The following is a 55,763-nucleotide window of genomic DNA, read 5'->3' on the forward strand; positions in this document are numbered from 1 at the left end:
GTGCTGGTGGTGCTCGGGGTGCAGCTGTTCGCCGGCCCGATCACCCGGGTGCTGGCCGGCGGCGGCGAGGTGGCTGCCGAGGCCGAGCAGTGGCTGCGCATCGCCGTGCTCGGCGCCCCGCTCATCCTGGTGACGCTGGCGGGCAACGGCTGGATGCGGGGCGTTCAGGACACCGTGCGCCCGCTGCGCTACGTGGTGGTGGGCAACGCCGTCTCGGCGGTGCTCTGCCCGGTGCTGGTGCACCCGGTGGGGATGGGCCTGACCGGTTCCGCGGTGGCCAACGTGGTGGCGCAGGTGCTGGCCGCTGCGCTGTTCCTGCAGGCCCTGCGCCGGGAGGCGCACACGCAGCCGGGGGTGCGGCTGCGGCCCCAGCCGGCGCTGATGTGGGCGCAGCTCGTGCTGGGCCGCGACCTGCTGCTGCGCAGCCTCGGCTTCCAGCTCTGCTTCCTCTCCGCCGCCGCGGTGGCCGCCCGTTTCGGCGCGGCCAGCGTGGCCGCGCACCAGGTGGTGCTGCAGCTGTGGAACTTCGTGGCGCTGGTGCTGGACTCCCTCGCCATCGCCGCCCAGGCGCTGGTGGGCGCAGCGCTGGGTGCCTCGCGCACCGCCTCGGCGCGGGCGCTGGCCTGGCGGATCACCCGCTGGTCGGCGGTGCTGGGCGTCGGGCTGGCCCTGGCCTTCGCCGCCGCCAGCGGGCTGTTGCCGCGGGTGTTCACCGCCGACACAGCCGTGCTCGCCGAGATCCCCAAGGCGTGGTGGTTCCTGGTGGCGATGATGCCGGTGGCCGGGGTGGTCTTCGCCCTGGACGGCGTGCTGCTGGGTGCCGGGGACGCACGGTTCCTGCGCACCGCCACCCTGGGCTCGGCGGTGCTGGGCTTCCTGCCGCTGATCTGGCTCTCCCTGGCCCTGGACTGGGGCCTGGTCGGCATCTGGACCGGGCTCAGCGTCTTCATGCTGCTGCGCCTGGCCGCCGTGGTGGTGCGCACCCGGTCGGGGCGCTGGGCGGTGGCCGGCGCCACCCGGTCGTGACGGGGTCCACCCGGAAGTGACGGGGTCCACCCGGCGCCCAACGGGTGGTCCGGGCGCACCGGCGGCTCTGGCAGGATCGGTGCAGTGTCCCAGCTCCCTGACAACGACGGCCTGACCGGCGCCGGCCTGCTCGTGGTGGACAAGCCCGCGGGCCTGACCAGCCACGACGTGGTGGCCCGCTGCCGCAAGCTGCTCAACACCCGCAAGATCGGCCACGCCGGCACCCTCGACCCGATGGCCACCGGCGTGCTGGTGCTGGGGGTGGAGCGCGCCACCAAGATGCTCGGCCTGCTCAGCCTCACCACCAAGGCCTACACCGCCACCATCCGGCTCGGGCAGTCCAGCAGCACCGACGACGCCGAGGGCGAGGTGCAGACGGTCGGCGACCCCAGCGGGCTCAGCGACGACGCCGTCGACCAGGTGATCGCCGGGCTCACCGGTGCCATCGAGCAGGTGCCCGCCACCGTCAGCGCCATCAAGGTCGACGGCCAGCGCGCCCACGCCCGGGTGCGGGCGGGGGAGCAGGTCGACCTGGCCGCCCGCTCGGTCGTCGTGTCCCGGCTGCACGTCAACGCCCGACGCCGCACCACCACCGCCGAGGGCGACCCCGTGCTCGACCTGGACGTGGACGTGGAGTGCTCCTCGGGCACCTACGTGCGGGCGCTGGCCCGCGACCTCGGCGCCACCCTGGAGGTGGGCGGCCACCTCACCGCGCTGCGGCGCACCCGGGTGGGCTCGTTCACCCTGGAGCACGCCCGCACCCTGGAGGAGCTGGCCGAGGCGCCCCGGGTGAGCCTGGACGTGGACGAGGCGATCCGGGCGGCCTTCGGGTCGCGGGAGGTCACCGCCGAGCAGGCCGAGTCGGTCAGCCAGGGCCGCTGGCTGGAGCCGGTGGGGATCGAGGGGGTGCACGCCGCGGTCGGCCCGGACGGGCTGGCGGTGGCGCTGCTGGAGGAGACGGGCAACCGAGCCCGCACGGTGATGGTGGTGCGCCCGGCCACGCTGCGCGCCGAGCACCTCGCCCAGCACCGCTCCCAGCAGCAGGTTGGCACCAACTGATCCGGATCCAGGTCTGCCACTAGGGTGATGGTGTGCAGAGGTGGCGAGGACTTGACGGAGTACCGGCCGGGTGGGGGCGCTGCGTCGTCACCATCGGCGTCTTCGACGGGGTGCACCGCGGGCACGCCCAGCTGATCTCCACGGCGGTGCAGCACGCCCGCGCCCGCAACGTGCCGTGCGTGCTGCTCACCTTCGACCCGCACCCCGCCGAGGTGGTCCGTCCGGGCAGCCACCCCGCGCAGCTGAGCACCCTGGCCCGCCGGGCCGACCTGGCCGAGGAGCTGGGCGCGGACGTGTTCTGCGTGCTGCCCTTCACCGCCGAGCTGTCCCGGCTGTCCGCCGAGGGCTTCGTGCACGAGGTACTGGTGGAGCGCCTGCACGCCGCCGACGTGGTGGTGGGGCAGAACTTCACCTTCGGCCGCGGCGGCAAGGGCGACATCGAGACCCTGCACCGGCTGGGGCAGCGCTTCGGCTTCAGCACCGACGGCGTGGGCCTGCTGGTGGAGCACGACGTCACCTTCTCCTCCACCTACATCCGCTCCTGCGTGGACGCCGGCGACGTGCAGGCCGCGGCCGAGGCGCTGGGCCGTCCGCACCGGTTGGAGGGTGTGGTGGTGCGCGGTGACGGCCGGGGTCGCGACCTGGGCTACCCCACCGCCAACATCGCCCCGCCGATGCACTCCGCCATCCCTGCCGACGGGGTCTACGCCGCGTGGTTCACCCTGCTGGGCAAGGGGCCCACGGTGGGCAGCGTGACCCCCGGCGAGCGCTGTCCGGCCGCGGTCTCGGTGGGCACCAACCCCACCTTCTCCGGCCGCACCCGCACCGTGGAGGCCTTCGTGCTCGACACCACCGCCGATCTCTACGGCCAGTACGTGGCAGTGGACTTCGTGGCGCGGCTGCGCGGCATGGAGAAGTTCGACCAGGTCACCGACCTGACGGCCGCGATGGCCCACGACATCGAGCGCACCCGGGAGCTGCTGGGGGTTGCGCCGGAGGGCGACCGGGGGTGAGCACGGCCGAGACGGTCCGCCGGAACCTGGACAAGCAGCGGGAGTACTACGGCGAACCGTTCGGCGAGCGTGCCCGCCGCCTGGTGGTGGAGTTCGACATCTCCCAGGCTCAGCTGGCCGCCGTGCTCGGAGTCAGCGCACCCATGCTCAGCCAGGTGATGAGCGGGCGCCGGCAGAAGCTGGCCAACCCGGTGGCGCTGGCCCGCCTGGTGCTGCTGGAGCGGGCCGCGCTCACCATCGCCGGGCAGGCCCGGCGCCGGCAGGCCCTGCACGAGGTGGCCACCGCGGCGCCGGCAGTGGTGGTGGCCCAGGCGGCGGGGGAGCGCGGGCCGGTGCACGCCGCCGTCGCGGCGGGAACGCCGTCGCTGGTGCAGGCGTTGCGCGAGCTGTGCGGGTCCGACGAGCTCGCCCGGTGTGCCCACCTGGTCGCGGCGGAGTCTCCGGTGCTGGCCAGGCTGTTGTCGCAGGCTGCGGTATCTGCTCCCTGCTAGTGTGGGCAGAAGGTGTGGCTGCGGTCCGTGGCGGCGACACCCGGCCAGCACTGGTCACGGCGGTCACTCAGGACCGCCCCGGTCGCCTCCGGCAGCACCGCGCAGGGCTCTGCCCTGCCGGGTCCGCCCGGCGATCGTCCCGCACGGACGTCAGTGAACGAGGAGATCAGTACGTGGCGTTGAGCACCGAGGACAAGAAGGCCATTCTCAGCGAGTACGGCCTGCACGAGTCCGACACCGGGTCCCCCGAGGCCCAGGTCGCGCTGCTGACCAAGCGCATCCGCGACCTCACCGAGCACCTGAAGATGCACAAGCACGACCACCACTCCCGCCGCGGCCTGCTGCTGCTGGTCGGGCGTCGTCGTCGCCTGCTCAAGTACGTCGCCAAGGTCGACATCGAGCGCTACCGCTCGCTGATCGAGCGGCTCGGTCTGCGTCGCTGATGCAACCCGGTGGGGTCAGGCCTCGCGGCGTGACCCCACCGGACCGCACCACCTGCTCCACCAGAACCACCAGCTCCACCAGGGAACACTCCCACTCCGCCGCGCCGGAGCACGCGTGAGTCGGTCCTCGGTAGTGGCCCTCGGACGCCAGGCACACCTGGACGAGCCCGAGCGCTTCGATCGAAGGCCGCCGTCCCGCGACAGGTCCGCCCACGGACCGGGCGCGACGCGGAGGCAGACGAGGAAAAGACGAGAGGTAGCTACATGAGCGAGACCAACCAGAACGACCAGAGCTTCGAGGACGAGGGCGTGTACGAGGCCACCGCGGTCATCGACAACGGCACCTACGGCCAGCGCACCATCCGGTTCGAGACCGGCCACCTGGCCCAGCAGGCCAACGGCGCCGTGGTGGCGTACCTGGACGAGGAGACGATGCTGCTCTCCGCGACCAGCGCCTCCAAGCACCCCAAGGACCACCTGGACTTCTTCCCGCTGACCGTGGACGTGGAGGAGCGGATGTACGCCGCGGGCCGCATCCCCGGCTCCTTCTTCCGTCGCGAGGGCCGTCCCTCCACCGACGCCGTGCTCACCTGCCGGCTCATCGACCGGCCGCTGCGCCCCACCTTCAAGGCCGGGCTGCGCAACGAGATCCAGGTCGTCATCACCGTGATGAGCCTGAACCCCAACGACCTGTACGACGTGGTGGCCATCAACGCCGCGTCCGCGTCCACCCAGATCGCCGGGCTGCCCTTCTCCGGCCCTGTCGGTGGCGTGCGCGTCGCCATGGTCGACGGCCAGTGGATCGGCTTCCCGACCGTCGAGCAGCTCGAGCGCGCCACCTTCAACATGGTGGTCGCCGGCCGCATCGTGTCCGGCTCCGGCGCTGACGCCGACGTCGCCATCATGATGGTGGAGGCCGAGGCCACCGACACCGTGGTCGCCAAGATCGCGGACGGCGCGCAGGCGCCCACCGAGTCGATCGTGGCCGCCGGCCTCGAGGCGGCCAAGCCGTTCATCGCCGCGCTGTGCACCGCCCAGCAGGAGCTGGCCAGCAAGGCCGCCAAGCCCACTGGTGAGTTCCCGATCTTCCCGGCCTACGGCGACGACGTGTTCGCCGCGGTCGAGGGCTCGGCGTCGATCGACCTGGGCAAGGCCCTCACCATCGCCGGCAAGTCCGAGCGCGAGGACCGCCTGGACGAGGTCAAGGACCGCGTGCTCACCTCCATCGGCGACGAGTTCGCCGGTCGCGAGAAGGAGATCGGTGCGGCGTTCCGCGCGCTGACCAAGAAGCTGGTCCGCCAGCGGGTGCTGCGCGACAAGGTGCGCATCGACGGTCGCGGCCTCACCGACATCCGTTCCCTCTCGGCCGAGGTCGCGCTCATCCCGCGCGCCCACGGCTCGGCGCTGTTCGAGCGCGGCGAGACCCAGATCCTGGGTGTCACCACGCTGGACATGGTCAAGATGGCGCAGCAGATCGACTCGCTGGGCCCGGAGACCAAGAAGCGCTACATGCACCACTACAACTTCCCGCCGTACTCCACCGGTGAGACCGGTCGCGTGGGCTCGCCCAAGCGCCGCGAGATCGGCCACGGCGCGCTGGCGGAGCGGGCCCTGATGCCCGTGCTGCCCAGCCAGGAGGAGTTCCCCTACGCCATCCGGCAGGTCTCCGAGGCGCTGAGCTCCAACGGCTCCACCTCCATGGGCTCGGTGTGTGCCTCCACCATGTCGCTGCTCAACGCCGGTGTGCCGCTGAAGGCGCCCGTCGCCGGCATCGCCATGGGCCTGATCTCCGACCAGGTCGACGGCAAGACCGAGTACGTCGCCATCACCGACATCCTCGGTGCGGAGGACGCCTTCGGTGACATGGACTTCAAGGTCGCCGGCACCAAGGACTTCGTGACGGCGCTGCAGCTGGACACCAAGCTCGACGGCATCCCCTCGGAGGTGCTCGCCGCGGCCCTGACCCAGGCCCGCGACGCGCGCATCACCATCCTCGAGGTGATGGCCGAGGCCATCGACGAGCCCGACGAGATGAGCCCCTTCGCCCCGCGGGTCACCGCCATCAAGGTGCCCACGGACAAGATCGGCGAGGTCATCGGCCCCAAGGGCAAGATGATCAACTCCATCACGGAGCAGACCGGCGCCAACATCTCCATCGAGGATGACGGCACCGTGTACGTGGGGGCGGCCGACGGCCCGTCCGCGCAGGCAGCGATCGACATGATCAACGCCATCGCCAACCCCCAGCTGCCCAAGGTGGGCGAGCGGTTCCTGGGCACGGTCGTCAAGACCACCGCCTTCGGCGCCTTCGTCTCCCTGCTGCCCGGCCGTGACGGCCTGGTGCACATCTCCAAGCTGGGCAACGGCAAGCGCATCGACAAGGTCGAGGACGTCGTCAGCATCGGCAGCAAGCTCCGCGTGGAGATCGCCGACATCGACAACCGGGGCAAGATCAGCCTGGTTCCCGTCGAGGACGCAGCCGAGGCTCCGGCAGCCGAGGGCTCTGCGTCTCAGGGTTCTGCGTCCTGAGCGCAGCAGACCGAGCAACCACCGCGGCGGTCGCGGGTGCACCCAGCACCCGTGACCGCCGCGGCGGCGTGTCCGGGGTCAGCGCCAGCACCCACACCACCGAGCTGATCGGCGGCGCGCGGCGCAGCGTGCTGCCCAGCGGCCTGCGGGTGGTCACCGAGCACGTGCCCGGGGTGCACTCCGCCGCGGTCGGGCTGTGGGTGGCGGTGGGCTCGCGGGACGAGGACCCCAGCGTGGCCGGGGCGGCGCACTACCTGGAGCACCTGCTGTTCAAGGGGACCCCGAGCCGCTCCGCGCTGGACATCGCCCAGGCCATGGACGCCGTCGGTGGTGAGCTCAACGCCTTCACCGCCAAGGAGTACACCTGCTTCTATGCGCACGTCCTGGACGCCGACCTGCCGATGGCGATCGAGCTGGTCAGCGACGTGGTGCTGCGCGGGGTGTGCGCGGAGGCTGACGTGGAGACCGAGCGCAACGTGGTGCTCGAGGAGATCGCCATGCGCGACGACGACCCCGAGGACCTGGTGCACGAGGCGTTCGCCGAGGTGCTCTTCGGCGCGCACCCGCTCGGCCGGCCGATCATCGGCAGCGTGGAGTCGGTGGAGGCGATGACGCCGGAGCAGCTGCGCACCTTCCACACCCGCCGCTACACCCCGCCGCGGCTGGTGCTCGCCGCCGCAGGCAACGTGGACCACGACGCCGTGCTGGCGCAGGTCACCGCCACCCTCGGCAGCCACCCCGCGGCGGCCCCGGTCGCCGTCCGCGGCGGGATCGCCGAGCTGGCCGGCCGGCCCGGCACCAGCGTCACCGAGCGGGACAGCGAGCAGGCCCACGTGGTGCTGGGCAGCCGGGGGCTGGGCCGCCACGACGAGGCCCGCTGGGCGCTGTCGGTGCTCAGCGCCGCCGTGGGCGGCGGCATGAGCTCGCGGCTGTTCCAGCAGGTCCGCGAGCAGCGCGGCCTGGCGTACTCGATCTACTCCAGCGTGGACACCTACGCCGACACCGGGGCGTTCTCGGTGTACGCGGGCTGCCAGCCGGAGAACCTCGGCGAGGTGGTGGCCGTGATCGACGAGGTGCTGGCCACCGTCGCTGCCGACGGCATCACCGAGGCCGAGCTGGCCCGCGGCAAGGGGCAGCTGCGCGGTGCGCTGGTGCTCGGCCTGGAGGACACCCCGTCCCGGATGAGCCGGCTGGGCCGCAGCGAGGTCAACTACGCCGAGCACCTCGACGTCGAGGAGACCCTGGCCCGCATCGACGCAGTCACCTGCGCCGACGTCGCCGCCGTGGCGGCGGACGTGCTGCGGCGTCCTGTCGGGGTGGCTGTGGTCGGGCCGTACGCTCACGCTGACGAGCTTCCCCACCAGGTACGTGCCGCATGCCGATGAACGGAGCAGGACAGATGCAGGAACCCACTCGGGTCGGAGTGCTCGGCGCGCGGGGCCGCGTCGGCGAACAGGTCTGCAAGGCCGTGGACGCCGCGGAGGACCTCGACCTGGTCGCCGCGGTGGACGCCGGCGACTGGCTGTTCAACGTCTCCGATGCCGGGGCGCAGGTGGTGGTGGACTTCACCCACCCCGACGTGGTGATGGACAACATCCGCTTCTGCATCGACCAGGGCATCCACGCCGTGGTGGGCACCACCGGCTTTGACGCCGACAAGCTCGACCAGGTGCGCACCTGGCTGGAGCCCAAGCCCGAGCTGGGCGTGCTGGTGGCCCCCAACTTCGCCATCGGCGCGGTGCTGTCCATGCGCTTCGCCAGCATGGCCGCCCGGTTCTACGACTCCGTCGAGGTGGTGGAGCTGCACCACCCGAACAAGGCCGACGCGCCCTCGGGCACGGCCGCTCGCACCGCCGAGCTGGTCGCCGCGGCGCGGGCCGAGGCCGGCATGGCGCCCATGCCGGACGCCACCACCAGCGAGCTGGACGGGGCGCGGGGCGCCGACGTCGGGGGAGTGCGGGTGCACTCGGTGCGCCTGCGCGGGCTCATCGCCCACCAGGAGGTGCTGATGGGGACCGAGGGGGAGACCCTCACCATCCGGCACGACTCGCTGGACCGCAGCTCGTTCATGCCCGGCGTGCTGCTGGGCGTGCGTCAGATCAGCACCCACCCAGGCCTCACCGTGGGCCTGGAACACTTCCTCGACCTGTGACGGGGCAGCTGTGAAGGAGAAGCGCCTGGCGTGGCTGATCATCTTCGCCACGCTGTTCTACGTCGGCCTGGTGGGGTACTTCGGCATCCTGCTGGTGCTCGCCGGCGGCGTGGCCGCGGTGGCCATGGGCATCGCCGCACTGATCATGGTGCCGCTGGGGGTGTGGCTGGTGTGGGCGACGGTGCGCAACGGCATGCGCAACCAGGAGCTGGCCCGTCGGCTGCACGAGGAGGGCGGGCTGCCCGACACCTCCAGCATCCCGCGGCGCCCGTCCGGACGGTTCGAGCGCGATGCCGCCGACGCCTACTTCGCCGAGCGACGGACGGAGTACGAGGCCGACCCGGAGAACTGGCGCACCAGCTACCGGCTGGCGGTGGCCTACGACGCCGCCGGTGACCGTGGCCGTGCGCGCACCACCATGAAGCGGGCCCTGGAGCTGGCGGAGCAGGAGAAGCGCCAGGGCCAGCGGTGAGCACGCTGCTCGTGGTGCACCACACCCCGTCCCCGGGCATGCGCGAGCTGGTGGAGGCGGTGCTCGCGGGCACCCGCGACCCGGAGGTCACCGGGGTGCAGGTGCGCGAGGTCGCCGCCCTCGCCGCCACGGTGCCCGACGTGCTGGGCGCCGACGGGTACCTCTTCGGCACCCCGGCCAACTTCGGCTACATGTCCGGTGCGCTCAAGCACTTCTTCGACACCGTCTACTACCCGTGCCTGGGCACCGTCGCCGGCCGCCCGTTCGGGCTGTGGGTGCACGGCAGCGACGACACCGCCGGTGCGGTGCGCTCGGTGCTCAAGCTCACCGGTGGGATGGGGCTGGAGCAGGTGGCCGCACCGCTGGAGCTGTCCGGTGCGCCCGACGCCGCCGCCCGCGAGGCCGGCTACGAGCTGGGCGGGACGCTGGCCGCGTCGCTGATGGCCTGACTGTGGCGGAGGGAACAGCAGCGGCGGAACCGGGGTTCGACCCAGGGAAGGCCACACCCCCGAGCGAGTGGAGCACACGTGATTGACGACGCGACCAACAGCAGCCTCGGCCGGATCGGGGTGTGGCGCCCGGAGCGGCAGCTGACGCCGGAGCTGGCCGCAACCGTGGAGTCTCTGGGCTACGGCACCCTCTGGATCGGTGGCTCGCCGCCGGCGGAGCTGCAGGTGGCCGAGGACGTGCTCGACGCCACCACCACGATCACCGTGGCCACCGGGATCGTGAACATCTGGACCGACGGGGCGCAGGAGGTGGCGAAGTCCTACCACCGGCTGGAGGCCAAGCACCCCGACCGCTTCCTGCTCGGCATCGGCGTCGGCCACCCCGAGGCCATCGGCGACCGCTACGCCAAGCCCTACACCGCCTTGGTGGAGTACCTGGACGTCCTCGACGCCGAGGGCGTGCCCACCAACCGCCGGGTGCTGGCCGCGCTGGGCCCCAAGGTGCTGCGGCTGTCGGCCGCGCGCTCCCGTGGCGCGCACCCGTACCTGGTCACTCCCGAGCACACCCGCCGGGCCCGGGAGATCCTCGGCGAGGGCGTGCTGCTGGCTCCGGAGCAGAAGGTGGTGCTGGAGACCGACCCGGAGGCCGCCCGCGCCATCGGCCGTCCGCCGGTGGCCAACCCGTACCTGGGCCTGGTGAACTACACCAACAACCTGCGCACGCTCGGCTACACCGACGCCGACATCGCCGACGGCGGCAGCGACCGGCTGATCGACGCCCTGGCCATCCACGGCGACGCCGAGACCGTGGCCCGTGGACTCACCGCGCACCTGGACGCCGGGGCCGACCAGGCGGTGCTGCAGCTGCTCACCGCCGAGGGCCAGGACCCGGTGCCCGGCTACACCGCCCTCGCCGAGGCGCTGGGTCTCACCCGGGCCTGAGGGGCGGCGGGTCACTCCCAGCGGGCGGTGAGCGAGCCGACGTGGCGCAGCTCGCGGAGCGCGTGGGGGCCGTGCTGGGAGGTGCGCACGGTGCCGTCGGGCAACCAGCTGTGCCGCGGGTAGAACGCCCGGCCGGCGGTGTCGGCGTCCACCACCCACACCTGCCCCTGCAGCGCACCGGTGGTGCGCAGCCGGCCGGCCAGGCTGCCCAGCAGGCGACCCCCGTGCCCACGTCTGGTCCAGCGCGGCTCGACCAGCAGGGTGCTCACCTCGTCGCCGGCTCCGGCGGTGAACCCGACCACCTCCTCGCGCTCGGTGGCCACCAGCACCTGCGCGTCACCGCTGCCGGTGACGGCGCGGTGCCAGGCCAGCGCGGCGGTGTCCGGGTCCAGCTCGGCGATGACGGCCGGGGGCAGGAACGCCGCGTAGGGGCCACGCCACACGGCCAGCTGGACGGCCGCCATGGCGGCGCAGTCGGCGGGTTGGGCGGGGCGAACAGCGGCGAGGGCCATCTGGCCAGGGTAGGTCGTCGGTGCGGCGTGGCAGGGTGGTGCGCGTGCAGGAGATGACGGCCTCGGCGGCGCGGCGCACTGCGCTCGCCGCGCAGGGATTCACCGACCCGCTGCCCACCGGCGCGCCCACCCGTCGGCACCTGACCCGGGTGGTCGACCGGGTGCAGCTGCTGCAGCTGGACTCGGTGTCGGTGGCCGTGCGGGCGCACTACATGCCGATGTTCTCCCGGCTGGGCGCCTACGACCGGGGCCTGCTGGACACCGCGGCGTGGAGCGACACCCGGCGCAAGCCCCGCCTGCTCACCGAGTACTGGGCGCACGAGGCGGCGCTGCTGTCGGTGCAGGACTGGCCGCTGCTGCGCTGGCGGATGCGGGAGCGGGAGAAGGCCGGCTCACCACGGGTGGACCGGGTGCTGCAGCGCAGCCCGGCGCTGCCCGACCGGGTGCTCGCCGCGGTGGCCGAGCTGGGCGGGGCCACCGCCGGGCAGGTGGAGGCGCACCTGGACGTGGCGGTGGCCGGCGGGCGGGGGCCGTGGTGGGACCGCACCGACACCAAGATCATCTGCGAGTGGCTGTTCGCCATCGGCGAGCTGAGCACCACCACGCGGGTCGGCTTCCAGCGCCACTACGCGCTGACCCGGGACGTGCTGCCGCCGGAGCTGCTGGCCACCGAGATCGGCGAGCCCGACGCGGTGCGGGCGCTGGTGGAGCGCTCCGCGCGGGCGCTGGGCGTGGCCACCGAGCCTGACCTGCGCGACTACTTCCGGCTGAGCCCGCGCCAGTCGAGCACTGCGGTGGCCGAGCTGGTGGCCGACGGCGTGCTGGAACCGGTGGCGGTGCAGGGCTGGACGGCGCCGGCCTACCGCCACCGCGAGGCCCGCACCCCGCGGGCGGTGCAGCGGGCCACGCTGCTGAGCCCGTTCGACTCGCTGGTGTTCCACCGGCCGCGCACGGAGCGGCTGTTCGACTTCCGCTACCGCCTGGAGATCTACACCCCGGCGGCCAAGCGGGTGCACGGCTACTACGTGTACCCGTTCCTGCTGGGCGAGCACCTGGTCGCCCGGGTGGACCTCAAGGCCGAGCGCGACGCCGGCACGCTGCGGGTGCTGGGCGCGTTCGCCGAGCCCGGGCACCACACCGGCGAGGTGGCGGCCGCCCTGGCGGAGGCGCTGGCGGAGATGGCGGACTGGCTCGGGCTGCAGCGGGTGGCCGTGGAGCCGCGAGGCGATCTCTCCGCCGCTCTTGGGGCGTCTGCAAGTACCACCAAGCGCGCCCCGCGGCGTCTGTAACCGCTACCCAGCGGCGGGGGAGGGCGGTCAGCGCGCGGAGTGCACCAGCACGGTGCCCGACCCGCTGCGTGCCCGCAGGTGAGCCTGGGTCTCCGGTGGCTCCACCGCCAGCACCTCCAGGTCGCTGCGCACCGCGCCCGAGCCCGAGCTGAGGTCGACCTGGGCCGTGACGCCACTGGCGATGCCGATGCGGAGGTCACCCGTTCCGCTGATCACCTCCAGGTCGTCGGCGGTGCTGGCCACGGTGACGTCGCCGGAGCCGGTGCGCACCCGCCCACCGCGGGGCAGCACCGCCAGGCGCACCTGCCCGGAGCCGGTGCGCACGTCCGCGCCGTCGAGCACGTCCTGGACGTCCACCTCGCCCGAGCCGGTGCCGATGTCCATCCGCTGCGCCACCCCGGTGACGTCCACCCGGGCCGAGCTGGTGCGCACCAGCACCCGGGCCAGGCTGGGGGCGCGCACGTGCACGTCCAGCGCGACCGCACGCGTCCCGACCGTGCGTGGTGCCCGCACCGTCAGGCGGGAGCGCTGCGGGGAGAAGTCCACCTCGGTGCTGGCCAGCGCCTCGGCGTCGGCGGCACGGGGCTGGGGCTCGGGCCGGTCGGGACCGCCCGCGCCCAGCAGCGACAGCACGCCGCTGAGCCCCTGGTGCCACCACGCACCCTGGCCCACCGCCACGGAGACCTCGACCACGCCCAGCTCGCGGACCAGCTCGATGCGCACCGAGCCGGTGCCCACCTGCACGTCCAGCTCCACCGGGCCCTCGCCCGCCGGGAAGTGCTCGGTGCGGGCGACGGGCGCGGGCTCGCTCATCCGCGCACCCAGCCGCGCAGCGTCTGGCCGGAGTCGGACACCGCGGGCGGCACCCCGGGGTCGCACAGCGCCCCCTGCACGGCCTGCGACAGCCAGGTGTTCAGCGAGATGCCGTCCTTGCTGGCGGCCTGCTCGGCGCGGGCCTTGAGCTGCTCCACCAGCCGCAGCGTCACCCGGCTCACGTCGCCGCCCAGGTCCTCCCGGCCGAACGTGCGGGCGCCGGGTGTCGCCGCGCCGGTGGTCGGGCCGGACGGCGACGCGACGGGAGCGCTGCTGGTGACCACGCGGACGTCGCGCCCGTCCAGGCGCACCTCCACCACCCGGTCGCCGAGCGCCGCGGTCACCTCGGCGGCCAGCTCTGACAGGGCGGAGAGCAGCATGAGCCGGGCAGCCGGTTCCAGCGCGCTGGCCAGGGCGGCGGCGGTGCGCTGGGTCTGCTCGTCGCCGAGCGCGGCGGCGGCGGTCAGGTCGTCGGCCAGCGCGGCGGTGTGGTGGCTGAGGTCCATGACGCCATGGTGGCACCAGTCGGCGACGTCGGCCACGACCGACGGCTCAGGCCTGGGACTCCACCCGCTTCTTCAGCGACTTGGTGGCCGTCTCCAGGGCACCCTTCTTCGCCTTGTTCAGCAGGAAGCCGGGCACCTTGATCTTGATGTCCAGCGCCAGCTCGAAGGTGACGTGCGTGGTGCCGTCGCCGTTGTCGGTGAGGGTGTAGGTGCCCTCCTGCGACTTCTGCTGGCTGCTCTCCACCAGCGACCAGCTCATCTTCTCGTTGCCGTCGAAGCTGTAGTCCACGACCTGCTCGTCGGTGATGCCCACCATCTGCATGGTCATCCGCACGCGCTGGGGGCGTCCCGCGTCGTCGGTGGTCTCCACGCTGGCCTTCTTGTGCGCCGACGACCACTCGGGGTAGCTGGCGAAGTCCTCCAAGGTGGCCATCACCGCCGCCGGGGTCGCCTTGATGTCGATCTCGTCGCTACCGCTGATGGCCATGGACGGACTCCTTTGTCCTCGCTCGAGTGGGACGCGCTCCGGACCGCACCAGGGGAGATCCGGGTCACAGGTCGCAGAGCCTAACAACCAGGCACGATCCGTCCTTCGCCTTGGCCAGCCCCGTCTCCCAGCCACCGTCGCAGCCCGTCTCGGCGGTGCTAGCGTCCGAGCCCATGATCGTCACCCGCCGTCAGCTCGCCGACGGCCGCGAGATCATCTACTTCGACGACCCCGCCACTACCGGCAGCCGGGCGGCCCCCTTCACCCGTACCGCCACCGACCGCCGGGACCTGCCCGCGGTGGTCACCGACTCGCAGTGCCGGCGCGACCCGCTGACGGGGGAGTGGGTGGTGATTGCCGCGCACCGCCAGGACCGCACCTACCTGCCCGCGGCCGACCTCTGCCCGCTGTGTCCGTCCGCGCCCGGCCGCCCCACCGAGGTGCCCGAGCCCAGCTACCAGGTGGTGGCCCTGGAGAACCGCTTCGCCTCCCTGGGTACCTCGTCCGCCGTGCCTGCCCCGGACGCTGTGCCTGCCGCCGACCTGCGCCCGGGAGTCGGCCGCTGCGAGGTGGTCTGCTTCACCAGCGAGCACCGGCTCACCTTCGCCGAGCTGGACCCGCGGCGCGTCCGGCTGGTGGTGGACGCCTGGGCGCAGCGCACCGCCGAGCTCGGGGCCCGCGCGGACGTCGCCCAGGTGTTCTGCTTCGAGAACCACGGCGAGGAGATCGGAGTGACGCTGCACCACCCGCACGGGCAGGTCTACGCCTACCCGTTCGTGCCGCCGCGGGTGCGCACCGTGCTGGAGCAGGCCCGCCACCACGAGGAGTCCACCGGGCGCAACCTCTTCGCCGACGTCCTCGCCGCGGAGCGAGCGGGGCCGCGGGTGGTCGCGGCCAACGAGCACTGGACCGCGTTCGTGCCCGCCGCCTCCCGCTGGCCGCACGAGGTGCAGCTGTTCCCGCACCGCCAGGTGCCAGACCTGCCCGCGCTCACCGACGCCGAGCGCGACGCCCTGGTGCCGGTGTACCTGGACGTGCTGGGTCGGTTCGCGCACCGCTTCGACACGCCCATGCCCTACGTCGCGGCGTGGAACCAGGCGCCCACCGGCCGGTGTTGGGACGCCGCGGGACCAGGCCCAGGAGCAGGACCAGGCGCCGGGCGGCAGCGCTGGTGGCTGCACCTGCAGCTGTTCTCCTTCCGCCGCACGGCGGAGAAGCTGAAGTACCTGGCCGGCTCGGAGTCGGGCATGGGCGTGTTCGTCAGCGACACCAACCCGGAGACCGTGGCCGCGCAGCTGCGCGCGGTGGCGCTGCCGTGAGCGTGCCCGCTGGCGTGGACCCGGCGGCGGCGTTCGCCGCCCGGTTCGGCCGACCGCCGGAAGGGGTGTGGGCCGCGCCGGGACGGGTCAACCTCATCGGCGAGCACACTGACTACAACGACGGCTACGTCCTGCCCGTGGCCCTGCCGCACAGCACGGTCGCGGCGGTGGCCCGCACCGCCGAGCCGGAGCTGGTGCTGGCGTCGGTGCAATACCCGGACCAGCCGGTGCGGGTGGCGCTGGACGCGCTGGCGCCCGGCGCACCCGACGGCTGGGCGGCCTACCCGGCGGGGGTGGTGCACCAGCTGCGGCGTGAGGGCCATCGCCTCAGCGGGCTGCAGGTGCTGGTGGACGGGCAGGTGCCGGTAGGGGCGGGCCTGTCCTCGTCGGCGGCGCTGACCTGCTCGGTGGCGCTGGCCCTGCGGGACTTGTTCGCCCTGCCACTGCGCCGCGCGGAGCTGGTGGACGTGGCCCGGGCGGCGGAGAACGACTTCGCCGGCGCCCCCACCGGGGTGCTGGACCACTCGGCGTCACTGCTGTGCACCGTCGGGCACGCGCTGCTGCTGGACACCCGTGACCGCAGCACCACCCAGGTGCCGCTGGACCTCGCCGCCGCCGGGTTGGCGCTGCTGGTGCTGGACACCGGTGCGCCGCACCAGCTGGCCACCGGTGGGGGCCCCGACAGCTACGCGCGCCGCCGCCAGGAGTGCGGCGAGGCCGCCGCCGCGCTGGGCGTCCCCAGCCTGCGCGAGGTGAGCGACCCCGCTGCGGTGCAGGCCCTGCCCGAGCCGCTGCGCCGCCGGGCCCGGCACGTGGTCACCGAGAACGCCCGGGTGCTGGCGGTGCTGGAGGTGCTGCGCTCCGGCACCGACCCGCGGGCGGTGGGGCCGCTGCTCACCGCCGGACACCGCTCCCTGCGCGAGGACTTCGCGGTGTCCACCCCGGCGCTGGACGTCTGCGTGGACGCGGCGGTGCGGGCCGGGGCGCACGGGGCACGGATGGTGGGCGGTGGCTTCGGTGGCAGCGCGCTCGCGCTGGTGGACGACCGCCACGTGCCGGCCGTGCGGGCCGCGGTGGCCGAGGCCAGCCGGGCCGCCGGCCATCGCGCGCCCACCGCGTTCGTGGTGGTGCCCTCCGCCGGGGCCCGGCGCGTGGAGTAGCCCCGACTATCGTCTGTGCACGCGGCCGCCGGCGCCGTGCCCGTGATCGGAGGAGGAGCAGCTGTGCCCCGGATCGTGCCGCTGAAGGTGCAGCTGGTCGCCAGGACCGAGTTCCTCCCGCCCGCCGACGTCCCCTGGTCCACCGACGCCGACGGGGGTGCGGCGCTGGCGGAGTTCGCCGGCCGCGCCTGCTACGAGAGCTGGTCCAAGCCCAACCCGGCCACCGCCACCAACGCCGACTACCTGGCGCACATCCTGGAGGTGGGCCACCTCGCGGTGCTCGAGCACGGCACCGCCAGCTTCTACCTCACCGGGGTCTCGCGCTCCCTCACCCACGAGCTGGTGCGCCACCGGCACTTCTCCTTCTCCCAGCTGTCCCAGCGCTACGTCCCCGAGGACGACAACCGGGTGGTCGCGCCCCCGTCGGTGGCCGGTGACCCCGAGCTGGAGAAGCTGCTGCTGGACGCCGCCGAGCAGAGCCGCACGGCCTACGCCGACCTGCTCGCCGCGCTGGAGGAGAAGCTGGTGGACGTGCCCAGCGCCAGCCTGCGCCGCAAGCAGGCCCGCCAGGCCGCCCGCGCCGTGCTGCCCAGCGCCACCGAGACCCGCATGGTGGTCACCGGCAACTACCGCACCTGGCGGCACTTCATCGGCATGCGCGCCACCGAGCACGCCGACCTGGAGATGCGCCGGCTGGCCGTCGAGTGTCTTCGGCAGCTGCAGGGCGCAGCCGCTAGCGTGTTCCAGGACTTCCAGATTGCCACCATGAGCGACGGCAGCGAGATCGCCACCAGCCCTTTCGTCAACGAGGGCTGACGGCGCCGCGAACCGACGACCACCCACCCAGCGAAGGGCAGGCATGAGCACTGCACAGGACGAACGGGCCGCGCTGTCGGCGCTGCTGCTGGAGGTGGGCCCCGACGCCCCGACGCTGTGCGGGGGGTGGCGCACCCGCGACCTGGCCGCGCACCTGGTGCTGCGCGAGCGCCGCCCCGACGCCGCACCGGGCATCCTGGTGCCGCTGCTGGCCGGCTACACCGACCACGTGCAGGCCGGCATCGCCAACCGGCACTGGCCCACCCTGGTGGAGCAGGTGCGCACCGGTCCTCCGCTGCTGTCGCCGTACCGCCTGCTCGACGCCCAGGTCAACGGCCTGGAGTTCTTCGTCCACCACGAGGACGTCCGTCGGGCCGAGGGTGACTGGAAGCCGCGCCAGCTCGCGGCGGCCACCGAGGACGAGCTGTGGGGACGGCTCACGCTGGTCGGCCGGGTCGGCTACCGCAAGAGCCCGGTGGGAGTGGTGCTGCAGCGCCCGGGCGGTGCCACCATCACCGTCAAGGGCGGTCCGCGCACGGTCACCCTGTGCGGGGAGCCCAGCGAGCTGGTGCTGCACGCCTTCGGCCGGGACGCGGTGCAGCTGGAGACCACCGGGGCCGACGTCGACGTCCAGGCGGTGCTGGGACTGGACCGAGCCTTCTAGTCGGTCGCGCCCGCCGCCACACCCGTGGCTGAACGGGACGTGCGTGTGCAGCGCTACCCAGGCCAACGGGTAGCGTGACCACCCATGACCTCCGGTGTTCCCTCTGCTGCTGCCGGGCGCCCTTTCGGCCGTGTGCTCACTGCCATGGTGACGCCGTTCACCCCTGACGGGGCCCTCGATCTCGATGCCACTGCGGCGCTGGCCGTCAGCCTGGTCAAGCAGGGCTGCGACGGCCTCGTGGTGTGCGGAACCACCGGTGAGTCGCCCACCACCACCGACGCCGAGCAGAACGAGGTGCTGCGGGCCGTGCTGTCCGCGGTGGGCCCGGACGTCGGCGTCATCGCTGGAGTCGGCACCAACGACACCGCGCACACCATCGAGCTCGCCCGCGCCGCGGCCGAGTCGGGTGCGCACGGGCTGCTCGTGGTCACTCCCTACTACTCCCGGCCCTCACAGGAGGGTTTGGTCGCGCACTTCGGTGCCGTGGCCAGCGCGACGGACCTGCCGGTGATGCTCTACGACATCCCTGCTCGCTCCATCGTGCCCATCGAGAACGACACCATGCTCCGGCTGGCTGAGCACCCGAACATCCTCGCGGTCAAGGACGCCAAGGGCGACCTGCGCGGGGGTGCTGAGGTGATCAGCCAGACGGAGCTTGCCTACTACTCAGGAGACGACCCGTTGAACTTGCCCTGGCTCTCAGTTGGAGCCGTAGGCTTCGTCAGCGTGATCAGCCATGTGATGGCTGGCCCGCTGCGTCAGATGCTCGACGCCTACGAGTCCGGTGACGTGGTGCGCGCCCGGCAGCTCAACGCCCAGACCCTTCCGCTGGTTCGCATCATGAGCCAGCTCGGGGGCGTCAGCTTCTCCAAGGCCGCGCTGCGCGTGACCGGTGTGGACGTGGGCGTGCCGCGCCTGCCGCAGATCGCTCCCAGCGCCGCCCAGCTCGAGCTGCTCTCCGCCGAGATGCGTCGCAGCGGCCTGCTCGTCGGCGGTGCCGCATGAGCCGGGGCGGCCGCGGCCGCCGCGGTGGCGGCAACGGCGGGAACCAGGGCGAGTCCAACCAGAACCAGGGTGCCCAGAACCAGGGCGGCCAGAACCAGGGCGGGCGCGGCCAGGGCGGCAACCGGGGCGGCGGCAACCAGCGTCCCGACGGCAAGCCCCGGGTGGACCCGACCGAGCGCCTGGGCCTGCCGCCCAAGCTGCCGCGCAACGGCCTGCGGATCGTGGCGCTGGGTGGCATCGGCGAGATCGGCCGCAACATGACGGTCTTCGAGTTCGGCGGCAAGCTGCTGATCGTGGACTGCGGCGTGCTGTTCCCCGAGGACGCCCAGCCTGGTGTCGACCTGATCCTGCCGGACTTCGGCCCCATCGAGGACCGGATCAACGACGTCGAGGCCATCGTGCTCACGCACGGCCACGAGGACCACATCGGTGCCGTGCCGTTCCTGCTGCGCCTGCGCCAGGACATCCCCGTCATCGGCTCCCGGTTCACCCTGGCGCTGCTGTCGGCCAAGTGCCGCGAGCACCGGCTCAAGCCCAAGCTGGTCGAGGTCACCGAGGGCGAGCGCACCACCAACGGCCCCTTCGAGTGCGAGTACTTCGCGGTCAACCACTCCATCCCGGACGCGTTGGCCGTGGCCATCCGCACCCCCGCGGGCGTGGTGCTGCACACCGGTGACATCAAGCTGGACCAGCTGCCGCTGGACGGCCGCCTCACCGACCTGGCCGGCTTCTCCCGCCTGGGCGACGAGGGCGTGGACCTGTTCCTGGTGGACTCCACCAACGCCGAGGTCCCCGGCTTCGTCACCCCCGAGCGCGAGATCGGTGGCGTGCTCGACACCGTCATCGGCAAGGCCAACCAGCGGGTGATCGTGGCGTCCTTCGCCAGCCACGTGCACCGCATCCAGCAGGTGCTGGAGGTGGCGCACCGCTACAACCGCAAGGTCACGTTCGTGGGCCGCTCCATGGTGCGCAACATGGAGATCGCCTCCGAGCTGGGCGTGCTGGACGTGCCCGACGGCCTGGTGGTGAGCCTGGACCAGGCGACCAAGCTGCCCGACGACCGCCTGGTGCTGGTCTCCACGGGCTCGCAGGGCGAGCCGCTGTCGGCGCTGTCGCGGATGGCCCGCGGCGAGCACCGCCAGATCAACATCCGCGCCAACGACCTCGTGGTGCTGGCCTCCTCGCTGATCCCCGGCAACGAGAACTCCGTGTTCGCCGTGGTCAACGGCCTGGCCAAGCGTGGCGCCAAGGTGATCACCCAGCAGAACGCCAAGGTGCACGTCTCCGGGCACGCCTCCGCCGGTGAGCTGCTGTACCTCTACAACGCGGTGCGACCCACCAACGTGATGCCGGTGCACGGCGAGTGGCGCCACCTGCGCGCCAACGCCGCGCTGGCCAAGGCCACCGGGGTGGCCGAGGACCGCATCATGCTCGCCGAGGACGGCGTGGTGGTCGACCTGGTGGACGGCATGGCCGAGATCGTCGGCCAGGTTCCGGTGGGTCACGTCTACGTGGACGGCCTGTCGGTCGGCGACGTGGGCGAGTCCACGCTGTCGGACCGCCTGGTGCTGGGGGAGGGCGGCTTCATCGCCATCTCCGTGGCCATCGACTCCACCACCGGACGGGCGGTGAGCCGGCCGGAGCTGTCCGGGCGTGGCTTCTCCGACGACCCCAAGGCGCTGGAGAGCTGCATCGAGGTGGTGGAGTCCGAGCTGGCCCGCCAGGAGGCAGAGGGCATCACCGACAGCCACCGCATCGCCCAGGCGGTGCGCCGCGTGGTGGGCCGCTGGGTGGCGGACACCTACCGTCGCCGGCCGATGATCATCCCGACCATCATCCCGGTGGCCACTGCCCGCTCCGCCGCCAACCCGCAGGCGTAGCCGCACCCACCGGTCCCGGTCGTTCAGGGCCCTCGTCGTCCCGTGTGGGTTCCGCACAGGGTGAGGAGGGCCCTGACGCCGTCGAGGGTCCTGAACGCCGTCGAGGGTGCCGGGGCTGTGAGGTGACTCGCCCGGTGGCAGTGGTGTTGCAGGGGCGGCAGATGAGTCGCGTGGGACTACCGTAGGGCGCATGGCAGGCAAGGCACGCACCCGTTCCACCGCGCGCACGGGCGCGTCGCGGAGCAAGACCACGACCCGCGCGCGCACGCCACCGGCCAGCCGCAAGACCACCGCGAGCACCCGCAAGACCACCGCGAGCACCCGCACGGCACCCGCGCGCAAGCCCGCCTCGCGCACCACCCGTACTCGCTCCACCCCGCGCACCGGCCCCTCCGCGGGTGCCACCGCGATGCGGGGAGTGGGCACCGCGTTCGGCGCGATGGCCAAGGGCGTGGGCGCTGGTGCCCGAGCGATCGGCCGCACCCGCGAGCTGGAGCACGCCCACCGCCGCGACGGCCTGGCGCTGTGCCTCATCGCCGTCGGCGTGGTGCTGGCCGCCGGGGTGTGGCTGCAGGCCGGGGGACCGGTCGGCTCGGCGGTGGACACCGGGGTGCGCACCATCATGGGCGCCGGGGCCTGGCTGGCTCCGCTGCTGCTGCTGGCCGCCGCCATCACCCTGATGCGCACCGAGCCCGAGCCCGAGGCCCGGCCGCGGCTGGTCACCGGGTGGTTGCTGCTCATCGTGGCCGTGCTGGGCGTGTGGCACGTCATCGGTGGCCTGCCGGAGACCATGGACGAGCGCCGACGTGCTGGTGGAGCAGTCGGCTTCGCCGCCGGTGGCCCGCTCAGTGCCGGCGTCACCGAGTGGCTGGCGGTGCCCCTGCTGGTGCTGGTGGCCCTGTTCGGCCTGCTGGTGCTCACTGGCACCACTGCCCGCGAGGTGCCCCACCGGTTGCGCCGGCTGCTCGGGGCGGACCGGTTCGACGACGAGCTGGGTGCCGAGGACGAGCTCGTCGGCGCGGAGTCCGACGGTGCGGACCTGCCCGGCCACGGCTGGCCCACCGACGACGAGCTGGCTGCCCAGCCCACCGAGAAGCTGCGCCGTCCGTCCCGCCGGCGCCAGGCCGCCGCGAGCACCGACGCCGCCGACACCCCGGCGGGGGTGCGCGGCAGCGGCGACCAGGACGAGCTGCCGTGGGACGCCCCCGTGGAGCCGGTGGCACCCAAGCGGCCCAGCCCGGGCCACTCCTCGCCGCAGGCCAAGACCCGAAGGTGAGTGCCGCCGCGGTTCCCGCCGTCGTGCCGGCGCCGGTGGAGGACACCGAGCAGCTGTCGGTGCAGCGGGTGATCGAGGGCGACTACACGCTGCCCCCGGTGGACCTGCTGACCGTCGGCGACCCGCCCAAGACCCGCTCCAGCGCCAACGACGCCATGATCGAGGCGATCACCAGCGTGCTGGAGCAGTTCAACATCGACGCCGCGGTCACCGGCTTCACCCGGGGCCCCACGGTCACCCGCTACGAGGTGGAGCTGGGCCCGGGCGTCAAGGTCGAGAAGATCACCGCGCTGGCCCGCAACATCGCCTACGCGGTGGCCACCGACAACGTGCGCCTGCTCGCGCCCATCCCCGGCAAGTCCGCGGTGGGCATCGAGGTGCCCAACACCGACCGCGAGATGGTCCGGCTGGCCGACGTGCTGCTGGCGCCCAACACCCGCAAGGACCAGCACCCGCTGGTCATCGGCCTCGGCAAGGACATCGAGGGCAACTTCGTCAACGCCAACCTGGCCAAGATGCCGCACCTGCTGGTGGCCGGCTCCACCGGTTCCGGAAAGTCGTCCTTCGTCAACTCCATGCTGGTCTCGCTGCTGTCGCGGGCCACCCCCGACGAGGTGCGGCTCATCCTCATCGACCCCAAGATGGTGGAGCTCACCCCGTACGAGGGCATCCCGCACCTGATCACGCCCATCATCACCCAGCCCAAGAAGGCGGCCTCCGCGCTGGCCTGGTTGGTGGAGGAGATGGAGCAGCGCTACCAGGACATGCAGGTCAACCGGGTGCGCCACATCGACGACTTCAACACCAAGGTGCGCTCCGGGGAGATCACCGCGCCGCTGGGCAGCGAGCGGGTCTACCGCCCCTACCCCTACATCCTGGCCATCGTGGACGAGCTCGCGGACCTGATGATGACGGCCCCGCGGGACGTGGAGGACGCCATCGTCCGCATCACCCAGAAGGCCCGTGCAGCGGGCATCCACCTGGTGCTGGCCACCCAGCGCCCCTCGGTGGACGTGGTCACCGGTCTGATCAAGACCAACGTGCCGTCCCGGCTGGCCTTCGCCACGTCCTCGCTCACCGACAGCCGGGTCATCCTGGACCAGCCGGGTGCGGAGAAGCTCATCGGCATGGGTGACGCGCTGTTCCTGCCCATGGGCGCCGGGCGCCCGGTCCGCCTGCAGGGTGCGTTCATCACCGACGAGGAGATCAGCGCCGTCGTCGAGTACACCAAGACGCAGGCGGAGCCGGAGTACACCGACGGGGTGACCGTGCAGAAGACAGCCGCGGCCAAGGACGTCGATCCCGACATCGGCGAGGACATGGACGTGCTGCTGCAGGCCATCGAGCTGGTGGTGACCAGCCAGTTCGGCTCCACCTCGATGCTGCAGCGCAAGCTGCGGGTGGGCTTCGCCAAGGCCGGCCGGCTGATGGACCTGATGGAGACCCGCGGCGTGGTGGGGCCCAGCGAGGGTTCCAAGGCGCGCGACGTGCTGGTCAAGCCGGAGGAGCTGGACGGGTTGCTGTGGTCGGTGCGCGGCGGCGATCCCGCCGAGGCCACCGCCGACGCCGACTAGGACCGTCGACACCGACCAGGACCGCCGACACCGACCAGCTCAGGCGGCCAGTCCGGTGAGCACCTGCACGCCGGGAAGCTGGGCGACGGCGCTGCCGGGCAGGATCAGCTTGCCCCGGCGACGACCGCTGCCCACCAGCACGTGCGGGGCGGCCACGACGGCGGCGTCCACCAGCAGCGGCCACGACGGCGGCAGCCCCACCGGGGTGATGCCCCCGTGCTCCATCCCGGTCTCGGCCACCGCGGTGTCCATCGCCGCGAACGAGGCCTTGCGGGCACCGAGGTGCTGGCGGACCGTGCGGTTGACGTCCACCCGGGTGTCCGACAGCGCCAGGCAGGCGGCCAGGCTCACCTCGCCGCCGCGGCGGGCCGCGACCACCACGCAGTTCGCCGACGCCTGCAGTGGCACGTCGTAGGCGGCGCAGAACACCGCGGTGTCGGCCTTGTCCGGGTCGGTGTCCACGTAGAGCACCGTGGCGGCGGCGTCCCAGCTGCGCAGCGCCTCGGCCACCGCCGGGGCCAGCGTCTCGGCCACCTCCAGCGCCGGCTGCGCGGTGGCGAACGTCCCGAACGGCGGTGCCACGAAGCTGCTCATGGCAGGCGACTGTAGCGAGGCGCGCTAGAGGGTGAGCAGCATCCGAGTGTTGCCCAGGGTGTTCGGCTTGACCGTGCTCAGGTCGAGGAACTCCGCGACGCCGGAGTCGTAGGAGCGCAGCATCTGGGCGTAGACCTCGGCGTCCACCGGGGTGCCCTCGATCTCGACGAAGCCGTGCTGGGCGAAGAAGCGCACCTCGAAGGTGAGCACGAACACCCTGCTGAGCTCCAGGTCGCGGGCCACCTCCAGCAGCTTCGCCACGATGCGGTGGCCGATGCCGTGGCCCAGGTACGGCGGGTCGACCGCCACGGTGCGCACCTCGCCGAGGTCCGACCACAGCACGTGCAGCGCCCCGCACCCCACGACGGTGTTGCCGCACTCGGCAACCCAGAACTCCTGCACCGACTCGTAGAGGGTGACCAGCGGCTTGGAGAGCAGGATGCGGCCGGCGTAGCGGTCGACGAGGTTCTTGATGGCCGGGACGTCGGAGGTGCGCGCCCGACGCACGAGCACGTCTCCGCCTGAGGTCATGATGCGCAGGCTAGTACGGCCGGCCGGATAGGCTACGTAGCGTGTCTGTACTTTCCTCCTCCCCGTCCACCGCCTCCGCTCCCGGCTCTGCGCACCCGCCGGCTCGCGTCGCCCTCCTGACCATGGGCTGCGCCCGCAACGAGGTGGACACCGAGGAGATGGCCGGCCGGCTGGCCGAGGGGGGTTTCGAGCTGGTCGCCGACGGTGACCCGGCCGACCTCGTGGTGGTGAACACCTGCGGCTTCATCGAGCAGGCGAAGAAAGACTCCATCGACACGCTGCTGGCCGCCTCCGACACCGGCGCCAAGGTGGTCGCGGTGGGTTGCCTGGCCGAGCGCTACGGCGCGGAGCTGGCCAAGGACCTGCCCGAGGCCGACGCGGTGCTGGGCTTCGACCACTACCCGGAGCTGGCCGACCGTCTGCAGGAGGTCATGGCCGGCACCCCCATCGCCTCGCACACCCCGGCCGACCGGCGGCTGCTGCTGCCCATCTCCCCGGTGGAGCGCCCCAAGGCCGCGGCCGAGGTGGCCGTGCCCGGCCACGCGTGGGGACCGGCCTCGCGAGTGGTCCGCCGCCGCCTCGACGACGCCCCGGTGGCCCCGCTGAAGCTGGCCTCGGGCTGCGACCGGCGCTGCTCGTTCTGCGCCATCCCCTCCTTCCGCGGCTCCTTCGTCTCCCGCGGCCCCGCCGAGGTGCTGGCCGAGGGCCGCTGGCTGGCCGAGCACGGCGTGCGCGAGCTCTACCTGGTGAGCGAGAACTCCACCTCGTACGGCAAGGACCTCGGTGACACCACCATCCTGGAGGCCCTGCTCGGCGAGCTGGCGGCCATCCCCGGGATCGACCGCGTCCGGCTGAGCTACCTGCAGCCCGCCGAGACCCGGCCCGCGCTGCTGCGCGCGGTCGCCACCACGCCCGGCGTGGCCCGCTACTTCGACCTCTCCTTCCAGCACGCCTCCGGCCCGGTGCTGCGCCGGATGCGCCGCTTCGGCGACCGGGAGAGCTTCCTGGAGCTCTGTGCGCAGATCCGGGCGCTGGCCCCCGAGGCCGGCATCCGCACCAACGTCATCGTCGGCTTCCCTGGGGAGACCGAGGAGGACCTGGTGGAGCTGGAGCAGTTCCTCATCGGTGCTCGCCTGGACGCCGTCGGCGTGTTCGGCTACTCCGACGAGGACGGCACCGAGGCGGTGGACCTGGACGGCCACGTCGACCCGGCCGAGGTGAACGTGCGCGTGCAGCGCATCTCCTCGCTGGTGGACGAGCTCACCTCGCAGCGGGCCGAGGACCGCATCGGCACCGAGGTGGTGGTGCTCGTCGAGCGTGACGGCACCGAGGACCTCGCCGAGATGGGCGAGGGCGAGGTCGGCCTGGCGTCGGGCCGCGCCGAGCACCAGGCCCCCGAGGTGGACGGCGAGTGCGTCTTCACCGAGGTCGGCAGCGTGGAGGTCGGTGAGCTGGTCCGCGCCCGGGTGGTGGGCAGCGACGGCGTCGACCTGGTCGTGGAGGCCCTGGAGGTCATCCCCCCGGAGCAGCCCGTGCAGGAGGAGACCGTGCAGTCACCGGAGCTCGGCGGGCAGCTGGCCGCCACCGGGGCCGCGCGGAGCGCCGGGTGAGCACCAGGCCGCTGCCCGACCCGCCGCCGATCCTGAACGCGGCCAACATGCTCACCATGCTCCGGCTGGCTCTGGTGCCGGTGTTCCTGCTGGCGCTCTTCGCGGAGTCGGGGGAGTCCAGCGGGTGGCGGGTGGCGGCCTTCGTGGTGTTCGCCGTGGCCAGCATCACCGACCGCATCGACGGGGAGGTGGCCCGCAAGTACGGCCTGGTCACCGACTTCGGCCGGATCATCGACCCCATCGCCGACAAGGCCCTGATCGGCGGCGCGCTGATCGGGCTGAGCGTGCTCGGTGAGCTCACCTGGTGGGTGACCGCGATCATCGCCGTCCGCGAGATCGGCGTGACCGCGCTGCGGTTCTGGGTGATCCGCCACGGCGTGATCCCCGCCAGCCGCGGCGGCAAGCTCAAGACGCTGGTGCAGACCCTGGCGATCGGGCTGTACGTGCTGCCGCTGCCCGACGGGGTGCAGCCGTTCAGCCAGGCCCTCATGGTGCTGGCGGTGCTGCTCACCGTGCTCACCGGCGCCGACTACGTGGTACGGGCTCTGCGACTGCGCGCCAAGGGAATTCGCATGAAGCAGGCCGCGGCCCGGACGTCCTGACCACCCAGTGCCCGCACCCCCGGCGCCGGGACCAACACCCAGTGGCGCCAGTCCCACTTGTCCGGAAGGATCGGGTGGTCGGGAACTGACTGCGGGTGCCGCGACGTTGTACGTCATGACGGCACTCGACCAATGAAGGGCGGCACCATGGCACTGCTGCTGCGAGAGGCAATCGGGGACAGCTTGCGACGGGCACGGACGGCCCAGAGCCGCACCCTGCGTGAGGTCTCCGGGAGCGCGCGGGTGAGCCTCGGCTACCTGTCCGAGGTCGAGCGCGGCCGCAAGGAGGCCTCGAGCGAGCTGCTCGCCGCCATCTGCGACGCCCTCGACGTTCCGCTGTCCCAGGTATTCACCGACGTGAGCCAGGCGCTGGCCTCCGGCGAGGGGGCCCAGTCGCGCGACACCGCTGCGGTCAGCCTCCCGCCCGGTCACAGCGCCGAGATCGCGGACGGAACACGGGTGGTCATCTCCGCCCCGCGGGGCCTGCACGTCACCGCCCGCGCCGCCTGAGCACAGGCGGCGCGCGGCCGTGAGGTGTGCAACGGTGCGGCCGCGGCTGAGAGGATGGGTTTCAGGGGCCGGGGTGACGCATCCCGGTCTGGTGCACGAGAGTCGTGCGCCGTCGCCGCAGGCGGCCGCCGCCGCGCTTCGCGGGGGCGCAGATGGTTGGGAGGCAGGCTGACGATGGCCAACCCGTTCGTCAAGGCGTGGAAGTACTCGATGGCGCTGTTCTCCAGCAAGATCGACGAGCACGCCGACCCAGGGTGCAGATCCAGCAGGCCATCGAGGAGGCCCAGCGCCAGCACCAGGCGCTGTCGCACCAGGCCGCCGCCGTCATCGGCAACCAGCGCCAGCTGGAGATGAAGCTGAACCGCCAGCTGGGTGAGGTGGAGAAGCTGTCCACCAGCACCCGGCAGGCGCTGATGCTCGCCGACGACGCCCGCGGCAAGGGCGACGAAGCCCGGGCCGGCCAGTACGAGAGCACCGCGGAAGCCTTCGCGGCGCAGCTGGTGACCGCCGAGCAGGCGGTGGAGGACCTCAAGAGCCTGCACGACCAGTCGCTGCAGGCGGCCGGGCAGGCCAAGCAGGCGGTGGAGCAGAACGCGATGCTGCTGCAGCAGAAGCTCGCCGAGCGAACCAAGCTGCTCAGCCAGCTGGAGCAGGCCAAGATGCAGGAGCAGGTGAGCAGCTCGCTGCGCTCGGTCAACGAGCTCTCCGCCCGGGCACCACCCCGTCCCTGGACGACGTGCGGGAGAAGATCGAGCGCCGCTACGCCACTGCCCTCGGCTCGGCCGAGCTGTCCAAGGACTCGGTGGAGGGCCGGATGCTCGAGGTGCAGCAGTCCACCCACCAGCTGGCCGGACGCACCCGGCTGGAGCAGATCCGCGCCTCCATGGACTCCGGGGCCGGGGCGCTCAGCGCAGCGCCGGGTCAGCAGTCCCTCGGTGCGGGCGCAGGCCAGGACACTGCCCGACCCGCCGTCGACACCACCAAGGCGGCGCCCGGCCAGTCCAGTGCCGCCCAGCCGGCGACCGAACCGCCCGCGCAGGGCGAGCGCCAGGCTTGAGCGGCCGTCCGCACGACATGAGCAGCCCGCGCTTCGACCTCTCCACCGCCTTCGCCTCTGCCCAGGAGGCGGCGCGGGGAGTGGGCAACGCCGTCACCCGTTGGCAGGACCCGCGCCGGCGGGCGCTGCGCAAGCGCCGCGCGGCGACGGCCAGCACCGTCGGCTTCGGCAGCGCCACCGGTGCCTTCACCGCGGGCACCGCCGGGCTCGCGGTCTTTGACGCGCCGTCGCTGGTGGTGGCCGCCGGCTGCGGGCTGGCTGCGGCGGCCGCAGTACCCACCACGGCCTTCGCGGTGCGGCTGCGCCGGCTGCGGCGCCTTCCGCTGCCCCCGGGCCGCTCGGTGGACCCCCGCCTGCCGCGGGCCTCGGCCGCCCTGGCGCCGCTGCGCGGGCTGGCCGCGGCGGAGTCCAGCCTGCACAACCTCTTCGGGTTGCTGGAGGCCGACGCCGCGGTACCCCCCGGGGAGGTGCAGGAGGCTCGCGCCTCCGCGGCCTCGGCTGCCGCGGTGCTGCGCCACGAGGCCGGTGCCCTCGGTGCGCTGGAGCGCGCCCGGGACTCCAGCCCAGTGGCCGCCACCGAGCTGGAGCCGGTGGTGGGCGAGGCGGTGCGGCGGCTGCAGGCCGGCGTCGCCGAGTACGAGCAGGTGGTGGCCGCGGCCGCCCGCGCGGTGGCCACCACGTCGCGGCACACCGACCACCACCGGCCGGCGCTGACCGAGACCGCCGAGCGCATCGATGCACTCACGGCCGCGCTGGACGAGCTGGCCGGACTGCACACCGCCGAGCGGTCCTGGCGAGCGGAGCTGCCCACCCGCGAGTGGTAGGCCTGCTCAGGCCTTCTGCACGCGCTTGGCTCGGGCGGGCCGGGTGGCCAGCGGGGGGTGCGGGCCCGGCTGGCAGGTGGGGCACAGGTAGGTCAGGCGCTGCCGGGGAGGCTCGCCCTGGTTGGCCAGGCCCACCGTGGTGCCGCAGCGGCGACACGGCAGCCCGGTGCGCTCGAACACCCAGTGCTCACGGTCGCGGCCGAGCAGGCCGGTGGTGGACTGCTGAGGGCGGTTGGCGTTGCGCAGCAACAGGTCCCGGCACAGCCGCACGCAGCGCACCGGGTCAACGGCGGACACCGGGCTCCACGGTGAGACGCCCAGCAGGAAGCACACCTCGGCCTTGTAGAGGTTGCCCACGCCGGCGAGCACCCGCTGGTCCAGCAGCGCCTGCCCCAGCTCGCGGCCAGGTTCGGCGCTGAGCCGGGCGACGGCTTCCTCCTCCTGAGCGGCGTCCCAGTGCTCACCGAGCAGGTCGGGGCCCAGGTGGCCGACCAGCCGGTCCTCCTCGGCGGTGGGCACCAGCGCCATCTGGTGCAGCCGGAAGCCCACCGCCACCTTGGTCGGTGTCGCCAGCACCGCGCGCACCTGGTGGTCCGGGCCCTGCCAGCGACGGCCGGGGGAGTACAGGTGCCACGAGCCGTCCATCAGGAAGTGCGTGTGCAGGGTGCGCCCGTCGTCAAGGCGGATGAGCAGGTGCTTGCCCACCGACTCCACCGCGGTCACCGTGCGACCGGTGAGATCCACAGTGGACAGCTGGGGGTGGCGCAGCTCGCCGCGCACCAGCTGCTCGCCCACCAGCGCGGCACGCATCCGGCGGCCAGCCAGCCACACGGTGTCTCCCTCAGGCACGTCCCCATGATCGCACCCGGTGCCGTGGCCGCCGCACGCGTGGCTTTGCTGAAGCGGCCGGGCCCTGCCACCCCGTGCTCTACGGTGTGTCCACAGTGTTCGGGGGTGGCACGCGCCCCTGCTACGGGGCGGTCAGGTCCCTCATCGCCCATTCTCCGGCTCTCTCGGTGCGTTGAGGCTCCGCAGCGCCCCGTGGCTCAGACGGAGACGAGGCGCGATGAGACGGTTGCTCGGGACACGGGCGGTGGCGGTGAGCGTCCTGCTGGGTATCGCGCTCACCGGCGTGGGCGGCGGCCAGGCGGTGGCAGCGGCCGCGACGCCGGTGCCGGTGCCGGTCAGCGTGAGCGTGGCACCGGTGGCGGCGGCCGTTCCGCTCGCGCCGGTGACCCGGACGGCCGTCAGCGCCCCGACCGCAGCCGCGGCCCCGGTGCGTGCCCAGGCGGCGGGCTTCGACTGGGCCACCGTGTGGAGCTTCCTGGTGGGGCTGTTCCAACAGGTGTGGGCGTGGCTGTTCCCGCCGCCGCCGGCCACGCTGCCGCTGCCCTACCAGGGCAACGCCGACCAGGTGATCACCGTGGTGGCGCCCTGGCGCGGCGCGAGCACCGCGACCGTCACCGCCTGGAACCGCACGCCGACGGGGTGGACGCAGGTGTACGGCCCGGTGCCGGCGAACATCGGGCCCAACGGCATCGGCCAGGCCTCGGAGTACACCAACCTCACCCCGGAGGGTGCGTACCCGCTGACCCAGGCGTTCGGCCGGCAGGCCAACCCCGGCACTCGACTGCCCTACTTCACCACCGGGTGGTGGGACTGGTGGGACTCCAACGTCAACAGCCCCACCTACAACACCCACGTGGTGCAGCAGAACAGCCCCGGGGGAGCATCGGAGAACCTCTTCGGGGCGGGGGCGGTCTACGACTACGCCGTGACCATCGGCTACAACGCCGCCCGGGTGCGGGGAGCGGGCTCGGCCTTCTTCCTGCACGTCAGCAACGGCCAGCCCACGGCGGGCTGCGTGGCGGTGCACCGGGACGACCTGGTGAACCTGCTGAGATGGCTCGACCCCGGCGCGCGCCCCGCCATCGTGATCGGGAGCGCCTAGCGCCGGGGTCGGCCTGCAGGCCCGGTTGGCGAGGCTCAGGCCTCGGAGACCGGTGCCACCTGCTTGGCCAGGTAGAGCTGCTCACCCAGGGTCTTGATGAGGTCGAGCTGGGTCTCCAGGTAGTCCACGTGGCCCTCCTCGTCCTCGAGGATGGTCTCGAACAGGCGCGCCGACGTGGTGTCGTTGACGGAGCGCATGTACTCGATGCCCTCGCGGAGCACCGTGACGGCGTCCACCTCCACCTGCAGGTCGGACTCGAACATCTCGGTGATGTTCTGGCCGATGCGCAGGGGCTCCAGGCGCTGGTAGTTGGGGAGACCGTCCAGCATCAGGATGCGGTCGGTGAGCACCTCGGCGTGCTTCATCTCGTCGATCGACTCGGCGCGGGTGTACTCCGCGAGCTTCGACCAGCCACGCGAGTCCTGCATCTTGGCGTGCAGGAAGTACTGGTTGATCGCGGTGAGCTCCCCCGTCAGCTGCTTGTTGAGGAACTCGATGACCTTGGGGTCACCCTTCATCTACGCCTCCACTGGGACATCGCACATGCGTGCCGGCGACCTGCCGGTAGCGAGGCTCGGGGGCGTCAGCCCGCCAGCTTCAGCAGCATTCTTTCACGCCGGGTCCCAGCATCGATGAGGTCGCAGATGCGATCGAGGCAGCTGCCACAACCAGTCCCCGCGTAGCAGCGCTCCCCGACCTCTTCCTCGGTGCTCGCCCCGTTCTCGATGACCAGCTCGACGTCGGTCTCAGTGACCGCGTGGCAGATGCAGACGAACATGGGCGTGGAGGTCCTTCCACCGAAGTTTAGGTATCCCTAACCTTACTCACGGCTCGGACGCTTTGGGAAGAGTCATTTCCCAGGTTTTGCCGTGCGCAACCGAAGATTTGTCGGTGCCCGGCGAGAACTTTGCGGTGGCAAGCCTCGACGCTTGGGACATCGCCGCCCATGATGAGAGGCTGAAGCTCAACACACCCGTCATGGCGGCGGGCTTCGTCGAGGTGAGGACAACGGCATGATCTGGAAAGTTCTCGGGGTCCTGATCATCGTCTGGCTGGCGGTGACGCTGATCGGCGCGATCGTGAAGGGGCTGTTCTGGCTCGCCGTCATCGGCGGGCTGCTGTTCGTCGGCACCGCGGCCTACGCCGCCATCAAGGGCAACAACCAGCGCAGCATCCGGTAGTCGCCGGGATCGGCCGCGCTCAGGCTCGCAGGCGCATGCCCCGCGGGGTGGCGTGGAAGCCGGCGTTGCCCAGCACCGTGCCCAGCGCCGAGCCCAGTGCGTCCACCCCGTCGGTGCGCTCCACCGCCACCGAGCGCAGCCGACCGTCGTGCACGGCAGCGGCGAGCTCACGAGCGGCCCGGTCCAGGGTGGCGGCATCGGCGGTGAAGCTGAGCAGCGACTTGCCGCCTCGCTCCAGGTACAGCGCCGGCACTCCGTCCACCAGCACCACCAGCGCGCCCGCCTTGCGGCCGGGGCGGTGCCGGTTGCGCGCGGCGGCGCCGTCTCCGGGTGCGCGGGGGTCGGGCGCCTGCTCGGCGAGCACGGCCGGGGGCCACTCCAGCGCCGCCCCCCACGGCTGGGCCGGGTCGGTGGCGGCCAGCAGGGTGACGGTGGGCTCAGCGCGGGCGTCACGGTCGGCGGAGGCCACCGAGCGCAGCCGGTCGATGGCGCCGGGCACCGCGAACTGCGCCCCGCCCAGTCCCTCCACCACGTAGCCGCGCCGGCACCGCCCGGAGTCCTCCATGGCCCGCAGCACCTTGTAGACCCCGGAGAAGCCGCCGGTGATGCGCTCGGTGTCCACCGAACCTCGAGTGAGCACGCCGTGGCGCTCCAGGTAGGCCTCGGCTCGGGCGTGCGCACGCCGGGTGGGATCCGCCTCCCGCGGCACCGCTGCCGACCAGCGACCGGCCACCGTCGGGGGACCGGTGCGCGAGGGTATGGCCGGCCGTCCCGCGCGCATCCGGGCGTAGCGGCTGCGCGGGGCGGAGCGCCGCGCCTTGTGGGTGCCGCCGGCGCCCACCTGCGCGCGCACCGGGGCGAGGGTGTCGTTGGTGGCCAGCCCGGCCCACACCAGGTCCCACAGTGCGGTGACCACCTCGCTGTCCACCGGCAGCGGCTCACCGGCCTCCACCAGCGCGGCTCCCACCCGGTCGGTGAGCTGCCGGAAGAACAGGGCCCCGCCGTCGAGTGCCTGCAGCAGGTGGCGGTGCAGCGGTGAGTCGGGTGCCTGCTCGTCCACCTCGGGCAGCAGCAGGTCGGCCACGTCGGTGGGCGCCAGGGCGATCCAGCCGTCGCCGCCGGGCAGGCTGCCGCAGCCGGTCCAGGTGACCTCGCCAGAGGCGGTGAGCTCGTCCAGCAGGGCGGGGGAGTAGCCGGGCAGCCGGGCCGGCAGGATCAGCGACTCCAGCGCGCTGGCGGGCAGCGGCGCCCCGGCGAGCTGCTCCACCACGCCCAGCAGGTCGTCGGCGGTGGGCGCCCGGCGCCGCGGGGCTGCGCCGATGCCGTGCCACAGCGGCAGGAAGCGGCCCAGCGCCGCCGGCTCCACCGGCTCCACCTCCGCGCGCAGCCGGGCCAGCGAGGTGCGGCGGATGCGGCGCAGCACCTCGGCGTCGCAGTACTCCGTACCCGCGCCGTCCGGGCGCAGCTCGCCCCGCACCAGCCGCCCGGTGCCGGTGAGGCGGTCGAGCACCCCGACGACGACGGCGGTGCCCAAGCCATAGCGCTGCGCCAGGGTGGCCGGGGCGAACGGGCCGTGGGTGCGGGCGTAGCGGGCGGTCAGCTCGGCCAGCGGGTCGGGGGTGGGCTCGGTGAACACCTCGGGCACCCCCACCGGCAGCGCGGTGCCGAGCGCGTCCCGGTACCGCCCGGCGTCCTCGATGGCGATGTAGCGCTGCTCGCCGGCGATGCGCACCAGCAGCGCCCGCCGGTCCTGCTCCAGCTGCTCCAGCCACTGCGGCGCCACCCCGCGCGCCAGCCCGTCGGCCACCGACAGGTCGCCGACGAAGCGCAGCAGGTCCGCGGCGCCCTCCACGTCGCGGGCGTGGCGGTCGGGGTCGGTGCGCTGCAGCTGCGCCTCGATCTCGGCCAGGGCCTCGGGGTCGAGCAGCTCGCGCACCGACTCCGAGCCGAGCAGCTCGCCGAGCAGGGTGGAGTCCAGGCTGAGCGCGGCGGCCCGGCGCTCGGCCAGCGGCGCGTCCAGCTCGTAGAGGAAGGTGCCCACGTAGCCGAACAGGAGGCTGCGGGCGAACGGCGACGGCGCCGGGGTGGTGACCTCCAGGACGCGCACCTTCCGGGCGGCGACGTCGGCCATCAGCTCGCGCAGCCCGGCCAGGTCGTAGACGTCCTGCACGCACTCGCGCATCGCCTCCAGCACCACCGGGAACGACTCGTAGGCGCTGGCCACCTCCAGCAGCTGGGCGGAGCGCTGGCGCTGCTGCCACAGCGGGCTGCGGCGGCCGGGGTTGCGCCGCGGCAGCAGCAGCGACCGGGCCGCGCACTCGCGGAACCGGGCGGCGAACAGCGCGGAGGAGCCCACCTCGGCGATCACCAGCTGCTCCACCTCGTCCGGGTCGAGCAGCACGTCCTCGGCGGTGACGAGCAGGTCCCCGCCGGAGTCGTCGAAGGCCTCCGGCAGGCGCAGCACGATGCCGTCGTCGGCGCTGGCCACCCGCGCGTCCACTCCGCGCCGCTCCCGCAGCCGGGCCGCCACGGCCAGCGCCCACGGCCCGTTGACCTGGGCGCCGAACGGGGAGTGCACCGCCACCTGCCAGTCGCCCAGCTCGTCGCGGAAGCGCTCCAGCACGATGGTGCGGTCGTCGGGCACGCCGCCGGTGGACTCCCGCTGCTCCGCCAGGTAGGCCAGCAGGTTGTCCACGGCCCACTCGTCCAGGCCGGCCTCGCGGGCGCGGGCACGGGCGGGCTCGGCGTCGGCGGCCACGATCTCGCGGACGAACGCGCCCAGGGCCCGGCCCAGCTCCAGCGGGCGGCCGATGGACTCCCCGCGCCAGAACGGCATCCGGGCCGGCTGGCCGGGGGCGGGCACGGCGATCACCCGGTCGTGGGTGATGTCCTGCACCCGCCACGCGGTGGAGCCGAGCAGGAAGGTGTCACCCACCCGCGACTCGTAGACCATCTCCTCGTCCAGCTCGCCCACCCGGGTGCCCGACTCGCCCTCCGCGCCGCCCGGCGTCATCACGGTGAACAACCCGCGGTCGGGGATGGTGCCGCCGGAGGTGACGGCCAGGCGCTGGGCGCCGGGGCGTCCGCGCAGCTCGTCGGTCACCCGGTCCCAGGTGATGCGGGCCCGCAGCTCGCCGAACTGCTCGCTGGGGTAGCGCCCGGAGAGCATGTCCAGCACGGCCTGCAGCGCGGAGTCGGGCAGCGCGGCGAAGGGTGCCGCCCGGCGCACCACCGCGGCCAGCCCGGCCACCGTCCACGGCTCCAGCGCCACCATGGCCACCACCTGCTGCGCCAGCACGTCCAGGGGGTTGCGCGGGTAGCTGATCGCCTCGATCTGCCCGGCCGCCATCCGCTCGGCCACCACCGCGCAGGAGACCAGGTCGCCGCGGAACTTGGGGAACATGACGCCGGAGGACACCGCACCCACCTGGTGCCCGGCGCGACCGACCCGCTGCAGGCCCGAGGCCACGCTGGGCGGGGCCTCCACCTGGACCACCAGGTCGACCGCGCCCATGTCGATGCCCAGCTCCAACGAGGAGGTGGCCACCACGCAGGGCAGCCGTCCGGCCTTGAGGTCTTCCTCCACCAGGGTGCGCTGCTCCCGCGACATGGAGCCGTGGTGGGCCCGGGCGATCACCACCGGTGCCCCGTCGGTGGTGCCGGAGGCCCCCGGGGCCTCGGCGGGAAAGTGCTGGGCCGGGGCGGGCTCCTCGTCGCCCAGCAGTGCCGCGGCGACCGCGTCGGTGACCTCCAGCTGCTCGGCGGCCAGCTCGTTGAGCTTGGACGTCAGCCGCTCGGCCAGCCGCCGGGAGTTGCAGAAGACGATGGTGGAGCGGTGTGCCTGCACCAGCTCGAGCACCCGGGCCTCCACCGCCGGCCAGATGGAGGTGCGCCGCTCCGTCCCGGCCGCCGACCCCTCCACCTCCCCGGTGAGCTCACCGAGGTTGGCGAGGTCCTCCACCGGCACCTCGACGCGCACCTCCACGGTCTTGGGCGTGCGCGGCTGCACCACCTGCACCGGCCGGCCACCGCCGAGGAAGGCTGCGACCTCCTCCACCGGGCGGACCGTCGCGGAGAGTCCGATGCGCTGAGCCGGGGTCTCCAGCAGCTCGTCCAGGCGCTCCAGGGACAGGGCGAGGTGGGCGCCGCGCTTGGTGGCGGCCACCGAGTGCACCTCGTCGATGATCACCGTCTGCACCCCGCGCAGCGAGTCCCGCGCCGCGGAGGTGAGCAGCAGGAACAGCGACTCCGGGGTGGTCACCAGGATGTCCGGCGGGGTGCGGTTGAACGTGCGCCGCTCGCTGGCGGGGGTGTCGCCGCTGCGGGTTCCGACGGTGAGGTCGGGCACCGGCAGCCCGAGCCGCTGGGCCTCCTGGCGGATGCCGGTGAGCGGGGAGCGCAGGTTGCGCTGCACGTCCACCGCCAGCGCCTTCAGCGGTGACACGTAGAGCACCCGGCAGCGCAGCCTGGGCTCCTCCGGCGGCGGCTCGGCGGCCAGCCGGTCCAGCGCCCACAGGAACGCGGCGAGGGTCTTGCCGGATCCGGTGGGCGCGACCACCAGGGCGTGCTGGCCGGCCTGGGCGGCGGCCCAGGCGCCGGCCTGCGCGTCGGTCGGTGCGTCGAAGGCGCCGGTGAACCAGGCGCGGGTGGCCGGGGAGAAGCCCTGCAGGGCGGCCCTCGCGTCGTTCACCGGGTTGGTCACGCACCCATCATGGCGCGGGGGTCCGTCAGCTTTCGGCGGCAGGTTGGCTGATCTGCGTGGACCGGCGGCCGCGCGCGTGCTGGGTGCGCCGCCAGTAGAGGTAGGTGAACAGGCCGACGACGGTGGGCAGCAACCAGGTCGCCATCCGGTAGAGCAGCACCGCCGACACCAGCTCCGGCGTCGAGGAGACGGTGCCGAAGCCGTTGCCCAGGATCGTCAGCAGCGACCCCTCGGCCACCCCGAGGCCGCCAGGGCTGGGCATCAGCAACGAGATGAGGGCGGTGCCGGCGTAGGCGACCACGACGCGCGCCCAGGACACCTCCACCACCCCCTGCAGGTGCAGGGCGGCACCCAGGGCCAGGCAGTTGATCAGCTGGACGGAGGCGATGGCGACGGTGAGGGCGAGCCACCGCTGCCGCACCAGCTCGGCGGAGCCGACCCGCAGCTCGGCGACGCGACCGGGCAGGTCCGGGTGCTGCTGCCGGTGCAGCCGGCGGAGCACGGCGTTGACGACCGTGCCCACCAGCGATCCGACCCGGCGGGCGAAGGACTCGCTGCGCAGCACCTGCGCCAGCACCACCACGGCCAGTGCGACGACCACGAGGACCGCCGCAGCCACGACGGCGAACACCTGCGGCGAGCCGGGCTGGGTGGCGAGCACCGCGAGCGCGATGCCCCCGAGGGTGTAGCGGACCAGGCTGTTCCCCACGTCCACCACCAGCACGCTGCGGGCGATCTCGGCCAGCCGGAAGCCCCAGGAGCGCGTCATGGCGAAGGTGAGGCCGGTGGCCACCGCACCGCCCTCGGGCAGGGTGTTGGACACCGCCGTGCCCGCGGTGTTGGCGATGACGGCCTGGCGCAGGGTCTGCCCGGGCAGGGCGATCATCAGGGCAGGGGCGTTGGACAGCAGGAGCACCAGCCCCAGACTCACCAGCGCCACCACCTGCCAGGCCTGGATCAGGTCGAGGCTCGCGCTGTTGTCGGCCTCCGCGGACAGCTCGGTGACGATGGCCCAGAAGATCGCCGCCACGATGCCGTAGGTGAGCACCGCGCCGACGGCCTGGCGCAGCACGGTGCGGTGCCGCCGCGGGAAGCGCCACACCGAGTGCAGCGCCGTGTACCAGGCGTTCTCGTGCCACGCGGTGGCGCGCAGCCGGGCGACGTCGGAGCTGGTGGTCACCTTCTCCATGGTCCGGGAGCGCACCTTCCGCCGACCACCTAACGGTGTTAGGTTGGCCGCAGCGCAAGGCGACTTGACACGCAGAGGGGCTGGGGCAGCAATGGGACGGTTCGACGGACGAGTGGCGATCGTGAGCGGCGCGGGTCAGGGCATCGGAGCTGGCATCGCCGCCCGCCTGGCGTCGGAGGGGGCCGCGGTGGGGGTGCTCGACCTCAACGCCGACGCCGCCAGCTCCTCGGCGGAGGCCATCACCCTCGCCGGCGGCACGGCGGTGGGCATCGGCGCCGACGTCACCTCCGAGGAGGGCGTCAACGCCGCCGTCGACCAGGTGGTCCGCGAGCTGGGCGGGCTGGACATCGTGGTGAACAACGCTGGCATCACCCGCGACAACATGCTGTTCAAGATGAGCGTGGAGGACTTCGACCTGGTGCTGGCGGTGCACCTGCGCGGCACCTTCCTGCTCACCAAGGCCGCCCAGCGCCACCTGGTGGAGCAGCGCTACGGCCGCATCGTGAACCTGTCCAGCCGCTCGGCGCTGGGCAACCGAGGCCAGGCCAACTACGCCTCGGCCAAGGCCGGAGTCATCGCCTTCACCGCCACCGCCGCTCTCGAGCTCGGCCCCTTCGGGATCACCGTCAACGCGGTGGCCCCGGGCTACATCGCCACCGACATGACCGCGGCCACCGCGCGGCGGCTGGGCATGGACCCCGAGGAGCACCAGAAGCTGGCCGCCGAGCAGATCCCGGTGCGCCGCGTGGGGACACCGGACGACATCGCCGCCGTGGTGGCGTTCTTCGCCAGCGAGGAGGCCGGCTACGTGAGCGGGCAGACGCTGCACGTCAACGGCGGGCAGCGCTGACCGACGGCGGCCCCACCCACCCCCGCCTGACACACTCAGCCCCGTGCGCGTAGCGGTGGTGGCCGGCCCCGACCCGGGGCACGCGTTCCCGGCCATGGCGCTGTGCCTGCGCCTGCAGGCCGCCGGGGACGAGCCGGTGCTGTTCACCAGCCCCCGCTGGCAGGACGCCGCCGCCCGCGCCGGCGTGCCGTGGCGGCGCCTGCCCGGCCTGGCGCCCCGCCCCGGCGACGACGACGCCGATCCCGGCCAGCGGATGCACGGCCGGGCGGCGTACATGTCCACCGTGCTGGTGCCCGAGCTGCACGCGCTGCGCCCGGACCTGGTGGTGGGTGACGTGCTCACCGCGGCGGGCGGGCTGGCCGCGGAACGTCTCGGCCTGCCGTGGGTGGAGCTCTGCCCGCACCCGCTGTACCTGCCCTCGTGCGGGCTGCCGCCGGTGGGCAGCGGCCTGGCGGTGGGCACCGGCGTCGGCGGCCGGGCACGCGACTCCCTGCTGCGCGCGATGGCCGCCCGCTCCACCCGGAAGGGCCAGCGCCAGCGTGCCGCGGCCCGGGCCTCGGTGGGCCTGCCCGTGCGCGATCCCGGTCCGACGGCGCGGCTGGTGGCAACGCTGCCTGCGCTGGAGGTTCCCCGGCCCGACTGGCCGGAGGGCACCCATGTGGTGGGCCCGCTGCAGTGGGACCCGCAGGAGGCTGAGCTGGCGCTGCCGCCGGGGGCCGACCCGCTGGTGTTCCTCTCCCCGTCCACCGCCGAGGGCGGCACCCTGGGCGTGCTCGAGGCGGCGCTGGCCGGGCTGAGTGGAGTGCGCGTGGTGGCCACGGTCCTGGACCCGGACCCGGCGCTGGAGGTGCCCGGCTGGGCGAGCGTGGGCACTGGCCGGCAGGACACCCTGCTGGCCGCGGCGAGCGTGGCGGTGATCGGCGGCGGGCACGGCATGCTGGCCAAGGCGCTGGCCGCGGGTGTGCCCACGGTGCTGGTGCCCGGTGGGGGAGACCAGTGGGAGCTGGCCAACCGGGCGGCCAGGCAGGGCAGCGCCGTCATCGTCCGCCCGCTGACGCCCGAGCGCCTGGCCGCCGCCGTGCAGCAGGTGCTGGCCGAGCCCACCCACGCCGCCGCCGCGCAGCGGGCCGCCCGCAGCCTCGACGAGGTGCGCGCCGACGCCGTCACCGTCTGCCGGGAGGCCGCGGCGTGCGGCCGCTGAGCCCGGGGTGCGCCGGGCGGCTGTCGACTTCTACGGTGACCGGATGCGACTGACAGAGTTCCGCGAGCTGGTCGCCCTGGAGTTCGGGCCGCAGCGCGGCGACATGCTGGTGGCCGACCACGTCCTGGGCGCCCTCGGTGGCCGCACCGCTGACCAGGCCATCGAGGCGGGGACGGATCCCCGTGAGGTGTGGCGCGCGCTGTGCGCGGAGATGGACGTCCCGCCCGAGCGCTGGTGATCTCGACGACTGTGGCGGCCCGTAGGGTGCTGCGGTCAGCTGACCGGGATCTCGAGGAGCGTGCGTGCCGAAGAAGAACGCCCGGGAGCGGGCCATCTCCGTTCCCATGCTGTGCGTGCTGGCGCTGTTGTCCGCGGTGGCGCCGCTGGCCACGGACATGTACCTGCCCGGGCTGCCGGAGGTCTCCGACGACCTCGGGGCGACCGCCAGCAGCGTGCAGCTGACCATCACCACGTTCCTCGCGGGTCTGGCCATCGGGCAGCTGGTGATCGGCCCGCTCTCCGACGGCATCGGCCGACGGCGGCTGCTCATCGGCGGTACCGCCCTCTGCGCGGTGGCCGGGGTGCTCTGCGCCACGGCACCCACGGTGGAGGTGCTGGTGGCCACCCGCTTCCTGCAGGGCTTCTCCGGCGCGGCGGGCATCGTGCTGGCCCGCGCGGTGATCGCCGACCGGGCCAGCGGCACCGCGGCGGCCAAGCTGTTCAGCGTCATGATGATCATCGGCGGCGTCGCCCCGGTGATGGCCCCGCTGGCCGGGGGTGCGCTGATCGGGCCGATCGGGTGGCGCGGGGTGTTCTGGGTGCTGACCGGGCTGGCGGTGGTGATGCTGGTCGGCGTGCTGCTCCTGGTGCCGGAGACCCTGCCCGCCGACCGCCGGCACGGCGCCGGGTTTGCCGCCCTCGCCCGCAACGCCCGCTACGTGCTCACCAACCGCCGCTTCCTGGGCTACACGCTGGTGTTCGCCAGCGGCTTCGGGGCCTTGTTCTCCTACATCTCGCAGTCCACGTTCGTGGTGCAGGACCTGCTCGGACTGTCGCCGGGCATGTTCTCGGTGGTGTTCGCCTGCAACGCCGCCGGCCTGGTGGGGGCCAACATCATCAACACCCGGCTGATCGGCAGGGTGTCGCCGCGGCGGCTGCTCACCGGTGGCGTCACCGCGCTGACCGCGGCCGGGGTGCTGCTGCTGGCCGTGGTGACCGTGGGTGGGTCGGCCCAGTGGGCGCTGCTGGGGGCGATGTTCTGCGTCACCGCCAGCATCGGCTTCATCTTCGGCAACGCCACCGCCCTGGCCCAGGCCCAGGTGCCGCGGGCAGCCGGGACCGGCTCCGCGGTGATGGGGGCGCTGCAGTTCACCGTGGGCGCGGCCGTGTCTCCGCTGGTCGGCATCGCCGGGCCCGACACCGCCGTGCCGATGGCGATCTCCATCCTGGTGATGGGCGTGGCGGCGACGACGGCGCTGCACACCCTGGCCCGCGCCGAGGACGGAAGTCCCGGTGCCGCAGGTCAGCCAGTGCCAGCGCAGCACCGCGCGGCGCAGGCGCCGGAGGGTGCGCAGGCTGCTGCTGGGGTCGAGCACCCGTAGCTCCTTCCCGACGCGCCTCGTCCGGCGTGTCGAAAACCAGGTACCACACTCGAACACCTGTTCGTCTACGCTGGGGCACGTTCGGTTGAGGTTGTCCCCAGCGACGGGGCTCGTCCACAGCCGCGGACGATCCACCAAAACCGTCGGTGCCCGGTCCTACCGTTCACGCCGACCCGAACAGAGCACCAACGAGGAGACCCCGATGGCTCAAGCACCCGACCGCAACAAGGCGCTCGACCTGGCCCTGGCGCAGATCGACAAGAACTTCGGCAAGGGCTCGGTGATGCGTCTCGGTGACGAGGCCCGCGTGCCCATCGCCGTCATCCCCACCGGCTCCCTCGCGCTGGACGTCGCGCTCGGCATCGGCGGCCTGCCCCGTGGCCGGGTCATCGAGATCTACGGCCCGGAGTCCTCCGGCAAGACCACCGTCGCCCTGCACGCCGTGGCCCAGGCGCAGAAGGCCGGCGGCATCGCCGCCTTCGTCGACGCCGAGCACGCGCTCGACCCCGACTACGCGCAGAAGCTGGGCGTGGACACCGACGCGCTGCTGGTCTCCCAGCCTGACACCGGGGAGCAGGCCCTGGAGATCGCGGACATGCTGATCCGCTCCGGTGCGCTGGACATCCTGGTCATCGACTCCGTGGCGGCCCTGGTGCCCCGCGCCGAGATCGAGGGCGAGATGGGGGACAGCCACGTCGGCCTGCAGGCCCGGCTGATGAGCCAGGCCCTGCGCAAGATGACCGGCGCGATGAGCAACTCCGGCACCACGGTGATCTTCATCAACCAGCTGCGCGAGAAGATCGGCGTCATGTTCGGCTCGCCGGAGACCACCACCGGTGGCAAGGCGCTCAAGTTCTACGCCTCGGTCCGCATGGACATCCGGCGCATCGAGACCCTGAAGGACGGCACCGACGCCGTGGGCAACCGCACCCGCGTCAAGGTGGTCAAGAACAAGGTGGCCCCGCCCTTCAAGCAGGCGGAGTTCGACATCCTCTACGGCCACGGCATCAGCCGGGAGGGTTCGCTCGTCGACATGGGCGTCGAGCACGGCATCGTCCGCAAGTCGGGTGCTTGGTACACCTACGAGGGTGACCAGCTGGGTCAGGGCAAGGAGAACGCCCGCAAGTTCCTGCTGGAGAACCCCGACGTCGGCAACGACATCGAGAAGAGGGTCAAGGAGAAGCTCGGCATCGGCGCCGTGGTCACCGACGAGGTGGCCCCCGCACCGGTCGACTTCTGAGCACGGTGAGCACTGAGGAGGACGTCCGCGAGGCGTGCCTACAGCTGCTCACCGTCCGGCAGCGCAGCCGCGCCGAGCTCGAGCAGCGGCTGCGTCGCAAGGGCTTCGAGGACGACCACATCGCACCGGTGCTGGACAAGCTCACCGAGGTCGAGCTGATCGACGACCAGGCGTTCGCCCGCACCTGGGTGCAGTCGCGGCACGAGTACTCCGGCAAGGGCAAGCGTGCGCTGGCCGCCGAGCTGCGGCTCAAGGGTGTGGCGGACTCCGTCGCCGCGGAGGCGCTGAGCCACGTCGACGAGGAGTCCGAGGAGCTGCGGGCGCGCGAGCTGGTGCGCAAGCGGCTGCGCACGCTCACGGTGGACGACACCGCTGCGGCCACCCGCAAGCTGGTGGGCATGCTCGCCCGCCGCGGGTACAGCCAGGGGCTGGCGTTCCGGGTGGTCTCCGACGAGCTCACCGCGGCAGGCGCAGCCACGGACGAGTACACCGAGGACAGTCCGTAGGCTTTTGCCCATGGGGCAACCGACGACCAACACCGACAAGCTCCCCGACGTCAGGGTCCCGCGGTGGGTGCCGCCGGTCCTGGTGCTGGGTCTGCTGGTCCTGTGGGTCCAGGTGGTGTGGGGTGGCCCGATCATCACCCTGGACGAGGCGGTGCAGCGCCACTTCGCCACCCGGCAGAACACCCCGTGGGCTGAGCTGGCGCAGGTCATCACCCACCTGGGCGACCCACCGGTGGCCATCTTCCTGCTGCTGCTCGGAGTCGCCGTGCTCTGCGGGCGACGCCAGTACTGGGTGCCGATGATCTTCGCGGGCAGCGCATCGTTGCTGCTGGTGGTGGCCGTGCTCTCGCTCAAGCACCTGGTCGGGCGCCCCGGCCTCGACGGGGAGTCAGGCGTGCTCTGGCCCTCCGGGCACACCACTACCGCCACCGTGGTCTACGGCGTCGTCGCGTGCCTGCTCGCCCCGCGCTGGCGACGGTCGGCGTGGGCGCTCGCCGTGGGAGTGCCGGCGCTGGTCGGGGTGTCGTTGGTGGTGCGTGACTTCCACTGGGTGGCCGACGTGCTCGCCGGCTGGCTGCTGGGACCGCTGCTGATCATCGCTGCCGCGGCCCTCACCCGGGCCTGGGTGCGGGCGGTTCCCACCACTGGCCAGCTGGCTGCAGCCGTGGAGCCAACCGCCGCCGAGCCAACCGCCGACGTGTCCGGTGCGCCGCGCCACGACGATGCCCCGGCGCGGCGCTGAGCGACCACCACCCCACTACCTGCCGGTGGAGCGTCCGAGGCCACCCAGCTGTAGCCGCACCACCGCGAGCTCGGCGGTGGTGCTCCCGGTGGGCACCAGGACCTTCGGGTGCCGCCGTCCACGCCAGCCGAGCACCAGGTGCCCGTGCCACGGCACCGGCACCGCCCGGTCGTCGACCACCACGGTGCGCACCTCGCGCGCGGTCCGCAACAGCGCCCACCGCACTCGCCGCCCTCTTCCCGCAGCCACGGCGCCCGACTCGACCACCACCACGGGGCCGCCCAGCACGTCGGTCGGGGGGCGCTCGGCCAGCGCGTCGGCGGAGGCGGGCGCGTGGTGCGCGCCCAGCGGCACCCATTGTGCGTCTGCTCGCCGCAGCACCTGGACGTGGCGCTGCAGCGCCCCGGTGGCACCACGTGTCACGAAGACCGTGACCGCCAGGTCGCCGGCGGTGGTCAGGGCCAGGGCGACCCAGTGGCGATCAGGACCCGCCGGACGGGCGTCTGGCGCACGGTCGTCCGCCCGTCCCCGCGCCAGCAGCCGGACGCTGTGCTCGTACAGCTCCCCGTGCTCGAACGGTTCCGCGTGCTGGAACGGCTCCCCGGGCTCCAACCACTCACCGTCTGCCATGCCGGCAGCCTGCCCGCTGAGCCAGGGTCAGGCGTCGGCGCCAGCGGGTGCGGCCTCGGGGGTGGTGCTGGTGGTGCGGGACACCCGGCGCTGCACCAGCTCGGCCAGCTTGCTCAGCGCGTAGTTGATGAGGATGAACATGACGCCGATCACCAGGTAGGTCTGCAGCGGGTTGTTCAGGTTCTGGATCAGCAGCCCGCCCTGCTTGAGCAGCTCGATGTAGCCGCCCAGCACCGCGATGAGCGAGGTGTCCTTGAGCACCACCACCACCTGGCTGATCAGCGCCGGCAGCATCACCCGGAACGCCTGGGGCAGCAGCACCAGCCGCAGCGTCTGGCCGTTGGTCAGCCCGATCGCCTCGGCCGCCTCGCGCTGGCCCTTGGGCAGCGACACCACGCCGGAGCGGATGATCTCGGCGAAGATCACCGCGTTGTAGGCCGTCAGGCCGATCACCAGGAACCACAGCAGCTCACCGCCGGGCCAGGAGGACACGTCCAGGCCGATCTCGGGCAGCAGCTTGGAGGTGAGGTAGATCGTGATGATCACCGGCAGGCCGCGGAACAGCTCCACCAGCGCGATCAGCGGGATGCGGGTGACCTTGCCGGCTGACAGCCGGGCCACGCCGATGATGGTGCCCACCACCAGCGACAGCACGATGGCCAGCGCGGCGGCCTTCAGGGTGTTGGCCAGGCCCTGACCGAGCAAGTTCCACACGTCGGGGAAGTCGGCGTTGGTGGGGTCGAGCAGCGGGGCCCACTTGTCGGACTCGAACTGGCCGTTGTCGGCCAGCCGCAGCCCCGCCAGCGCCAGCAGCGCCGCGATGGCGACGGCGGCCAGCACGCTGAAGATCAGCACGCGGCGCCGGGTGCGGGGCCCGGGGACGTCGAAGAGGACCGCGCTGCCGGTGGGCGCGGTACGACTCAGGAGCTTGCTCATCGGGCGATCGCCACCTTGCGCTCGAGGACCTGCAGCAGCACGCCGGAGGGAATGGTGATGATGAGGTAGCCGATGGCGACACCGACGAACACCGGCAGCGCCGCGTAACCCTGGGCGCTGGTCAGGCTGGCGCCCACGCTCCACAGGTCACCGGCGACGCCGAGGGCACCGACCACGGCCGAGTTCTTGAACATCGCGATGATGACGCTGCCCAGCGGAGGCACCACGCTGCGCAGTGCCTGGGGCAGCACCACCAGCGCCAGCACCTGGCTGAAGCCCAGCCCGATGGAGCGGGCAGCCTCGGCCTGCCCCGGCGGCACGGAGTTCACACCGCTGCGCACCGCCTCGCAGACGAACGCCGAGGTGTAGAGCACCAGGCCGATGAGGCCGAAGGTGAAGTAGCTGGCGTTCACGCCCAGCTCGGGCATGCCGAAGGCGATGAAGAACAGCACCACGGTCAGCGGGGTGTTGCGGAAGATGGTGACGTAGGCGGTGCCGAACCAGCGCAGCGTGGGAACCGGGGAGACCCGGAAGGACGCCAGCACGGTGCCGAGCACCAACGAGCCGACCATGGCGAGCATGCAGATCAGGAACGACTTCTGCAGCCCCGACCAGTACAGGTCGAGGTTGTCGGTGATCGCGTTCACGCGCGGGTGCCTCCAGGCGGTGCGGAGCTGGTCATCAGGAGCAGGGGGAGAGCCTCGGTGCGGGCCACGTGCGAGCGGCCCGCACCGAGACGACCAGCTAGCTGCAGGCGGCCAGCGCGGGCAGCTCGGGGGTCTGGGCGCCCTCGACCTCGCCGGCGGTGTCCTTCCACGCCTTCTCGTAGGCGCCGGACTCCTTGGCCTTGGTCAGCTGCTCGTGGATGAACTGGCAGAACGGGACGTCGCCCTTGGCGATGCCGATGCCGTAGGGCTCCTGGGTGAACTGCTCACCGGTGAGCTTGAAGTCGTCCTTGGCGCCGGCGACGAAGCCCAGCAGGATGACGTTGTCGGTGGTGACAGCCTGCACCTGGCCGGTGCGGAGAGCGTCGGCGCACTTGGAGTACACGTCGAAGAGGACCACCTGGTTGGGGTTGGCCACGTACTTCTTGATGTTCTCGCCAGGGGTGGAGCCGGTGACCGAGCAAACCTTGGCGTCGGGGTTGGTCTTCAGCGAGTCCGGGCCGGTGATCGTGGTGTCGTCCTTGTCCACCATCAGCTGCTGGCCGGCGACGTAGTACGGGCCCGCGAAGGAGACGCGCTCCTTGCGCTTGTCGTTGATGGTGTACGTGGCCACCACCATGTCGACCTTCTTGGTCTCGATGAGCTCCTCGCGGCGGGCCGACGGAGCCTCGGTGAACTCGATGGCGTCGGGCTGCAGGCCCAGCCCGGCGGCGACGATCTGCGCCATCTGCACGTCGAAGCCCTCGTACTTGCCCGACAGCCCCTGCTTGCCGAAGCCGGGCTGGTCGAACTTGATGCCGACCCGCAGCTTGCCCGAGCTGGCCACGCTCGCCATGGTGGTGCCCTCGGCGAAGGTGGGCTTGTCGGCCACCGGCGCCGCGCTCTCGTCACTGCTGCTGCTGCCGCAGGCAGTCATCACCAGGGTGAGCAGCGTGGCACCTGCCGCTGCCTTGATCACTCGACGTCGCATGGTGTTCCCGTTTCTGCTCGTCCGCGATTCGCGGTGGGTGTCGCTCGCCAGGGGTCCTGGTGGCGGTCTGGGGTGCGGAGGCCGGCTGGGCCTTCGGTCAGTGGCTGATGATCTTGCTCAGGAAGTCCTTGGCGCGGTCGGAGCTGGGGGAGTCGAAGAAGACGTCGGGAGCGGCGTCCTCCACCACCTGGCCGTCGGCCATGAACAGCACGCGGTCGGCGGCCCGACGGGCGAAGCCCATCTCGTGGGTCACCACCACCATCGTCATCCCGTCCCTGGCCAGCGACGTCATCACGTCGAGGACCTCGTTGATCATCTCCGGGTCCAGCGCCGAGGTCGGCTCGTCGAACAGGATCACCTTGGGGTCCATGGCCAGGGCCCGGGCGATGGCCACTCGCTGCTGCTGACCACCGGAGAGCTGCGCGGGCATCTTGTCGGCCTGCTCGGCGATGCCCACCCGGGCGAGCAGCTCGCGGCCCCGCTCGTTGGCCTTCTGCTTGCTCAGCTTGCGCACCTTGATCGGCCCGAGCGTGACGTTGTCCAGGACCGTCTTGTGGGCGAAGAGGTTGAACGACTGGAACACCATGCCGACGTCGGAGCGCAGGGCGGCGAGCGCCTTGCCCTCGTCGGGCAGCGGCACGCCGTCGACGGTGATGGTGCCGCTGTCGATGGTCTCCAGCCGGTTGATGGTGCGGCACAAGGTGGACTTGCCCGAACCGGACGGGCCGATCACCACCACGACCTCACCGGTGTGCACGGTGAGGTTGACGTCCTTGAGCACGTGCAGGTCGCCGAAGTGCTTGTTGACCTCGCTCATCACCACCAGCGGCGCCCCGGTGGACCCGCGGCGGGCGGGCTGGTCCGACGACTTGCCGAGAGGCACAGCGGTGCCGCTCTGATCGCTGGACGCGTCCTGGGTGGCGTGCGCGTTGGTCATGGCGGGGAAGGTACCGCAGCGGGAGGCGCCGAGTCGCCCACCGCAGCTGTGTCAGGTAAGGCGTTATGCAACGTTCACACGAGCACGAGGGGGTCGCCGCCCGCGCGGTGCACGCCACCGCGGGCCGTAGCCTGGCCGGTGTGGAACACGCAGTGACAGGATCGGCCGGGTCAGCCGCGCACTCAGCGCTGTCCATGGAAGCGTCAGCGGCACAAGCGATGCCGGCCCAGGGGCAGGGGCGCAGCTACCAGGTGCGCACCTACGGCTGCCAGATGAACGTGCACGACTCCGAGCGCCTCGCCGGGATGCTGGAGGCCGCCGGCTACACCGCCGCCGACCCGGGTGAGCAGGCTGACGTAGTGGTGCTCAACACGTGCGCGGTGCGGGAGAACGCCGACAACAAGCTCTACGGCAACCTCGGCCACCTCGCCTCCACCAAGGCCGCGCACCCGGGCATGCAGATCGCCGTCGGCGGCTGCCTGGCCCAGAAGGACCGCGAGGGCATCGTCAACCGCGCGCCCTGGGTGGACGTGGTGTTCGGCACCCACAACATCGGCTCGCTGCCCGCCCTGCTGGAGCGCGCTCGGCACAACGAGCAGGCCCAGGTGGAGATCCTGGAGTCCCTCGACGTCTTCCCGTCCGCGCTGCCGGCCAAGCGGGACTCCGCCTACTCCGGCTGGGTGTCCATCTCGGTGGGCTGCAACAACACCTGCACCTTCTGCATCGTGCCCTCGCTGCGCGGCACCGAGGTGGACCGCCGTCCCGGCGACGTGCTCGCCGAGGTGCGCGCCCTGGTGGAGCAGGGGGTGCTGGAGGTCACCCTGCTTGGGCAGAACGTCAACGCCTACGGGGTGTCCTTCGGCGAGCGCAGCGCCTTCGCCGACCTGCTGCGAGCCTGCGGGCAGGTCGACGGCCTGGAGCGGGTGCGCTTCACCTCCCCGCACCCCCGCGACTTCACCGAGGACGTCATCCACGCGATGGCCGAGACGCCGAACGTGTGCCCGCAGCTGCACATGCCGCTGCAGTCCGGCTCCGACCGCATCCTCAAGGCCATGCGCCGCTCCTACCGCAGCGAGCGCTACCTGGGCATCATCGACCGGGTGCGGGAGCTGATGCCGCACGCGGCCATCACCACCGACATCATCGTGGGCTTCCCCGGCGAGACCGAGCAGGACTTCCAGGACACCCTGGAGGTGGTGCGCCGCTCCCGGTTCGCCAGCGCCTTCACCTTCCAGTACTCCCCGCGTCCGGGGACCCCGGCGGCCACCATGGGCGAGCAGGTGCCCAAGGAGGTGGTGACCGAGCGCTACGGCCGGCTGACCGCGCTGCAGGAGGAGATCTCGCTGCAGGCCAACCGTGACCTCATCGGTACTCGCGTGGAGCTGCTGGTGGCCTCGGGCGAGGGCCGCAAGGACGCCAGCACCGCCCGGCTCAGCGGCCGGGCCCGCGACGGTCGGCTCGTGCACTTCGCCACCGGTGGGGCCGAGATCCGCCCTGGCGACGTGGTGGAGACGGTGGTGACCTACGCCGCCCCGTTCCACCTGGTGGCCGACGGTGACCCGTTGTCGCACCGGCGGACCCGGGCCGGGGACAACGCCGCGGCCGCGCGGGCGCCGCAGACCCCCGGCACCGCGACCCCCGGCGTCCTGCTGGGCCTGCCGGTACCCAGGGCTGCACGCGTCTGACCGGACGAGGACACTGGTCTGCGCTGATCTTCTGCGCTGCGCTGCGCTGATCTCTGGAGGAAGTGTGGACGACAACCGTCGCCGAGAGCTCACCGACGAGGAGCTGCTCGGCATCCGGGACGAGGTCGACTCGGTGGAGCGGCGGGTGACCGGCACCATCGAGCCGGGCCTGCGCGGCATCGTCATCGCGGTCGCGGTGCTCGCCGGGATCCTGTCGATGATCCTGCCGCAGGCGGGCACCGCCACCGGCTGGGACGTGCTGGTGCACGACGACACCGCGGTGGCCGAGGGCGTGATCCTGCCGCTGCGGCTGTTCGCCGGCGGCCTGGTCTTCGTGGTGATCGCCTCCGCCGCGGCGCTGCTGGCCCGGCGCTGGGTGCTGGCCTGGGTGGCCACCCTGGGCAGCGGCTTCGTGTCCTTCCTGGGCCTGCTCGCGGTGTGGTCCCGCCAGACGCTGGCGGTGGACAGCACCGGTGGCGGACCCGGCGTGGGTCTGTTCCTGGCCTGGGCCGCGGTGGCGGTGCTGACCTTCCAGTGGCTGCGCATCGTCTGGACCCGGGTGGAGCTCACCCACGGACGGCCCATCCCCAACAACTAGTCGGCAGAACCACGGGAGCCGGTCACCGCGATGCGGTGACCGGCTCCCGTGCTGTGGTGCTGGTTGCTGGAGCGCCTGCTCCGTGCTGGTTACTGGAGCGCCTGCTCCGTGCTGGTTACTGGAGCGCCTGCTCCGCGGTCTGCGCCCACTCGCGCCACTGCGCCGCCTGCGCCTCGGCCTCCTCGGCCCGCTTGACCTTGCCCGCGGCGCGGGCCTTGGCGGCCTGCTCCTCCAGGTGGGTGGCCCGCTCGTGGAACTGCGCCGCCCGGGCCTGGGCCTCGGGGTCGGTGCGCTGCCACTGCTTGTCGGTGGCCTCGCGCACGCGCTGCTCCACCGCGCGCATCCGGCCCTCGAGCTCCTGCATGCGGTCGCGCGGCACCTTGCCGATGTCGTCCCAGCGCTCCTGCAGCGAGCGCAGCGCGTTGCGCGCCCCCTCCAGGTCGGTGGCCGGGTCGAGCTGCTCCGCCGCGACCAGCAGCTCTTCCTTGGCCACCGCGTTGGCGGTGAACTCCTCGTCGCGCTCGGCCGCAGCGGCGTTGCGGGCGGCGAAGAACACGTCCTGCGCGGCCTTGAACCGCTGCCACAGCGCATCCTCGGCCTCGCGGGGAGCGCGGCCGGTGCCCTTCCACTCCGCCATCAGGTCGCGGAAGCGGCCCGCGGTGGGGCCCCAGTCGGTGGAGCCGGACAGCGACTCGGCCTCCACCACCAGCTCCTCCTTGCGGGAGCGGGCACCCGCCCGGTCGCGGTCGAGCTCGGCGAAGTGCGCGCCGCGCCGACGGTTGAACGCCTCCCGGGCCTTGGAGTAGCGCTTCCACAGCGCGTCGTCGGACTTGCGGTCGAGCCCGCGGATGGTCTTCCACTCCTCGAGGATGGCGCGCAGCCGGTCGCCGCTCGCCTTCCACTGGGTGCTCTCCGCCCCGATCTGCTCGGCCTCGGCGGCCAGGGCCTCCTTGCGCGCGGCCTGGGCGGCGCGGGCGGCCTCCTTGCGGCTGCGGTCCGCGGCGGCCTTCTCGTCGGTGACCGTCAGCAGCGCCTCCAGGCGGGCCTGCAGGCTCTCGACGTCGCCGACCACCGCGGCGGTGGGCAGGGTCTCCAGCAGTGCCCGCACCGCCTGCTGGGTGTGCTTGGCGTCGCCGGTGCCGGCCTCCAGCCGCTTCTCCAGCAGCACCACCTCAGTGGCGAGGTCGTCGAAGCGGCGGGCGAAGTGGGCCAGGCCCTCGGCGGGCTCACCGGCCTGCCAGGACCCGACCTGTCGCTCGCCGTCCTTGGTGCGCAGCCACACCCCACCGTCGTCGTCCACCCGGCCGAAGCGGCTGGCGCTGGCAGCGGGAGCGACCGCGCGCGGCGTGGCCGGCGTGGTCGGGGCGGGGGCGGCGGAGGGCCGGGGACCCGGGCGCGGACCGCCCGGCTTGGGCATCCCGGGCTTGGGGCCGGCGGGGCGGGGAGAGTCGCCGGGGGTGGTCGCCTGCTCGGGGGATGCTGGGTTCTCGGTCATTGGCCTGCCTCGTCCTGCCGCGCGTCACGGCTGCCCACGTGCTCGTGCACCCGGCCGGTTCGCCGAGTGCTGTGGCCATTGAAACAGGTAATGGCCCCGGTGAGAACCAAGCAGCGCCCTGACGGTGCACTACCCTCGGCCCCCGTGCTGACCGCAGTGGTGCTCGTGCCTGTTCCTCCGCTGCTGGTTCCCGAGCTGGCCGGCGGCGCCGCGGCCGAGACCGACGACCTTCGCACGGCCTGCCTCCGCGCCACCCGGGTGCTCACCGACCTGGCCTCGCCGTGGACTTCCGTTGGCGTGCACGACACCTCGTGTCGGCTGGGCCCCCCGACGACCGGCTCGTGGCACGGCTACGGCGCGGACGTGACCGTGGCCCTCGGCGCAGGCACTGAGACCTCGTCGACAGAGCTTCCCGGCGACCTCCCGCTGCCCGCGCTGGTGGCCGGCTGGCTGCGCGGACAGGTGGCGGCAGAGGCCAGCGTGGACGTGCGCCTGACCGCCGCGGACGCCTCGCCGCAGGAGTGCGCCGAGCAAGGCCGGGCACTGGCCGCCGAGCTGGCCCAGGACCCGCGCCCGCAGGGACTGCTGGTGCTCGGCGACGGCTGCACCACCCTCACCGAGAAGGCGCCGGGCGCGCTCGACGAGCGCGCCGCCGCCCTGCAGGCCGAGCTCGACCACGCGCTGGCCACCGCCGACTGCGGCGCCCTCGCCGCGCTGGACGCGCAGCTGTGCGCGGAGCTCGGCGCGAGTGGTCGGGTGCCCTGGCAGGTCGCCGCAGCGGCGGCCGCGGCCGCCGGGGACGGCTGGCGCACCGAGACCCTCTACCGCGGGGCGCCCTACGGCGTGGGCTACCAGGTGGCGACGTGGCAGCGCTGAGCCCAGGCTCGGCGGTGCCCCGGCCGGTGGCCATCGTGGGGCCCACCGCCACCGGCAAGTCCGAGCTGGCCCTGCAGCTGGCCGAGGAGCTCGGCGGGGAGGTGGTCAACGCCGACGCCCTGCAGCTGTACCGCGGCATGGACATCGGCACCGCCAAGACCCCGCCGGAGCAGCGCCGCGGCATCGTCCACCACCAGCTGGACGTGCTGGAGGTGACCGAGACCGCCAGCGTCGCGCACTACCAGCGCACCGCGCGCGCCGACGTGGAGGCGATCCAAGGACGCGGTGCCGTGCCGGTGATCGTCGGCGGCTCGGGGCTGTACGTGCAGGCGCTGCTGGACGAGCTCACCTTCCCCGCCACCGACCCGGCGGTGCGTGCCCGCTGGGAGGCCGAGCTGGCGGTGAGCGGACCGCTTGAGCTGCACCAGGAGCTGGCCCGGGTGGACGCCGAGGCGGCCCGCAAGCTGCTGCCCTCCGACGGTCGGCGCATCGTGCGGGCGCTGGAGGTGGTGGAGCTGACCGGACAGCCCTTCAGCGCCTCCCGGCCGGAGGTGGGCACCCCGCGCTGGAACACCGTGCTGATCGGTCTGGACCGCGACACCGCCGAGCTGGACGCCCGCATCGAGGCGCGCACCGCGACCATGTTCACCCAGGGCCTGGTGGCGGAGGTCCACCAGCTGCTGGAGCACGGGCTGCGCGAGGGCGTCACCGCGCGCCGGGCGCTGGGCTACTCCCAGGTGCTGGCCGCCCTCGACGGCGAGCACGACCTGGCCGAGGCGCAGCGGGCCACCGCCGCCGGCACCCGCCGCTTCGTGCGCCGGCAGCGCTCGTGGTTCCGCCGCGACCAGCGGGTGCACTGGCTCGACGCCGCCGACCCGGCCCTGCCCGAGCTGGCGCTGCAGCTGCTGCGGCCGGAGCGGCTCCACCCCTAGGACAGGCCGTCGGCGATCTGGGCGAGCGCGGCCAGGTGGGCCTCGAGGGCACTGCGTCCGGCGGGCGTGAGCGCCACCCAGGTGAGCCTGCGGGAGTCCGCGCGCACGGGGGAGCGCTCCTTGCGCATCGTCACGAATCCCGCCTCGGCGAGCACCCTGAGGTTCTTGGACAGGGTGGCGTCACTGAGCCCGAGGGTGTCCCGGACGACGGCGAACTCCAGCTCGGACACCCACCGCAGCAGGCCACAGACCCGCAGGCGTGCGGGCGAGTGGATGACCTCGTTGAACGCGGGGGAGGTGCGGTCGCTCATGCCCGCTCGGCAGTGGTGCGGGCCAGCTCGCTGCGGAGGACGTCGTCGTAGCGGCGCCCGAGCACCACGGTGGTGACGAGGGCCAGGACGGCGGGCAGCAGCGCCCACCCTGAGGCGAGGCCGGCGAGCTTGCCGAAGGTGGAGGCCACCATGGCCAGCAGGAAGATCCCGGCCGTCAGGAACAGCAGGCGACGGCTTCGCGGGCCGGCAGGCTGGGTGGTGGAGATGCCGTAGCGCCGCCGGTACGTCGTGGTGAGGACCGGGATCGCGATGACGCCGAGGGCCACCAGCACGACGGCTGCTGATCCTGGCAGTGCCTGCGCGCCGACGATGAGCGCCACGACGAGGCCGAGGCTGGGGTGGTACCACCAGGGCGTCACCATCTGCTCGGCCAGCCGGGCGCCGTCCACGTCCAGGCCATCCAGCGCCTGGCGTGCCTGGGCTGGCGTGAGTGCTCCCGCCGGGGCGAAGTCGTTTTCCATGTCGGCAAGTCTAGGGTTCGCTTGCCAACAAGGAAAGTCACTTTTCAGGGCAGCTCAGATGCTGGGGCTGGCGCTGGGTGAGCGTGGCGGCGGGCAGCCCGCGGATGGCGGCGTCGAGCACCTGCACGGTGTGCGCCACCGCTAGCGAGTGCCCGGCCCGCTCGGCGGCGGTGGCGATCTGCATGAGGCAGCCGGGGTTGGCCGTCACCAGCAGCTGCGCCCCGGTGGCGAGGACGGTGGCGGCCTTGCGGTCGCCGAGCTCGTCGGCCGTGGCCGGGTGGAGGACGTTGTAGACGCCGGCGGAGCCGCAGCAGGTGGTGCCGTCGGCGATCTCGCGGACCTCCACCCCCGGGATCTCGCGCAGCAGCGTGCGGGGCTGCGTGCGGACGCCCTGGGCGTGGGCCAGGTGGCAGGCGTCGTGGTAGGCCACCGACAGGTCCAGGCGGTGGCGCGGAGCCACGGTGCCCAGCTCCGCGAG

General features: G+C 72.9%; 56 protein-coding genes and 2 pseudogenes (2 of these 58 cut by a window edge). 38 read left to right on the top strand and 20 right to left on the bottom strand.

All coding sequences use genetic code 11. From position 1 onward, the window contains the following. The 11 genes from ELX43_RS04865 to ELX43_RS04915 all read left to right on the top strand — a co-directional run. On the top strand, nt 1–1,026 hold the 3' portion of the coding sequence (locus ELX43_RS04865) for an MATE family efflux transporter (protein ID WP_127782382.1). The gene continues 351 nt to the left of window position 1, outside the view; only the last 1,026 of its 1,377 coding nucleotides appear in the window; its start codon lies beyond the left edge, outside the window; it ends in the stop codon at nt 1,024–1,026. Nucleotides 1,027–1,101: 75 nt separating this feature from the next. Continuing rightward, the gene (gene truB, locus ELX43_RS04870; protein ID WP_127782383.1) at nt 1,102–2,085 is read left to right on the top strand and encodes a tRNA pseudouridine(55) synthase TruB; all 984 of its coding nucleotides are present in this window, start codon (nt 1,102–1,104) and stop codon (nt 2,083–2,085) included. A gap of 32 nt (nt 2,086–2,117) precedes the next feature. Then, complete coding sequence (locus ELX43_RS04875; RefSeq protein WP_127782384.1) at nt 2,118–3,098, top strand: bifunctional riboflavin kinase/FAD synthetase; 981 nt, start codon at nt 2,118–2,120, stop codon at nt 3,096–3,098. Then, nucleotides 3,095–3,589, top strand: coding sequence for a helix-turn-helix transcriptional regulator (locus ELX43_RS04880; RefSeq protein ID WP_127782385.1), 495 nt, complete (start codon nt 3,095–3,097; stop codon nt 3,587–3,589). The genes ELX43_RS04875 and ELX43_RS04880 overlap by 4 nt, the downstream gene beginning before the upstream one ends. A gap of 173 nt (nt 3,590–3,762) precedes the next feature. After that, nucleotides 3,763–4,032 carry a 30S ribosomal protein S15 gene (gene rpsO / locus ELX43_RS04885; RefSeq protein WP_127782386.1) on the top strand — a complete coding sequence of 90 codons (270 nt, stop codon included), beginning with the start codon at nt 3,763–3,765 and terminating at the stop codon, nt 4,030–4,032. Between the two features lie 264 nt (nt 4,033–4,296). Next, nucleotides 4,297–6,561 (top strand): polyribonucleotide nucleotidyltransferase, encoded by a 2,265-nt coding sequence (locus ELX43_RS04890; protein WP_127782387.1) that lies wholly within the window; start codon nt 4,297–4,299, stop codon nt 6,559–6,561. Nucleotides 6,562–6,629: 68 nt separating this feature from the next. Continuing rightward, entirely contained in the window at nt 6,630–7,946 is a 1,317-nt protein-coding gene (locus ELX43_RS04895) for a pitrilysin family protein (RefSeq protein WP_127782388.1), read from the top strand. Between the two features lie 14 nt (nt 7,947–7,960). Then, a complete protein-coding gene (gene dapB / locus ELX43_RS04900; protein ID WP_127782389.1) occupies nt 7,961–8,713 on the top strand; it encodes a 4-hydroxy-tetrahydrodipicolinate reductase in 753 nt (250 codons plus the stop codon). Nucleotides 8,714–8,723: 10 nt separating this feature from the next. Next, a complete protein-coding gene (locus ELX43_RS04905) occupies nt 8,724–9,185 on the top strand; it encodes a hypothetical protein (protein WP_127782390.1) in 462 nt (153 codons plus the stop codon). 38 nt (nt 9,186–9,223) lie between these two features. Next, nucleotides 9,224–9,634, top strand: coding sequence for an NAD(P)H-dependent oxidoreductase (locus ELX43_RS04910; RefSeq protein WP_127784684.1), 411 nt, complete (start codon nt 9,224–9,226; stop codon nt 9,632–9,634). A 78-nt stretch (nt 9,635–9,712) separates the two neighbouring features. Continuing rightward, complete coding sequence (locus ELX43_RS04915; RefSeq protein WP_127782391.1) at nt 9,713–10,576, top strand: LLM class F420-dependent oxidoreductase; 864 nt, start codon at nt 9,713–9,715, stop codon at nt 10,574–10,576. A gap of 11 nt (nt 10,577–10,587) precedes the next feature. On the opposite strand, the gene ELX43_RS04920 is transcribed toward ELX43_RS04915, so the two are convergent. Next, nucleotides 10,588–11,088 (bottom strand): GNAT family N-acetyltransferase, encoded by a 501-nt coding sequence (locus ELX43_RS04920; RefSeq protein ID WP_127782392.1) that lies wholly within the window; start codon nt 11,086–11,088, stop codon nt 10,588–10,590. 53 nt (nt 11,089–11,141) lie between these two features. Between ELX43_RS04920 and ELX43_RS04925 the strand changes: the two genes are divergently transcribed. After that, a complete protein-coding gene (locus tag ELX43_RS04925) occupies nt 11,142–12,377 on the top strand; it encodes a crosslink repair DNA glycosylase YcaQ family protein (protein ID WP_206518189.1) in 1,236 nt (411 codons plus the stop codon). A gap of 27 nt (nt 12,378–12,404) precedes the next feature. Here ELX43_RS04925 and ELX43_RS04930 read toward each other — a convergent pair whose 3' ends face one another. The 3 genes from ELX43_RS04930 to ELX43_RS04940 are packed head-to-tail and all read right to left on the bottom strand — an operon-like array spanning nt 12,405 to nt 14,183. Next, complete coding sequence (locus tag ELX43_RS04930) at nt 12,405–13,190, bottom strand: DUF4097 family beta strand repeat-containing protein (protein ID WP_127782394.1); 786 nt, start codon at nt 13,188–13,190, stop codon at nt 12,405–12,407. After that, on the bottom strand, nt 13,187–13,696 hold the full coding sequence (locus ELX43_RS04935) for a toxin-antitoxin system HicB family antitoxin (protein WP_127782395.1): 510 nt from the start codon (nt 13,694–13,696) through the stop codon (nt 13,187–13,189). The genes ELX43_RS04930 and ELX43_RS04935 overlap by 4 nt, the downstream gene beginning before the upstream one ends. Before the next feature lie 46 nt (nt 13,697–13,742). Beyond that, on the bottom strand, nt 13,743–14,183 hold the full coding sequence (locus ELX43_RS04940) for an SRPBCC family protein (RefSeq protein ID WP_127782396.1): 441 nt from the start codon (nt 14,181–14,183) through the stop codon (nt 13,743–13,745). 173 nt (nt 14,184–14,356) lie between these two features. On the opposite strand from ELX43_RS04940, the gene galT reads away from it, so the two are divergent. From galT to ELX43_RS17570, 7 genes and pseudogenes are all read left to right on the top strand, one after another. After that, nucleotides 14,357–15,502, top strand: coding sequence for a galactose-1-phosphate uridylyltransferase (gene galT, locus ELX43_RS04945; RefSeq protein WP_127782397.1), 1,146 nt, complete (start codon nt 14,357–14,359; stop codon nt 15,500–15,502). Then, the gene (gene galK / locus ELX43_RS04950) at nt 15,499–16,662 is read left to right on the top strand and encodes a galactokinase (protein ID WP_241249790.1); all 1,164 of its coding nucleotides are present in this window, start codon (nt 15,499–15,501) and stop codon (nt 16,660–16,662) included. Before galT ends, galK begins: the two co-directional genes overlap by 4 nt. A gap of 63 nt (nt 16,663–16,725) precedes the next feature. After that, a complete protein-coding gene (gene thyX, locus ELX43_RS04955; RefSeq protein WP_127782398.1) occupies nt 16,726–17,478 on the top strand; it encodes an FAD-dependent thymidylate synthase in 753 nt (250 codons plus the stop codon). A 43-nt stretch (nt 17,479–17,521) separates the two neighbouring features. Continuing rightward, entirely contained in the window at nt 17,522–18,142 is a 621-nt protein-coding gene (locus ELX43_RS04960; RefSeq protein ID WP_127782399.1) for a TIGR03085 family metal-binding protein, read from the top strand. A gap of 84 nt (nt 18,143–18,226) precedes the next feature. Further along, the gene (gene dapA, locus ELX43_RS04965) at nt 18,227–19,147 is read left to right on the top strand and encodes a 4-hydroxy-tetrahydrodipicolinate synthase (RefSeq protein WP_127782400.1); all 921 of its coding nucleotides are present in this window, start codon (nt 18,227–18,229) and stop codon (nt 19,145–19,147) included. Then, a complete protein-coding gene (locus ELX43_RS04970; protein ID WP_127782401.1) occupies nt 19,144–21,027 on the top strand; it encodes a ribonuclease J in 1,884 nt (627 codons plus the stop codon). Before dapA ends, ELX43_RS04970 begins: the two co-directional genes overlap by 4 nt. A gap of 190 nt (nt 21,028–21,217) precedes the next feature. Beyond that, a pseudogene (locus ELX43_RS17570) lies at nt 21,218–23,877 on the top strand (DNA translocase FtsK). Nucleotides 23,878–23,916: 39 nt separating this feature from the next. On the opposite strand, the gene ELX43_RS04985 reads toward ELX43_RS17570, so the two are convergent. Beyond that, nucleotides 23,917–24,471 carry a YbaK/EbsC family protein gene (locus ELX43_RS04985; RefSeq protein WP_127782403.1) on the bottom strand — a complete coding sequence of 185 codons (555 nt, stop codon included), beginning with the start codon at nt 24,469–24,471 and terminating at the stop codon, nt 23,917–23,919. A 24-nt stretch (nt 24,472–24,495) separates the two neighbouring features. After that, the gene (locus ELX43_RS04990; protein ID WP_206518109.1) at nt 24,496–25,002 is read right to left on the bottom strand and encodes an amino-acid N-acetyltransferase; all 507 of its coding nucleotides are present in this window, start codon (nt 25,000–25,002) and stop codon (nt 24,496–24,498) included. Between the two features lie 41 nt (nt 25,003–25,043). Between ELX43_RS04990 and rimO the strand changes: the two genes are divergently transcribed. From rimO to ELX43_RS05015, 5 genes and pseudogenes are all read left to right on the top strand, one after another. After that, entirely contained in the window at nt 25,044–26,612 is a 1,569-nt protein-coding gene (gene rimO, locus ELX43_RS04995) for a 30S ribosomal protein S12 methylthiotransferase RimO (protein ID WP_241249791.1), read from the top strand. 47 nt (nt 26,613–26,659) lie between these two features. Next, nucleotides 26,660–27,214 (top strand): CDP-diacylglycerol--glycerol-3-phosphate 3-phosphatidyltransferase, encoded by a 555-nt coding sequence (gene pgsA / locus ELX43_RS05000; RefSeq protein ID WP_127784688.1) that lies wholly within the window; start codon nt 26,660–26,662, stop codon nt 27,212–27,214. Nucleotides 27,215–27,361: 147 nt separating this feature from the next. After that, nucleotides 27,362–27,724 (top strand): helix-turn-helix transcriptional regulator, encoded by a 363-nt coding sequence (locus ELX43_RS05005; protein ID WP_127782404.1) that lies wholly within the window; start codon nt 27,362–27,364, stop codon nt 27,722–27,724. A 174-nt stretch (nt 27,725–27,898) separates the two neighbouring features. Further along, a pseudogene (locus ELX43_RS05010) lies at nt 27,899–28,781 on the top strand (PspA/IM30 family protein). A 17-nt stretch (nt 28,782–28,798) separates the two neighbouring features. Beyond that, entirely contained in the window at nt 28,799–29,605 is an 807-nt protein-coding gene (locus tag ELX43_RS05015; protein WP_127782405.1) for a hypothetical protein, read from the top strand. A gap of 6 nt (nt 29,606–29,611) precedes the next feature. Here the strand turns inward: ELX43_RS05015 and ELX43_RS05020 are convergent, their stop codons facing one another. Then, nucleotides 29,612–30,454, bottom strand: a complete 843-nt coding sequence (locus tag ELX43_RS05020) for a DNA-formamidopyrimidine glycosylase family protein (RefSeq protein WP_127782406.1) — start codon at nt 30,452–30,454, stop codon at nt 29,612–29,614. 217 nt (nt 30,455–30,671) lie between these two features. Here ELX43_RS05020 and ELX43_RS05025 point away from each other — a divergent pair, with 217 nt between their 5' ends. Then, nucleotides 30,672–31,556: a L,D-transpeptidase family protein gene (locus ELX43_RS05025; protein ID WP_127782407.1), complete on the top strand. Its 885-nt coding sequence runs from the start codon at nt 30,672–30,674 to the stop codon at nt 31,554–31,556. A 35-nt stretch (nt 31,557–31,591) separates the two neighbouring features. Here the strand turns inward: ELX43_RS05025 and bfr are convergent, their stop codons facing one another. Both bfr and ELX43_RS05035 read right to left on the bottom strand, forming a co-directional pair. Next, nucleotides 31,592–32,074 carry a bacterioferritin gene (gene bfr / locus ELX43_RS05030; protein ID WP_127782408.1) on the bottom strand — a complete coding sequence of 161 codons (483 nt, stop codon included), beginning with the start codon at nt 32,072–32,074 and terminating at the stop codon, nt 31,592–31,594. 65 nt (nt 32,075–32,139) lie between these two features. After that, on the bottom strand, nt 32,140–32,334 hold the full coding sequence (locus ELX43_RS05035) for a (2Fe-2S)-binding protein (protein ID WP_127782409.1): 195 nt from the start codon (nt 32,332–32,334) through the stop codon (nt 32,140–32,142). A 113-nt stretch (nt 32,335–32,447) separates the two neighbouring features. On the opposite strand from ELX43_RS05035, the gene ELX43_RS18175 reads away from it, so the two are divergent. Next, nucleotides 32,448–32,573, top strand: coding sequence for a hypothetical protein (locus ELX43_RS18175; protein WP_277601717.1), 126 nt, complete (start codon nt 32,448–32,450; stop codon nt 32,571–32,573). Next, nucleotides 32,570–32,737, top strand: a complete 168-nt coding sequence (locus ELX43_RS17575) for a hypothetical protein (protein ID WP_164860584.1) — start codon at nt 32,570–32,572, stop codon at nt 32,735–32,737. Before ELX43_RS18175 ends, ELX43_RS17575 begins: the two co-directional genes overlap by 4 nt. Nucleotides 32,738–32,756: 19 nt before the next feature. Here the strand turns inward: ELX43_RS17575 and ELX43_RS05040 are convergent, their stop codons facing one another. Then, nucleotides 32,757–37,439, bottom strand: coding sequence for an ATP-dependent helicase (locus ELX43_RS05040; RefSeq protein WP_241249792.1), 4,683 nt, complete (start codon nt 37,437–37,439; stop codon nt 32,757–32,759). A 25-nt stretch (nt 37,440–37,464) separates the two neighbouring features. Further along, the gene (locus ELX43_RS05045) at nt 37,465–38,628 is read right to left on the bottom strand and encodes a YbhN family protein (RefSeq protein WP_127782411.1); all 1,164 of its coding nucleotides are present in this window, start codon (nt 38,626–38,628) and stop codon (nt 37,465–37,467) included. A gap of 91 nt (nt 38,629–38,719) precedes the next feature. Between ELX43_RS05045 and fabG the strand changes: the two genes are divergently transcribed. From fabG to ELX43_RS05080, 7 genes are all read left to right on the top strand, one after another. Then, complete coding sequence (gene fabG, locus ELX43_RS05050; protein WP_127782412.1) at nt 38,720–39,478, top strand: 3-oxoacyl-ACP reductase FabG; 759 nt, start codon at nt 38,720–38,722, stop codon at nt 39,476–39,478. Between the two features lie 43 nt (nt 39,479–39,521). Then, entirely contained in the window at nt 39,522–40,679 is a 1,158-nt protein-coding gene (locus tag ELX43_RS05055; RefSeq protein ID WP_127782413.1) for a nucleotide disphospho-sugar-binding domain-containing protein, read from the top strand. A 43-nt stretch (nt 40,680–40,722) separates the two neighbouring features. Continuing rightward, nucleotides 40,723–40,917 (top strand): DUF3046 domain-containing protein, encoded by a 195-nt coding sequence (locus ELX43_RS05060; protein WP_127782414.1) that lies wholly within the window; start codon nt 40,723–40,725, stop codon nt 40,915–40,917. 106 nt (nt 40,918–41,023) lie between these two features. Beyond that, nucleotides 41,024–42,280, top strand: coding sequence for a multidrug effflux MFS transporter (locus tag ELX43_RS05065; protein ID WP_127784689.1), 1,257 nt, complete (start codon nt 41,024–41,026; stop codon nt 42,278–42,280). 202 nt (nt 42,281–42,482) lie between these two features. Further along, the gene (recA, locus tag ELX43_RS05070; protein ID WP_127782415.1) at nt 42,483–43,520 is read left to right on the top strand and encodes a recombinase RecA; all 1,038 of its coding nucleotides are present in this window, start codon (nt 42,483–42,485) and stop codon (nt 43,518–43,520) included. Further along, nucleotides 43,517–44,026, top strand: a complete 510-nt coding sequence (locus ELX43_RS05075; RefSeq protein ID WP_127782416.1) for a regulatory protein RecX — start codon at nt 43,517–43,519, stop codon at nt 44,024–44,026. The genes recA and ELX43_RS05075 overlap by 4 nt, the downstream gene beginning before the upstream one ends. 10 nt (nt 44,027–44,036) lie before the next feature. Continuing rightward, entirely contained in the window at nt 44,037–44,768 is a 732-nt protein-coding gene (locus ELX43_RS05080) for a phosphatase PAP2 family protein (RefSeq protein WP_127782417.1), read from the top strand. Nucleotides 44,769–44,783: 15 nt separating this feature from the next. Here the strand turns inward: ELX43_RS05080 and ELX43_RS05085 are convergent, their stop codons facing one another. From ELX43_RS05085 to ELX43_RS05105, 5 genes are all read right to left on the bottom strand, one after another. Continuing rightward, nucleotides 44,784–45,398, bottom strand: a complete 615-nt coding sequence (locus tag ELX43_RS05085; protein ID WP_127782418.1) for a hypothetical protein — start codon at nt 45,396–45,398, stop codon at nt 44,784–44,786. 27 nt (nt 45,399–45,425) lie between these two features. After that, nucleotides 45,426–46,334 carry an amino acid ABC transporter permease gene (locus ELX43_RS05090; protein WP_127782419.1) on the bottom strand — a complete coding sequence of 303 codons (909 nt, stop codon included), beginning with the start codon at nt 46,332–46,334 and terminating at the stop codon, nt 45,426–45,428. Then, entirely contained in the window at nt 46,331–46,981 is a 651-nt protein-coding gene (locus tag ELX43_RS05095; RefSeq protein WP_127782420.1) for an amino acid ABC transporter permease, read from the bottom strand. The genes ELX43_RS05090 and ELX43_RS05095 overlap by 4 nt, the downstream gene beginning before the upstream one ends. Before the next feature lie 97 nt (nt 46,982–47,078). Next, nucleotides 47,079–47,969, bottom strand: a complete 891-nt coding sequence (locus ELX43_RS05100; RefSeq protein WP_127782421.1) for a glutamate ABC transporter substrate-binding protein — start codon at nt 47,967–47,969, stop codon at nt 47,079–47,081. A gap of 97 nt (nt 47,970–48,066) precedes the next feature. Beyond that, on the bottom strand, nt 48,067–48,795 hold the full coding sequence (locus ELX43_RS05105) for an amino acid ABC transporter ATP-binding protein (protein WP_206518192.1): 729 nt from the start codon (nt 48,793–48,795) through the stop codon (nt 48,067–48,069). Nucleotides 48,796–49,124: 329 nt separating this feature from the next. On the opposite strand from ELX43_RS05105, the gene miaB reads away from it, so the two are divergent. Beyond that, the gene (gene miaB, locus ELX43_RS05110; RefSeq protein WP_241249793.1) at nt 49,125–50,591 is read left to right on the top strand and encodes a tRNA (N6-isopentenyl adenosine(37)-C2)-methylthiotransferase MiaB; all 1,467 of its coding nucleotides are present in this window, start codon (nt 49,125–49,127) and stop codon (nt 50,589–50,591) included. Nucleotides 50,592–50,655: 64 nt separating this feature from the next. Continuing rightward, on the top strand, nt 50,656–51,189 hold the full coding sequence (locus ELX43_RS05115) for a hypothetical protein (protein WP_127782424.1): 534 nt from the start codon (nt 50,656–50,658) through the stop codon (nt 51,187–51,189). A gap of 115 nt (nt 51,190–51,304) precedes the next feature. Here the strand turns inward: ELX43_RS05115 and ELX43_RS05120 are convergent, their stop codons facing one another. After that, a complete protein-coding gene (locus tag ELX43_RS05120) occupies nt 51,305–52,684 on the bottom strand; it encodes a DUF349 domain-containing protein (protein WP_127782425.1) in 1,380 nt (459 codons plus the stop codon). A gap of 144 nt (nt 52,685–52,828) precedes the next feature. On the opposite strand from ELX43_RS05120, the gene ELX43_RS05125 reads away from it, so the two are divergent. Further along, nucleotides 52,829–53,560, top strand: coding sequence for a hypothetical protein (locus ELX43_RS05125; RefSeq protein ID WP_127782426.1), 732 nt, complete (start codon nt 52,829–52,831; stop codon nt 53,558–53,560). Beyond that, nucleotides 53,548–54,492, top strand: coding sequence for a tRNA (adenosine(37)-N6)-dimethylallyltransferase MiaA (gene miaA / locus ELX43_RS05130; RefSeq protein ID WP_241249794.1), 945 nt, complete (start codon nt 53,548–53,550; stop codon nt 54,490–54,492). The genes ELX43_RS05125 and miaA overlap by 13 nt, the downstream gene beginning before the upstream one ends. Here the strand turns inward: miaA and ELX43_RS05135 are convergent. The 3 genes in view from ELX43_RS05135 to ELX43_RS05145 are tightly spaced (at most 37 nt apart) and all read right to left on the bottom strand, a layout consistent with a single transcriptional unit that may run on beyond the window. After that, nucleotides 54,489–54,803: a transcriptional regulator gene (locus ELX43_RS05135; RefSeq protein ID WP_127782427.1), complete on the bottom strand. Its 315-nt coding sequence runs from the start codon at nt 54,801–54,803 to the stop codon at nt 54,489–54,491. The two genes, miaA and ELX43_RS05135, sit on opposite strands and share 4 nt — an antisense overlap. Beyond that, a complete protein-coding gene (locus ELX43_RS05140) occupies nt 54,800–55,285 on the bottom strand; it encodes a hypothetical protein (protein WP_127782428.1) in 486 nt (161 codons plus the stop codon). The genes ELX43_RS05135 and ELX43_RS05140 overlap by 4 nt, the downstream gene beginning before the upstream one ends. Before the next feature lie 37 nt (nt 55,286–55,322). Further along, nucleotides 55,323–55,763: the end of a heterodisulfide reductase-related iron-sulfur binding cluster gene (locus tag ELX43_RS05145; RefSeq protein ID WP_127782429.1), read on the bottom strand. 963 nt of this gene lie beyond the right edge of the window; 441 of the gene's 1,404 nt are visible here — the last part of the coding sequence; the start codon falls outside the window, past its right edge; its stop codon occupies nt 55,323–55,325.

The organism is Rhodococcus sp. X156 (genome assembly GCF_004006015.1).
GTDB lineage: Bacteria > Actinomycetota > Actinomycetes > Mycobacteriales > Mycobacteriaceae > X156.

Excerpts from the sequence above, each read along its gene's own strand:
- pgsA (WP_127784688.1), top strand. The coding sequence starts at position 26,660 with ATGCTCACCATGCTCCGGCTGGCTCTGGTGCCGGTGTTCCTGCTGGCG.
- ELX43_RS04990 (WP_206518109.1), bottom strand. The coding sequence starts at position 25,002 with ATGACCTCAGGCGGAGACGTGCTCGTGCGTCGGGCGCGCACCTCCGAC.
- dapA (WP_127782400.1), top strand. The coding sequence starts at position 18,227 with ATGACCTCCGGTGTTCCCTCTGCTGCTGCCGGGCGCCCTTTCGGCCGT.
- ELX43_RS05025 (WP_127782407.1), top strand. The coding sequence starts at position 30,672 with ATGAGACGGTTGCTCGGGACACGGGCGGTGGCGGTGAGCGTCCTGCTG.
- ELX43_RS17575 (WP_164860584.1), top strand. The coding sequence starts at position 32,570 with ATGATCTGGAAAGTTCTCGGGGTCCTGATCATCGTCTGGCTGGCGGTG.
- ELX43_RS04890 (WP_127782387.1), top strand. The coding sequence starts at position 4,297 with ATGAGCGAGACCAACCAGAACGACCAGAGCTTCGAGGACGAGGGCGTG.
- ELX43_RS05090 (WP_127782419.1), bottom strand. The coding sequence starts at position 46,334 with ATGAGCAAGCTCCTGAGTCGTACCGCGCCCACCGGCAGCGCGGTCCTC.
- ELX43_RS05005 (WP_127782404.1), top strand. The coding sequence starts at position 27,362 with ATGGCACTGCTGCTGCGAGAGGCAATCGGGGACAGCTTGCGACGGGCA.
- ELX43_RS05060 (WP_127782414.1), top strand. The coding sequence starts at position 40,723 with ATGCGACTGACAGAGTTCCGCGAGCTGGTCGCCCTGGAGTTCGGGCCG.
- ELX43_RS05135 (WP_127782427.1), bottom strand. The coding sequence starts at position 54,803 with ATGAGCGACCGCACCTCCCCCGCGTTCAACGAGGTCATCCACTCGCCC.
- fabG (WP_127782412.1), top strand. The coding sequence starts at position 38,720 with ATGGGACGGTTCGACGGACGAGTGGCGATCGTGAGCGGCGCGGGTCAG.
- galT (WP_127782397.1), top strand. The coding sequence starts at position 14,357 with ATGATCGTCACCCGCCGTCAGCTCGCCGACGGCCGCGAGATCATCTAC.
- dapB (WP_127782389.1), top strand. The coding sequence starts at position 7,961 with ATGCAGGAACCCACTCGGGTCGGAGTGCTCGGCGCGCGGGGCCGCGTC.
- miaB (WP_241249793.1), top strand. The coding sequence starts at position 49,125 with ATGCCGGCCCAGGGGCAGGGGCGCAGCTACCAGGTGCGCACCTACGGC.
- bfr (WP_127782408.1), bottom strand. The coding sequence starts at position 32,074 with ATGAAGGGTGACCCCAAGGTCATCGAGTTCCTCAACAAGCAGCTGACG.
- ELX43_RS05085 (WP_127782418.1), bottom strand. The coding sequence starts at position 45,398 with ATGGCAGACGGTGAGTGGTTGGAGCCCGGGGAGCCGTTCCAGCACGCG.
- ELX43_RS05035 (WP_127782409.1), bottom strand. The coding sequence starts at position 32,334 with ATGTTCGTCTGCATCTGCCACGCGGTCACTGAGACCGACGTCGAGCTG.
- ELX43_RS04940 (WP_127782396.1), bottom strand. The coding sequence starts at position 14,183 with ATGGCCATCAGCGGTAGCGACGAGATCGACATCAAGGCGACCCCGGCG.
- ELX43_RS05140 (WP_127782428.1), bottom strand. The coding sequence starts at position 55,285 with ATGGAAAACGACTTCGCCCCGGCGGGAGCACTCACGCCAGCCCAGGCA.
- ELX43_RS04925 (WP_206518189.1), top strand. The coding sequence starts at position 11,142 with ATGACGGCCTCGGCGGCGCGGCGCACTGCGCTCGCCGCGCAGGGATTC.
- recA (WP_127782415.1), top strand. The coding sequence starts at position 42,483 with ATGGCTCAAGCACCCGACCGCAACAAGGCGCTCGACCTGGCCCTGGCG.
- ELX43_RS04935 (WP_127782395.1), bottom strand. The coding sequence starts at position 13,696 with ATGGACCTCAGCCACCACACCGCCGCGCTGGCCGACGACCTGACCGCC.
- ELX43_RS05065 (WP_127784689.1), top strand. The coding sequence starts at position 41,024 with ATGCTGTGCGTGCTGGCGCTGTTGTCCGCGGTGGCGCCGCTGGCCACG.
- ELX43_RS04985 (WP_127782403.1), bottom strand. The coding sequence starts at position 24,471 with ATGAGCAGCTTCGTGGCACCGCCGTTCGGGACGTTCGCCACCGCGCAG.
- ELX43_RS04960 (WP_127782399.1), top strand. The coding sequence starts at position 17,522 with ATGAGCACTGCACAGGACGAACGGGCCGCGCTGTCGGCGCTGCTGCTG.
- ELX43_RS04970 (WP_127782401.1), top strand. The coding sequence starts at position 19,144 with ATGAGCCGGGGCGGCCGCGGCCGCCGCGGTGGCGGCAACGGCGGGAAC.
- ELX43_RS05080 (WP_127782417.1), top strand. The coding sequence starts at position 44,037 with ATGGGGCAACCGACGACCAACACCGACAAGCTCCCCGACGTCAGGGTC.
- ELX43_RS05120 (WP_127782425.1), bottom strand. The coding sequence starts at position 52,684 with ATGACCGAGAACCCAGCATCCCCCGAGCAGGCGACCACCCCCGGCGAC.
- ELX43_RS04920 (WP_127782392.1), bottom strand. The coding sequence starts at position 11,088 with ATGGCCCTCGCCGCTGTTCGCCCCGCCCAACCCGCCGACTGCGCCGCC.
- ELX43_RS04910 (WP_127784684.1), top strand. The coding sequence starts at position 9,224 with ATGCGCGAGCTGGTGGAGGCGGTGCTCGCGGGCACCCGCGACCCGGAG.
- ELX43_RS05100 (WP_127782421.1), bottom strand. The coding sequence starts at position 47,969 with ATGCGACGTCGAGTGATCAAGGCAGCGGCAGGTGCCACGCTGCTCACC.
- ELX43_RS04930 (WP_127782394.1), bottom strand. The coding sequence starts at position 13,190 with ATGAGCGAGCCCGCGCCCGTCGCCCGCACCGAGCACTTCCCGGCGGGC.
- ELX43_RS05015 (WP_127782405.1), top strand. The coding sequence starts at position 28,799 with ATGAGCAGCCCGCGCTTCGACCTCTCCACCGCCTTCGCCTCTGCCCAG.
- ELX43_RS05045 (WP_127782411.1), bottom strand. The coding sequence starts at position 38,628 with ATGGAGAAGGTGACCACCAGCTCCGACGTCGCCCGGCTGCGCGCCACC.